The sequence below is a fragment of the Bradyrhizobium sp. DOA1 genome (assembly GCF_001593325.1).
Lineage (GTDB): Bacteria > Pseudomonadota > Alphaproteobacteria > Rhizobiales > Xanthobacteraceae > Bradyrhizobium.
The window spans coordinates 3,114,604-3,172,274 of record NZ_JXJM01000001.1; the positions used below are offsets into that span (position 1 = coordinate 3,114,604).

Annotated in this window: 51 protein-coding genes and 1 pseudogene (1 of these 52 running past the window's edge); 31 read left to right on the forward strand and 21 right to left on the reverse strand. The window is 63.1% G+C overall.

All coding sequences use genetic code 11. The features are described from left to right. Positions 1-201: 201 nt before the first annotated feature. A complete protein-coding gene (locus tag SE91_RS14790) occupies positions 202-1,158 on the reverse strand; it encodes an alpha/beta fold hydrolase (protein ID WP_061848088.1) in 957 nt (318 codons plus the stop codon). Between the two features lie 143 nt (positions 1,159-1,301). Beyond that, the gene (locus SE91_RS14795; protein WP_061848089.1) at positions 1,302-2,003 is read right to left on the reverse strand and encodes a type 1 glutamine amidotransferase domain-containing protein; all 702 of its coding nucleotides are present in this window, start codon (positions 2,001-2,003) and stop codon (positions 1,302-1,304) included. Positions 2,004-2,984: 981 nt separating this feature from the next. Between SE91_RS14795 and SE91_RS14800 the strand changes: the two genes are divergently transcribed. The 5 genes from SE91_RS14800 to SE91_RS14820 all read left to right on the forward strand — a co-directional run bounded on the left by SE91_RS14800 (position 2,985) and on the right by SE91_RS14820 (position 7,150). Next, entirely contained in the window at positions 2,985-3,683 is a 699-nt protein-coding gene (locus tag SE91_RS14800; RefSeq protein WP_060736067.1) for a VOC family protein, read from the forward strand. A 252-nt stretch (positions 3,684-3,935) separates the two neighbouring features. Beyond that, positions 3,936-5,249, forward strand: coding sequence for an epoxide hydrolase family protein (locus SE91_RS14805; RefSeq protein ID WP_061848090.1), 1,314 nt, complete (start codon positions 3,936-3,938; stop codon positions 5,247-5,249). Positions 5,250-5,309: 60 nt separating this feature from the next. Next, entirely contained in the window at positions 5,310-6,158 is an 849-nt protein-coding gene (locus SE91_RS14810) for an enoyl-CoA hydratase/isomerase family protein (protein WP_061848091.1), read from the forward strand. Between the two features lie 98 nt (positions 6,159-6,256). Further along, positions 6,257-6,679, forward strand: a complete 423-nt coding sequence (locus tag SE91_RS14815) for an OsmC family protein (RefSeq protein ID WP_061848092.1) — start codon at positions 6,257-6,259, stop codon at positions 6,677-6,679. 21 nt (positions 6,680-6,700) lie between these two features. Further along, positions 6,701-7,150 carry a cupin domain-containing protein gene (locus tag SE91_RS14820; RefSeq protein ID WP_061848093.1) on the forward strand — a complete coding sequence of 150 codons (450 nt, stop codon included), beginning with the start codon at positions 6,701-6,703 and terminating at the stop codon, positions 7,148-7,150. A gap of 395 nt (positions 7,151-7,545) precedes the next feature. On the opposite strand, the gene SE91_RS14825 is transcribed toward SE91_RS14820, so the two are convergent. After that, positions 7,546-8,025 (reverse strand): hypothetical protein, encoded by a 480-nt coding sequence (locus SE91_RS14825; protein ID WP_156489619.1) that lies wholly within the window; start codon positions 8,023-8,025, stop codon positions 7,546-7,548. Between SE91_RS14825 and SE91_RS14830 the strand changes: the two genes are divergently transcribed. Further along, positions 8,012-9,016 (forward strand): tripartite tricarboxylate transporter substrate-binding protein, encoded by a 1,005-nt coding sequence (locus SE91_RS14830; RefSeq protein ID WP_245318456.1) that lies wholly within the window; start codon positions 8,012-8,014, stop codon positions 9,014-9,016. The genes SE91_RS14825 and SE91_RS14830 overlap by 14 nt on opposite strands. 198 nt (positions 9,017-9,214) lie before the next feature. Here the strand turns inward: SE91_RS14830 and SE91_RS14835 are convergent, their stop codons facing one another. Together SE91_RS14835 and SE91_RS14845 are read right to left on the reverse strand one after the other, a co-directional pair. Further along, entirely contained in the window at positions 9,215-11,191 is a 1,977-nt protein-coding gene (locus SE91_RS14835) for an adenylate/guanylate cyclase domain-containing protein (protein WP_061848095.1), read from the reverse strand. A 1,368-nt stretch (positions 11,192-12,559) separates the two neighbouring features. Continuing rightward, positions 12,560-12,898, reverse strand: a complete 339-nt coding sequence (locus SE91_RS14845) for an H-NS histone family protein (RefSeq protein WP_061851130.1) — start codon at positions 12,896-12,898, stop codon at positions 12,560-12,562. 670 nt (positions 12,899-13,568) lie between these two features. On the opposite strand from SE91_RS14845, the gene SE91_RS37645 reads away from it, so the two are divergent. Further along, positions 13,569-13,958 carry a hypothetical protein gene (locus tag SE91_RS37645; protein ID WP_245318457.1) on the forward strand — a complete coding sequence of 130 codons (390 nt, stop codon included), beginning with the start codon at positions 13,569-13,571 and terminating at the stop codon, positions 13,956-13,958. Positions 13,959-14,132: 174 nt separating this feature from the next. Then, positions 14,133-14,336 carry a hypothetical protein gene (locus SE91_RS14855; RefSeq protein WP_061851131.1) on the forward strand — a complete coding sequence of 68 codons (204 nt, stop codon included), beginning with the start codon at positions 14,133-14,135 and terminating at the stop codon, positions 14,334-14,336. A gap of 702 nt (positions 14,337-15,038) precedes the next feature. Here SE91_RS14855 and SE91_RS14860 read toward each other — a convergent pair. Then, positions 15,039-15,827 (reverse strand): hypothetical protein, encoded by a 789-nt coding sequence (locus SE91_RS14860; protein ID WP_061851132.1) that lies wholly within the window; start codon positions 15,825-15,827, stop codon positions 15,039-15,041. 488 nt (positions 15,828-16,315) lie between these two features. Further along, the gene (locus SE91_RS14865) at positions 16,316-16,978 is read right to left on the reverse strand and encodes a glutathione S-transferase (protein ID WP_061848098.1); all 663 of its coding nucleotides are present in this window, start codon (positions 16,976-16,978) and stop codon (positions 16,316-16,318) included. A 111-nt stretch (positions 16,979-17,089) separates the two neighbouring features. On the opposite strand from SE91_RS14865, the gene SE91_RS14870 reads away from it, so the two are divergent. The 6 genes from SE91_RS14870 to SE91_RS14895 all read left to right on the forward strand — a co-directional run bounded on the left by SE91_RS14870 (position 17,090) and on the right by SE91_RS14895 (position 22,471). After that, entirely contained in the window at positions 17,090-17,653 is a 564-nt protein-coding gene (locus SE91_RS14870; protein ID WP_061848099.1) for a TetR/AcrR family transcriptional regulator, read from the forward strand. A gap of 130 nt (positions 17,654-17,783) precedes the next feature. Further along, on the forward strand, positions 17,784-18,455 hold the full coding sequence (locus SE91_RS14875; protein WP_061848100.1) for a class I SAM-dependent methyltransferase: 672 nt from the start codon (positions 17,784-17,786) through the stop codon (positions 18,453-18,455). Between the two features lie 367 nt (positions 18,456-18,822). Then, complete coding sequence (locus SE91_RS14880; protein WP_061848101.1) at positions 18,823-19,119, forward strand: hypothetical protein; 297 nt, start codon at positions 18,823-18,825, stop codon at positions 19,117-19,119. A 149-nt stretch (positions 19,120-19,268) separates the two neighbouring features. Beyond that, positions 19,269-21,347, forward strand: coding sequence for a VTT domain-containing protein (locus SE91_RS14885; protein ID WP_245318458.1), 2,079 nt, complete (start codon positions 19,269-19,271; stop codon positions 21,345-21,347). Then, entirely contained in the window at positions 21,347-22,036 is a 690-nt protein-coding gene (locus SE91_RS14890; protein ID WP_061848102.1) for an endonuclease/exonuclease/phosphatase family protein, read from the forward strand. The genes SE91_RS14885 and SE91_RS14890 overlap by 1 nt, the downstream gene beginning before the upstream one ends. 243 nt (positions 22,037-22,279) lie before the next feature. Then, the gene (locus SE91_RS14895) at positions 22,280-22,471 is read left to right on the forward strand and encodes a hypothetical protein (RefSeq protein ID WP_008559453.1); all 192 of its coding nucleotides are present in this window, start codon (positions 22,280-22,282) and stop codon (positions 22,469-22,471) included. Positions 22,472-22,515: 44 nt separating this feature from the next. On the opposite strand, the gene SE91_RS14900 is transcribed toward SE91_RS14895, so the two are convergent. Further along, a complete protein-coding gene (locus SE91_RS14900; RefSeq protein ID WP_061848103.1) occupies positions 22,516-23,094 on the reverse strand; it encodes a TIGR00645 family protein in 579 nt (192 codons plus the stop codon). Positions 23,095-23,239: 145 nt separating this feature from the next. Between SE91_RS14900 and SE91_RS14905 the strand changes: the two genes are divergently transcribed. Continuing rightward, positions 23,240-23,530: a hypothetical protein gene (locus SE91_RS14905; protein ID WP_061848104.1), complete on the forward strand. Its 291-nt coding sequence runs from the start codon at positions 23,240-23,242 to the stop codon at positions 23,528-23,530. 34 nt (positions 23,531-23,564) lie between these two features. On the opposite strand, the gene SE91_RS38030 is transcribed toward SE91_RS14905, so the two are convergent. Next, positions 23,565-23,693, reverse strand: a complete 129-nt coding sequence (locus tag SE91_RS38030) for a hypothetical protein (RefSeq protein WP_283806240.1) — start codon at positions 23,691-23,693, stop codon at positions 23,565-23,567. Positions 23,694-24,495: 802 nt separating this feature from the next. On the opposite strand from SE91_RS38030, the gene SE91_RS14910 reads away from it, so the two are divergent. Further along, positions 24,496-25,437, forward strand: a complete 942-nt coding sequence (locus SE91_RS14910; RefSeq protein ID WP_061848105.1) for a septal ring lytic transglycosylase RlpA family protein — start codon at positions 24,496-24,498, stop codon at positions 25,435-25,437. On the opposite strand, the gene SE91_RS14915 is transcribed toward SE91_RS14910, so the two are convergent. Beyond that, the gene (locus SE91_RS14915; protein ID WP_061848106.1) at positions 25,431-26,387 is read right to left on the reverse strand and encodes an alpha/beta fold hydrolase; all 957 of its coding nucleotides are present in this window, start codon (positions 26,385-26,387) and stop codon (positions 25,431-25,433) included. The genes SE91_RS14910 and SE91_RS14915 overlap by 7 nt on opposite strands. A 155-nt stretch (positions 26,388-26,542) precedes the next feature. Between SE91_RS14915 and SE91_RS14920 the strand changes: the two genes are divergently transcribed. The 9 genes from SE91_RS14920 (at position 26,543) to SE91_RS14960 (ending at position 36,264) form a co-directional block, all read left to right on the forward strand. Next, complete coding sequence (locus SE91_RS14920) at positions 26,543-27,805, forward strand: D-alanyl-D-alanine carboxypeptidase family protein (protein WP_061848107.1); 1,263 nt, start codon at positions 26,543-26,545, stop codon at positions 27,803-27,805. Between the two features lie 2 nt (positions 27,806-27,807). Further along, positions 27,808-28,494, forward strand: coding sequence for a dTMP kinase (tmk, locus tag SE91_RS14925; protein WP_060736056.1), 687 nt, complete (start codon positions 27,808-27,810; stop codon positions 28,492-28,494). Continuing rightward, positions 28,491-29,537: a DNA polymerase III subunit delta' gene (locus tag SE91_RS14930; protein WP_061848108.1), complete on the forward strand. Its 1,047-nt coding sequence runs from the start codon at positions 28,491-28,493 to the stop codon at positions 29,535-29,537. Before tmk ends, SE91_RS14930 begins: the two co-directional genes overlap by 4 nt. A gap of 47 nt (positions 29,538-29,584) precedes the next feature. Continuing rightward, complete coding sequence (gene metG / locus SE91_RS14935) at positions 29,585-31,576, forward strand: methionine--tRNA ligase (RefSeq protein WP_082813725.1); 1,992 nt, start codon at positions 29,585-29,587, stop codon at positions 31,574-31,576. A 13-nt stretch (positions 31,577-31,589) separates the two neighbouring features. Then, positions 31,590-32,378 (forward strand): TatD family hydrolase, encoded by a 789-nt coding sequence (locus SE91_RS14940; RefSeq protein WP_061848109.1) that lies wholly within the window; start codon positions 31,590-31,592, stop codon positions 32,376-32,378. Next, complete coding sequence (locus SE91_RS14945; protein ID WP_061848110.1) at positions 32,375-33,172, forward strand: MBL fold metallo-hydrolase; 798 nt, start codon at positions 32,375-32,377, stop codon at positions 33,170-33,172. The genes SE91_RS14940 and SE91_RS14945 overlap by 4 nt, the downstream gene beginning before the upstream one ends. 166 nt (positions 33,173-33,338) lie before the next feature. Further along, entirely contained in the window at positions 33,339-33,932 is a 594-nt protein-coding gene (locus SE91_RS14950; protein ID WP_061851135.1) for a TRAP transporter small permease, read from the forward strand. 2 nt (positions 33,933-33,934) lie between these two features. After that, positions 33,935-35,248 (forward strand): TRAP transporter large permease, encoded by a 1,314-nt coding sequence (locus tag SE91_RS14955; protein ID WP_060736054.1) that lies wholly within the window; start codon positions 33,935-33,937, stop codon positions 35,246-35,248. 38 nt (positions 35,249-35,286) lie between these two features. Next, on the forward strand, positions 35,287-36,264 hold the full coding sequence (locus SE91_RS14960; RefSeq protein WP_061848111.1) for a TRAP transporter substrate-binding protein: 978 nt from the start codon (positions 35,287-35,289) through the stop codon (positions 36,262-36,264). 101 nt (positions 36,265-36,365) lie between these two features. On the opposite strand, the gene SE91_RS14965 is transcribed toward SE91_RS14960, so the two are convergent. From SE91_RS14965 to SE91_RS14990, 6 genes are all read right to left on the reverse strand, one after another. After that, on the reverse strand, positions 36,366-38,015 hold the full coding sequence (locus SE91_RS14965) for an acyl-CoA synthetase (RefSeq protein ID WP_061848112.1): 1,650 nt from the start codon (positions 38,013-38,015) through the stop codon (positions 36,366-36,368). Positions 38,016-38,035: 20 nt separating this feature from the next. Further along, on the reverse strand, positions 38,036-39,925 hold the full coding sequence (locus SE91_RS14970) for a TRAP transporter large permease (RefSeq protein ID WP_061848113.1): 1,890 nt from the start codon (positions 39,923-39,925) through the stop codon (positions 38,036-38,038). A 15-nt stretch (positions 39,926-39,940) separates the two neighbouring features. Further along, complete coding sequence (locus SE91_RS14975; RefSeq protein WP_061848114.1) at positions 39,941-40,972, reverse strand: TRAP transporter substrate-binding protein; 1,032 nt, start codon at positions 40,970-40,972, stop codon at positions 39,941-39,943. Between the two features lie 508 nt (positions 40,973-41,480). Continuing rightward, on the reverse strand, positions 41,481-42,020 hold the full coding sequence (locus SE91_RS14980; RefSeq protein ID WP_008559393.1) for a 4-hydroxylaminobenzoate lyase: 540 nt from the start codon (positions 42,018-42,020) through the stop codon (positions 41,481-41,483). Beyond that, positions 41,999-42,769 (reverse strand): nitroreductase, encoded by a 771-nt coding sequence (locus tag SE91_RS14985; RefSeq protein ID WP_061848115.1) that lies wholly within the window; start codon positions 42,767-42,769, stop codon positions 41,999-42,001. Before SE91_RS14985 ends, SE91_RS14980 begins: the two co-directional genes overlap by 22 nt. Beyond that, positions 42,745-43,953 (reverse strand): ABC transporter substrate-binding protein, encoded by a 1,209-nt coding sequence (locus SE91_RS14990; protein WP_061848116.1) that lies wholly within the window; start codon positions 43,951-43,953, stop codon positions 42,745-42,747. The genes SE91_RS14985 and SE91_RS14990 overlap by 25 nt, the downstream gene beginning before the upstream one ends. 229 nt (positions 43,954-44,182) lie before the next feature. Between SE91_RS14990 and SE91_RS14995 the strand changes: the two genes are divergently transcribed. Continuing rightward, the gene (locus SE91_RS14995) at positions 44,183-45,160 is read left to right on the forward strand and encodes a LysR family transcriptional regulator (protein WP_061851136.1); all 978 of its coding nucleotides are present in this window, start codon (positions 44,183-44,185) and stop codon (positions 45,158-45,160) included. 16 nt (positions 45,161-45,176) lie between these two features. Here SE91_RS14995 and SE91_RS15000 read toward each other — a convergent pair whose 3' ends face one another. Then, positions 45,177-45,911, reverse strand: coding sequence for a helix-turn-helix domain-containing protein (locus tag SE91_RS15000; RefSeq protein WP_245318459.1), 735 nt, complete (start codon positions 45,909-45,911; stop codon positions 45,177-45,179). A 375-nt stretch (positions 45,912-46,286) separates the two neighbouring features. Here SE91_RS15000 and SE91_RS15005 point away from each other — a divergent pair, with 375 nt between their 5' ends. From SE91_RS15005 to SE91_RS15025, 5 genes are read left to right on the forward strand one after another with little or no spacing between them, the layout of a single operon-like run. Next, entirely contained in the window at positions 46,287-47,507 is a 1,221-nt protein-coding gene (locus SE91_RS15005) for an amino acid ABC transporter substrate-binding protein (RefSeq protein WP_061848118.1), read from the forward strand. A gap of 58 nt (positions 47,508-47,565) precedes the next feature. Then, positions 47,566-48,441, forward strand: a complete 876-nt coding sequence (locus SE91_RS15010) for a branched-chain amino acid ABC transporter permease (RefSeq protein ID WP_061848119.1) — start codon at positions 47,566-47,568, stop codon at positions 48,439-48,441. Continuing rightward, entirely contained in the window at positions 48,438-50,108 is a 1,671-nt protein-coding gene (locus SE91_RS15015; RefSeq protein WP_061848120.1) for a branched-chain amino acid ABC transporter ATP-binding protein/permease, read from the forward strand. The genes SE91_RS15010 and SE91_RS15015 overlap by 4 nt, the downstream gene beginning before the upstream one ends. Next, positions 50,101-50,832, forward strand: a complete 732-nt coding sequence (locus SE91_RS15020) for an ABC transporter ATP-binding protein (RefSeq protein WP_061848121.1) — start codon at positions 50,101-50,103, stop codon at positions 50,830-50,832. The genes SE91_RS15015 and SE91_RS15020 overlap by 8 nt, the downstream gene beginning before the upstream one ends. Positions 50,833-50,859: 27 nt before the next feature. Then, entirely contained in the window at positions 50,860-52,311 is a 1,452-nt protein-coding gene (locus SE91_RS15025) for an aldehyde dehydrogenase (protein WP_061851137.1), read from the forward strand. 14 nt (positions 52,312-52,325) lie between these two features. Here SE91_RS15025 and SE91_RS15030 read toward each other — a convergent pair whose 3' ends face one another. From SE91_RS15030 to SE91_RS15045, 4 genes and pseudogenes are all read right to left on the reverse strand, one after another. Next, a complete protein-coding gene (locus tag SE91_RS15030) occupies positions 52,326-53,141 on the reverse strand; it encodes a hypothetical protein (protein WP_061848122.1) in 816 nt (271 codons plus the stop codon). A gap of 86 nt (positions 53,142-53,227) precedes the next feature. Further along, the gene (fsrB, locus tag SE91_RS15035; RefSeq protein WP_061848123.1) at positions 53,228-54,520 is read right to left on the reverse strand and encodes a siderophore utilization protein FsrB; all 1,293 of its coding nucleotides are present in this window, start codon (positions 54,518-54,520) and stop codon (positions 53,228-53,230) included. Between the two features lie 61 nt (positions 54,521-54,581). Continuing rightward, a pseudogene (locus tag SE91_RS15040) lies at positions 54,582-56,575 on the reverse strand (TonB-dependent siderophore receptor). A 604-nt stretch (positions 56,576-57,179) separates the two neighbouring features. Beyond that, positions 57,180-57,671, reverse strand: the final stretch of a protein-coding gene (locus SE91_RS15045) for a primary-amine oxidase (RefSeq protein ID WP_061848124.1). The gene runs 1,506 nt beyond the window's last position; 492 of the gene's 1,998 nt are visible here — the last part of the coding sequence; the start codon falls outside the window, past its right edge; its stop codon occupies positions 57,180-57,182.

Consider the following 57,671-nt stretch of genomic DNA (forward strand, 5'->3'; position numbering starts at 1 on the left):
GACCCGGTCTTGACAGACGGCCCGGCAGACTTCGCCGGCTTGGCCGCGGCCCTCGCACTCAACGGAAGCTGGGCTGCCGCAAGGGTCATGGCGGCGCCTCCGAAGAAACGGCGGCGTTCACTGATGTTGTCGGACATGTGTTTTGCTCCTTTTGCCGTCGTGCGGTGGGGGGTGTGCGGACGGGCGCCGCTCTGTCGCCGTTCAGCGTGTGTGCCCGTCGATCCGAGCAAGGAAGCCACGGACGAGCGAGGCGATCTCGTCTGTCGCCTCGTCCAGTGCGAAATGGCCGGCCTCCAGGAGGTGAACCTCGGCGTCGGGCACATCGTCGCGGTAGGCTGCAGCGCCGGCGACGGCGAAGGATGGATCGTATTTGCCCCAGACCACCAGCGTTGGCGGACGCATCCTGCGCAGCCACGCCTGCCACTTCGGATACGACGCGACATTGGTGCGGTAATCCAGGAACAGGGTGGTTTGAATCTCGGGCTGCCCAGGACGCGTCAAAAACGCGTATTCATCCGTCCATGTATCAGGGGCGTATCGCTCCGGATGCGGGCTGGTGCCGAGGTGCCGTTGGCGTGTCGCCTCCAAGGAGGTGAAGTTGGCCTTGAGTGCCTCGAGCTCGTGCGTTGGGTCGGCCCAATACTTCCGCCGTGCCGCCCAGAGTGGACCCAGTCCCTGCTCATGCGAAACAGCGTTCTGAACGATGATGCCGCGAACGCGCTCGGGATGCGCGAGCGCCATGCGGAAGCCAACAGGGCCGCCGTAGTCTTGCATCAGTAGGACGTAGCTGGTGAGGCCAAGCTTATTCGTAAGATCGCCCATCACGCTGGCGATATTGTCAAATGTATAATTGAAATCGGACGGCGTCGGTGCGCTGCTGTTGCCGAAACCGGGATAGTCCGGCGCGATCAGGTGATACTTGTCCGCGAGCAGGGGCAGCAGCGGCTCCCACATCCTCGACGAGGACGGGAAGCCGTGAAGCAGGATCACGGTGGGGGCGTCGGCGGGTCCGGCCTCACGATAGAAGATCTTGAGACCTTGGATATCGACGCTGTGATAGCTGATCGAGCGTCGGCTCGACGGTAAAGTTTCCGCCGACGCCTGCATTGTCGTGCAGGCCAGGGCGGCCGAGAGGGCTACGGTGGCTGGGAAGTTCATGTGATCGCTCCTGTTTTAGGCCGCTGTCAGATCATCCGATCCGGCGCTTTCACGGGCGGCAGCTGCCGCACGGCAGACAACGTTCGTAAGCTGCACTGAAAGGCGCAATCACGAGCGCCTCTCAGGTGAAAGCGTGTCCGAATCTACGAAGCGCGCGCCAGCGGCTTGCCCTTCAGGCTGGCGAGCAGCGTCTCCGCGGCCGCGCCCGACGAATGCGGGTTCTGCCCGGAGATGAGCGGGCCATCGCTGACGACGTGCACGCCCCAATTTGCGGTCTTCGAAAAGACGGCCCCGAGCTTGAGCATCTCGTCCTCGACCAGGAATGGCACCACCTTGGTGAGGCCGACGGCCTCTTCCTCGCCGTTGGTGAAGCCGGTGACTTCCTTGCCCTGAACAAGAGGCTTGCCATCGGGCGTCTTGACGTGACGCAGCGCCCCGGTCGAACGGCACACCACGGCAATGGTCTTGCCGGCGGCGAGGAAGGATTCGATCAGGTTGACCGAAACCTTATCCTCGGCCAGGTCCCACATGGGGCCATGACCACCGGGATAGAAGACCGTGTCGAAATCCTCCTGCTTGAGGCTGTCGAGGCGAACCGTCTCGTTCAGCTGGGTTTGCGCGGCGGCATCCGCTTCAAAGCGCAGCGTGAGGTCAGTGCGGAATTCGGGTTCGTTGCTCTTGGGGTCCAAGGGCGGACGGCCGCCCTTCGGCGAGGCGAGCGTGATTTCCGCGCCCGCATCCTTGAAGACGAAATAGGGGGCCGCAAGCTCTTCGAGCCAAAAGCCCGTTTTGCGTCCGGTGTTGCCGAGTCGGTCGTGCGAGGTGATGACCATCAAAATTTTCATGACACGGGTTCCCTTGATTGCATGTGCTGGATGACGCGCGAGGGGCGTCGATCTAACTCTCCTTCGAGCACGTGACGTCGTCCGCCGCTCGTGAGTGCAATCTGGACTGAAGCGGGCCTATTAGCTCGTTATGTAGTGTTAGGCGTTGGGAGAGAATGTTATCCAACTCTCGGAAGTCTCCAGGCACTCCACGAAGAAGGCGTCGAAGACTTAGACTCCACCAACAAGTGCTTTGCGATCACCCCTCCCGTCAGATGCCACCGAGGTTGTCATGGCCGATGCGAAGTTAGCGACCTTCATTCGGAAGAGATCGTGATCGGTCCGCCTCTGCAAAGTGTTGAGATCTGCTCGGATGCCAACTTGATCAGCTGAGGGGAACTGCGTCCGCAGCCGTGATCGCATTAGGCGCAAAAGGCTTTTTCACGGCTGATACCCGTAAAGCGGATCAACTGTGTCAGGGTTGAACCTGCCGCGGTTACATCCTGAAACACCCGGGCTCCCCCTGCTGGAGAACGAAGTTCCGCCGAGGAAAAGGTGGGCATGAACGGCCTCAAGTTATTTCAGTGGGCCAACCGCCGCCGGCCTCGTTCACATCGTCAAGAAGGGCCAAGTTCCGCCTGATCCGCCTTGAAGCGCCAACATCAATGGCGGGGAAGTGCGGCCTGGCCTGTTAATAGCTGTTATGCGTCGGGAGTGTGCAGGATCGTGATATCCCGTTCAAGATGCTCTCAAATCAAGGCATCCAGCAGTCCCCTTGCAGCGACCGGGTCGCGGGGTCTGCGATCCTCTTGGTAGCGCTCTACGAGGGGCAAGCAATGCGCGCGCGTCGGCTGGTTGCCTGCGGTCGCTGAAGATCGCCTCAACGCGATCGGCGGCGAGCCATAACATCTCATAACTTCCAACGGTCCCCGGTCCGCGCAAGGTTGATCCTGCAAACGGCGGGATCGGTCCGAACCCGCGTCTCACATCAGGGAGTTTAAGATGGCCAGTACAGAAATTGACCGCAAGGCCGCCAAATCTTCGAATAGTCCTCCACCATCGCGCAGCAATGATATGAAGTTCGAAGTCGTCGTCATCCCTGTGGCGGATGTCGATCGCGCCAAGGAATTCTACTCGCGCCTCGGCTGGCGATTGGACGCGGATTTTGCCTCCGGCGACGACTGGCGCGTCGTCCAATACACGCCCCCGGGCTCCGCCTGCTCGGTGATCTTCGGCAGGAATGTGACGGCCGCAGCGCCCGGTTCGGCTCGAGGTCTGTACCTGATCGTCTCCGATTTGGAGGCTGCACGAAAAGAACTGGTCGATCGTGGCATAACGGTGAGCGAACCATTCCATGGTGGCGGCGACGTTCATGCCGGGCCCGACGAGCCGTATCTTTCGGGCACCGTTCGGGTCAGCGGCGTTGACCCCAAGCGCGGCAGCTATGGTTCGTTTGCCGCGTTCAGCGATCCCGACGGCAATGGCTGGTTTTTCCAAGAGGTCACTGCGCGGCTGCCCGGACGCATCACGGGCGGGGGCACGAACTTCGCTTCGCAGACAGAACTCGCAGCCGCAGTGCGGCGCGCGGCGGCGGCACATGGTGAGCACGAGAAGCGGATCGGCGGACATGACGAGAACTGGGCCGATTGGTACGCCGACTACATTGTCCGCGAGCAGGCCGGCCAGCCTCTGCCGTCCTGAGTACATCTCCAGACTTGGGTCGAGACGGCGCGCGAAGACCCGGTCATCGCGCGCCGTGTCGCATCGTATCTCGTGAAATGTCATCGTTTGCCGCACTCTTCCTCATCGCTCAGACCCGCAACTGCTAACGCAGCCTAACAACCCATAACGAGCAAATGGTCGGCACCTGCGCCAATCTCTGCGCATGACGAACCCCAGCACGTTGATTTCGAAGCCGGCGGTGTCACCGACAAAACGCAGAGGAGATCCACAATGACCACGCAAGCACAAACCGGCATCCTCAACCCGGACCGGCGTCAACTGCTGAGCCAGGCCGCGATGACCGCCGTTGCGGCGAGCGTCGCGAACTTGCTGCCGCTGCGCGGCGCAAAAGCCACTGCCACCGGCGCGATCCGCCCGTTCAACGTGAACGTGCCCGAGCAGGATCTGCTCGACCTCCGTCGCCGCCTCGCCGCGACGCGATGGCCGGATCGCGAGATTGTCGCGGATCAGTCGCAGGGTGTGCAGCTGGCGACGGTGCAGCAGCTCGTCCACTACTGGCAGCACGACTACGACTGGCGCAAGATGGAAGCGCGGCTGAATGCGCTTCCGCAATTCGTCACCGAGATCGATGGCGTCGACATCCACTTCATTCATGTCCGTTCACGGCATGAGAACGCGCTGCCGATGATCGTCACGCATGGTTGGCCCGGCTCGATCATCGAGCAGCTGAAGATCATCGGCCCGCTGACCGATCCCACCGCCCACGGAGCTAAGGCGACGGATGCGTTCGATCTCGTGATCCCCTCGCTCCCCGGCCATGGCTTCTCCGGCAAGCCGAGGGCATTGGGCTGGGATCCGCAGCGTATCGCGCGTGCCTGGATCGTGCTGATGAAGCGGCTCGGATACAGCCGCTATGTCGCGCAAGGCGGTGATTGGGGCAATGCCGTTACCGAGCAGATGGCGGTGATCGCGCCGCCGGAGCTGCTCGGCATTCACACCAACATGCCGGCTACCGTCCCCGACGATATCGCCAAGGCGCTCCAGCCCAGCGGGTCGCGTCCGTCAGGCCTCTCGGCGGACGAGCGCACCGCCTTCGACCAGCTTGACGATTTCTACAAGCACGGCCTCGGCTACGCGATTGAGATGTCCAACCGGCCCCAGACGCTCTATGGCCTCGTGGATTCGCCGGCGGGGCTCGCGTCCTGGATGCTCGACCATGATGCACGCAGCGCTGCGATGATCGCTCGGGTGTTCGACGGCAAGACGGAAGGGCTGTCGCGAGACGACGTGATCGATAACATCACGCTCTACTGGCTCACCAATACCGCGGTGTCGTCCGCGCGGCTGTACTGGGAGAACAAGCTCGTGTTCTTCGAGCCCAAGCACATCAAGATCCCGGTCGCTGTCAGCGTGTTTCCCGACGAAATCTACGCCGCGCCGCGAAGCTGGGCCGAAAAAGCATATCCGAAGTTGTTGCACTACAACCGGCTGGACAAGGGTGGCCACTTTGCGGCGTGGGAGCAGCCAGCACTGTTCTCTGCGGAAGTGCGTACCGCGTTCCGGCCGCTGCGCCAATCGATCTGAACCTAGAGGAGACGATCGCTTCAGCACGTCCCTGTTCCTTCAAGCATCAGGAGTCCGATCATGAGCCGCCCCGAACGTACGTTCACGACCGACCAAATTCGCCTTGAACGCCGCCTGCCGACTTACTGGCGTGTCACATTCGACATGCCGCCGGTCAACATCTTTGGCCCAAAACAGCTTCCGCTGCTGGGTGACATCGTCACGGCGATCGAGACCGATCCCGACGTGAAGGTCGTGGTGTTCGACAGCGCGGTCGAAGGCTTCTTCATCACGCATTACGACTTCCTCGCGCCGTTGGAGGAGTCCCTGAGCATTCCGCCCGGGGCGACCGGGCTCCAAGCGCTGCCGGATATGCTGGTGCGTCTCAGCCGCGCGCCGGTCGTGTCGATTGCCTCGATCCGCGGCCGTGCGACGGGTGTCGGCAGCGAGCTGGCGCTGGCGAGCGATATGCGCTTTGCCAGCCGCGAGAAGGCGATTCTATCGCAATGGGAGGTCGGGGCGGGCCTCGTGCCCGGCGGCGGGCCGATGGCGCGATTGCCGCGACTGATGGGCCGCGGACGCGCGCTCGAAGTGTTGATCGGTGCCGATGACATCCAAGGCGATCTCGCCGAACGCTACGGCTACGTGAGCCGGACGTTTCCGGATGCCGAGCTCGACGGCTTTGTGGAGGCGCTCGCCATGCGCATTGCATCGTTCGACAAGGAGGCCATCGCGGAGACGAAGCGTCTTGTCGACGTCGCGAGCCTGCCGCCCGATGACGAGATCAAGCCGGAGTGGGACGCGTTCCTGGCCGCGCTCGGCCGTCCCGCCAGCCAGACTCGCATCAAGGCGCTGATGGCACGCGGCTTCCACCGCGCCGGCGATGTCGAGAACCGGCTGGGCTTCCACGTCGGGCAGATCGGTGGCTAGCGGAACAGCTGCGGCGCTCGGCCGGCTGGAACGGCGACAGGCGGTCGTGCCAATGCGCTTTCGTCCGGCAGCTAAAAAAATCAACCAGGAGAATTGAGATGATCCGCAAGGCAACAGCAGTCTGGAAGGGTACTGGCCGCGACGGCGCCGGTCAGCTATCGAGCGAATCCGGCGTGCTCGTCGCGACACCTTATTCGTTCAAGACTCGCTTCGAGAACGAGAAGGGCACCAATTCCCGAGGAGTTGATCGGGGCGGCGCCGCCGGTTGTTTCACTATGGCGCTGGCCTTTGGCCTGCAGCTCGCCGGTTTCACGCCGGACGAGCTCACGACGGAAGCCGCAGTCAGCCTCGAGCCCGAAGGCAAAGGCTTCAAGTTCAGCAAATCGGGTCTGACGTTGCGTGCGAAGGTGCCGAATCTCGACGACGCCGGTTTCGCCAGGATCGCGGGCGAGGCCGAGAAGAACTGTCCGGTGTCGAGGGCGCTCAATGCCGCTATCACGCTCGACGCCAAGCTGACCTAGCCGAGCACAGGGAGGGTTGTCATGTCCCGTCAAGATCTGCCCCGCCAACATCAGCTCGATGAAGACAGATTTCGGGCGATTCTGCCCGTGGAGATCGTATGGCAGCCGTTTCCCGCGTTCCCGCCAGGCGCGAAGCTGGCCGTAATGGTCGGTCATCCCAGCGAATCCGGCCCCTACGTGGTTCGGGTCAAGGTGCTTGGTGGCACCAAGCTGATGCCGCACAAGCATCCGGAAGATCGCATCTACACCGTCATGTCAGGTGTATTCTACATCGGGCTGGGCGATCGTTTCCATGGCGACAAAGTGACGGCCTATCCGCCGGGTAGCGTCATCGTCCTGCCTGGCGAGACCTGGCATTTCCATTGGGCTAAGTCCGGCGAATACGTCACGCAGGTTTCCGCCATCGGCCCCTTGGGCCTGGAGTATCACGACGATCATGATGACCCGCGCCTGAATGCCACGACGCCGTAGGATTTCGCGCATGTTAAATGGAGGCTTGTGTTTCTCGCGAGAAGTACTGGACGGGGGCCGCGGAAGATGGGTGGTGCTGGAAAGCCTTGTTGGCGGCCTTCTGAAGCGTGCGACAGCATCGGCCTACCTGCCGTCCCCAATCTGGTCCGCAGGCTTTTCGGCCCGAAGCGAGACACCTCTTGAACGCGAGCTTGCACGCTTGTTCCCGCGGAGTCGAGTTCTGTTACGTGAAGTTTCGCGCTGACAAGCCTCAGGTCAGCAATCCGGTTCATCAAGCGATTATTCTTCCCAATTTTTGGTGTGGTGGTGGCTAGGCGATCCCGGCGGGCTCCAGACTTGCAACCCAAGGGGAAGCCCGAAAAGGGGCGGATATCCACTCCCCCGAACGGGAACGGTTATGGCATTGGTTGGTCGGCAATTTTCGGCAGGCGGCCTAAGAGGCGTTTGAGTAGCCACGGTGGGAAGCTACAGATTTGTTCTTCGGCCACGACCACCGCGCCCAAAGGGCAGGGCACCCAATGGCAACGATAGCTGAACGCTTCGATTGGGCCGGAAATTGTGAGCTTTTCCGCTAGGAGCGGTTGGCCCTCCGCGTCGGCAACGTCGAACGGGTAGATCGCGCCAGTCTGACTAGCACCAAGGCCGCCAACCGCTATAAACTCAAGGGCCACGCTCACAAGGACGATCGACGGTGTTCGCCGGTCTGACAGGTGCTCAAGCAAAAGCCGCGGTGCTTGTCCATTTGCAACCCAGCGGGACATGCCGAAGCTCCGACCGTTGTAAGTGGCAGCACCGGTGCTATCGGAGAGCGTCCCTCCGTGATCTTGGATGTTGGACGTGCCGCCGTGCCACGCCGTTCCCGTGGAGATCATCATGACCTCTTGCTGTCGTCGACACTTCCTGCATCTGGTCGCAGGCGCTTCCGCGGTGCCGGTGTTTTCAGGGGTCGCGCAGACGCAGGCGTATCCGGCCAAACCCATTACAATCATTGTTCCGTATCCCGCGGGGGGACCCACGGATTCGATCACGCGGCTGGTAGCTGAGCCTATGCGCGAAGCTCTTGCTCAACCCATCATCATCGAAAACGTAGGAGGAGCAGGAGGTACGATTGGGGTGGCTCGCGCTGTGCGCGCGGCCCCCGACGGATATACGATCAGTGCAGGTCAATGGCAGACGCACGTTGTCAATGGCGCGGTGTATCCGCTGAACTATGATCTGCTGGACAGCTTTGCGCCCCTCGCATTGCTCTCAACCAACAGTTCAGTCATCGTTGCAAAGAAGGGTTTGCCAGCAGACGATCTTAAGGGATTCATCGAGTGGCTTAAGGCCAATCCCGCCAAGGCTTCACTCGGAACCGCGGGGTTAGGGAGCCCAGGTCACGTGTACGGCGCCTTTCTTCAAAAAATGACCGGCACGCGTTTTCAGTTCGTCCCGTATCGGACGATCGCTCTTGCAATGACGGACTTGATGGGCGGTCAGATCGATTTCTTGATTGATAGTCCGATCAATTCTTTGCCGCAGCTGCGTGTGGGAACCATCAAAGCTTACGCGGTTATGGCGAAGAGCCGACTGTCGTCGGCTCCCGACATCCCGACCGTCGACGAAGCGGGCTTGGCCGAGTTCTACGGTGGGAACTGGACAGCGTTTTGGGTCCCGAGGGGAACGCCAAATGATGTGATTGCAAAGCTCAATGAAGCAGTGGTCACGGCAATGGCCAATGCAAACGTTCGAACCCGTCTAGCGGACTTGGGGATGGAGATTCCACCACGCGAGCAGCAAACTCCGGAAGCCCTCAGTGCCCTCCAAAAAGTTGAAATCGAAAAGTGGTGGCCCATCATCAAGGCTAGCGGAATTAAGGTGGAGTAGAGCTCCGCCGAGGCATAATTACACAATTTGGCGCGGCTGCCGTTCGACAAAGCAGGTGCATTGCAAAGCGCAGGACAGCGATGTCGCTGATGGTCATTGATCCCGAAGATGATGGAGGTGGCCCCCCAAAGTAGGCGAGCTTCAATCAAGCCGAGGATAATCTCGGGTCACCCTTTCTATGCTCGTGGAGTCTGCTCTTCAACGCGCCGCCTCCTGCCAGACCTTAGTAAGGCGGTTTCTAATCTCTTGATTTGAATATGGGGTTAGCGTGCGGGTATGCTCCTCAATGAGCTGTTGGTCGCCACCCTTCAAGATCTTGACCAGCGGCTCACCTTTCGCCAAAGAGATATTCATCTCTTCCTTCGCTTCATCCAGCCGACCAAGCTCACTAAGGACAGCCACGAGATACGAGCGGGCCGGCCTAAAATTGTTATTTTTCCGGAGGGCCTCGCGAAGGTATTTCTCGGCCTCCTCAAAACGTTGCCTGCTAGCATTAGGGTCCTGTGTCGAGGTCAGGAAGCCCCACACGTAATAAGCCTGGCCGCGGTGGTAGTCGTAGAAGAATGGATATATGGGATTAAGGTCGATAGCTTCTTGCGATTTGTGAAGCGCTTCTTCCGGTTCACCCGAATAGATCAGCACGTGCGCCCATAAGGCATAGCCGTCCGCGTAATTAGGGTTACGTTGAACTGCCTCCTCTGCGGCCTGCCGAGCCTCTTCAAATCTCTCTCTGTACAACAGAACCCAGCCCATTTGCTCGAGAGCAAATGGCAACGAAGGCTTGGGTTCGAGCTCCCTTCTCGCCAACTCAAGGGCCTTTTGCGCCATGCGATAGGCCAGATCCTCTGAAGATTTGGGGTCCTTACTCCACCTCCCATTTGAATCTTGCCGATGGGTGGCGGCCAAATTCGCATAAGCGCGCGCAAACTCCGGGTCGAGGTCAATAGCTTTCTCGAAAAGGTTCCGCGCATTCGCATTATCCTTGGGCGTGAAGCGCCGATAAAGCTCTGTACCGCGCATGAAATACTCCCAGGCGACGTTACTGCTCGTGTATGGACGCCCCATGTTCCTTTCCTCCTCTTTTGTTAACTTCACTTCCAGCGCACTCGTTATCGTCCGGGCGATCTCCCCTTGGACGGCAAAGACGTCCTGTAAGTCTCGGTCGTAATACTGAGCCCACATGTGATAACCCGTGTTTGCGTCGATTAGCTGTGCCGTGACGCGAATTCGGTTGTCGGCTTTGCGCACGCTTCCCTCAATCACGTATCGCACCCCTAACTCTCGGCCCACTTGAGCAGTTTTGACCGTCCTGCCCTTAAACGTGAAAACCGAGTTGCGGGCGATGACGAACAAACCTGTGAGCCTGGAGAGCTCCGTGATGAGATCCTCGGTCATTCCATCGCTGAAATACTCCTGCTCTGGGTCGCTGCTCAGATTGAGAAAGGGGAGCACGGCAATAGAGCGCTTGTCGGGCGGCAGAGCGGGGACCTGCGCCTCGCGGAATACCTCCGATAGGGAGAACGGGTGCAAGACTAGTTGCCAGAGGCCGCCAAGCAGGAGAAGCATTGCGACGGCGACTAGGCCGATTCGCAGCCTGGATCTGGCGGCGCCCGGTTTTCGCGGGGCGACCGAAAGGGTAGACACGCCCGAACCTATCCGTATGCGGTATATGCGCACTGGCCGCGCAATATTCTTCAGCTGCTGCTCACCCGCGTTCTCAAAAACGATGTCGAGCTTGCCCCGGACGTCCTCCTGTACCCTGCCGGAAACGCAAATCCCCCCAGGCTCCGACAGCGCCTCCAAACGTGCCGCTATGTTTATAGCATCACCACAAATGTCGTCGCCATCAAGGATGAGTTCTCCGAAGTTGATGCCCATACGAAGCTCTATTCGCTTGTCGTTGGGCACGTTAGCGTTGCGCGAGGCCATGCCGCGTTGTATCTCAACGGCACAGCGGACCGCGTCCACGACGCTTGCGAATTCTATAATTGCTCCGTCCCCGATCACCCTCACTATCCGCCCGTGAAATTGCTTCACGTTGGGTTCGACGAGCGCGTGCCAATGTGCCTTCCATCGGGCTAGCGTGCCTTCGTCGTCATTTTCGACGAGGCGGCTGTACCCGGCAATGTCGGTTGCAAGAATGGCCGTGAGCCTGCGCGGATGGCTTTCAGGCATAGCAGTCCCTGGTTCCGAAACGTCGCTGCCGAGGAGTAAGCTACCACAACCGGCGCGGGTCAGTTTGCCGAATTGGCAGCCTGCGCCGGTAATGTCCGAAGCGCGTCGAAAGCTGACAATTTGGCGGACGCCAAGTCACAAGAGAGCTATTCGCACTCACCAGCGGCAGCCTCGGCATCACCCGTCAGGACGGCTAATCCATTGAAAAACAGCCGGCCTGGGAGCCGGCGGAGTTTGGACTGCAGACCAGACCGGCCAGATCCTGAGCACGTGCAGCATGAAGGCTCGCCAGCTGTGAACAAGAGACAGCTAGTTGAGGCGGTGGTCCACAAAGGAAGTGGGATTGTGTCAGCGACGATTTGGACCGCCTGGAGGGGCACGACTTTGTCCATATCGCTGTGACCGGACCGTCGGCTTTGCAGCTTCACCAACCTGCGCGCGTTCGAGAGCCTCGATGGCGAGCTCATCTGCCCAGCGCTTGAAAAGCGCCCGCTTTTGCGAGTCGCTCGTTCGCCTTCTCATGAGGGCCATCCGCGTCATCGGCACAGAGTTTGTCCAATTTTTCCCTGAGGTCCGCCATGATATCGGCCTCCTCCTAGACCTACCTGGTCACGCGGCGACGGAATGCAGGTCAACTAAGGAACATGCCGACCTGCATTAGGGTCGAGATGTGTGACCGAGCGCGCGTCTGCACGTGTGAAGCTATTCCGCTCAGTACTTTAGTACGCACGTGGTCACGAGCAGCATGGCCCGGCTGCATTGCCAATCGGGTCCCAACATTGGTTCATAGACTCCACGAGGAGTACCGATGGCCATAGTAGTACCAGCCACCACTAGAACAGCGATGGTCAGCGGGAGCGTTCGATACGTTGCCAAGTACCACTTTCATTGCGCTTCCCGCCGGTGGAAGCGCCTATGCTGCGCGCAGAGATACCTCCCGCCTGTGAACTACTTCACACAAATTTCTCAACAGTCATCACAGTCGCGTGCAGCAAGCCCGCCCCGTGAACTGGCGGCGCGGAAGAAGGCTCGCAGGGCTCAGCAACCCGCTCTCTTGCACACTTTGCGGTAGAGACAGCAAAATTGCACTTCGCCGTTTGGCGAGGGGAGGGGCCCACCTGTGTTACAAAAACTACTGTTTCGGTAGTGCTGCCTCGACCGTTGCAAACACCGTAGTAATTACTCGCACCTGCGCAAAAAAGCGTGCACGATCAGTAGAGTTGACAAGACACCCCTTCCGCCAAGACGTCAGTTAAATCAATTACTTAGAATTGATGATGCTGGCCAAAACACAAGCGAACGTTCAACGATCGCGGGTCCCCTCGTGTTCGTTCAGTCCATTGGTCAACTCGATCGCACGAGCAGCGCTCAATTTGTCTGCCGCCGTTCAACGGAAGCGTGGTTGATTAGGAAGTCGTCCAGCTTCCGGCCGCCTCGAAGCTGCGGCCGCAGCCATCGCGGCAGCCTACCGCGACCTGACCAGGTCTCTGCCGGGTTCTTCGGATTGCAATATTTGGGACGAACCGGCGGATATGGACGACGTTTACGATCGAACCGTTTGGCCTCGTCGGCCAGTCCAATTTTGACGAGCCGTTCCTCCAACCGGGCTTTCTGCAACAGGAGCTTCTGAGCGAGGCTGGCGGCCACCTGTTGGTGAAGCGTCCAGAGCTCGTCGAGGGAGAGCGAATTTAAATGCTCGGTGTTCATGGTTCGATCCAAACTCTTGGGTGAGGCCCAGGCAGACAAGTCGGGAATGAAGAAGCACACAAGCGGTCAGTCGGAGATTGCCGTACAATCCACATTTAATTGAGGGAGGTTGCAGGGAGAAAGGCACGACAGCGGTAATATCGTGGCGAAGCATTTAATTTGATGCGAGTGCGAAACGCGGATGGCTCGATTGCGCGTGCCGCGTGTTGCGACCCAAAAGTGCTGGATGGATTGATTAATTCGGCGAGGAGCACAATTAATCCATCTCGCTGTCAGATTTGGGCCGCACGTTGCCGCGAAGGCTTATGCCCGGTTGGGGGGCGCAACATCGGGAGAATTTTCGATGTCCGGTAATTTGCGATCCTATTTCCCGTGTTTGGTGCTGGTTGGAACTCTTTCGGCGGCGCCTGCATGCGCGAACCCTTTCGCCGACTTGTTCAACAACGCTCCTCGCGAGCCCGCAGCAACCTCGTCAGCGCAGCCGGAATGCATGCCGAGGCCCGGCAATTCGCCTGGTGTAGGACAGCGCTGGGTGTATCGGCGCGACGGTCACCGCAAATGCTGGTTCCTAGCTGAGGGCATCGCAACGGTACGAAAGCCGGTTCATGGTCGTGCGACCAACCGCGCCGCCAGTTTAGACGACGAGGCCGCGCGGCGAGGGCGGAGCCCCATGATCGATGCGCGCGCGGAGTTGCCGAGCTCTTCGCCAGCTGAGAGGGCTCCGACGCCGCCGGCAGGCGAAGTCAAGGTGGCTGACGCCGCTTCTGTCTTCGATGCTGGCACGCCGGCCTTGATGTCGGCGGCACCCGTCACGGATATTCCCAGCGGCGAGCTCACGCCCGAGCGCCCGGTGCCGCCCCGTGTGGAGGTGGAGAAGCTCCCTGAGTCCGCGACAGCAAACTCACCAGCTATGCCAATGGATGCGCGCGATGAAGAGGTGCGTGACGACGCGCGCAGCACGGTGACAACCTGGCTAGGTGTGCTGCTGATGACCCTCGGGGGCTTCTCGATGTTGAGCTCGAGCCGCGCGCTTCGGCACGCAGTGAGATTGCGGCACTGACGCGCGCTTGCGTGGGCAGGTTGCGTGACGCGCTCAGCGCGCGACCGATGAGCTCACGTTGGTATAGCCGAATTGCCACACGTACAATGGTTCCGCCAGCCTGCACTCACTTAGGCAATGCCTGAGACTGACATTCGACTATGATGATGGTCCCCTTTGGGTGGGACGGCCATCATGCGGTACAAAGTGTTCGTGGTGGACAGCAACCGGCGAGTGATCTGCGCCGCGAAGCTTGACTGCGTTGACGAAGAGGCGGCGAGACGTCGAGCCGAGCAAATGCAGGGCGAGCACGACGTGGAGCTTTGGGCAGGTGATCGGCTCATTGCGGTTTTTCAAGGTGCAACGTCGAACGGAAATCGGTGCAACCGCCTGTCCTGAGCAGGCGGCCGGTCTCGCTGCCGCGTTAGTTCACCGCTCTAGCTCTGCTGCCCGGATTGGTAAGCCGTCTTCTGCCGATTGTTCTCTCTTCTGCACGTCGGAGCTTACTTCGAAGCTTCTTCACCTCTATCAGCTCCGCCACAAGCGCTTGGCGTCGTTCACTCAGAACAGCATGAGCATAGATCTGACGCTTATCGGTCATGACCGATCTCGATTGACTTAGAAGTCGATAACAAGAAGGGGGAAGATAAATCGCTCGGCCGAACCTCAGTGATCTGAGGCTGCAGCCGCCAGATGCTCCCAATACTCTGCCTCAGCGAGCAGTTTCCAGCTTCTCTCCGGTTGGAGCGCGGCAGTCTGTCGGCAAAGCAACGCCATCGCGCGAAAGCGGCGGGCAATTTCCATTCTAGCCTCCCATGTTTTGCCCAGCATATTTTTTAATTCTGTGGTTGAGTCATCATGATTATCCCCCATAATCAAAATTATAATCGAAGGGGCAATTAATCAGCCTTTCGTTCGACGAGGCTGCAAATAACTCTTTCAGTTTGACCCTTGTCTCGAATGCTGCCTTACAAGGAGCTGTTGCGTTTCCAAACGCGTTTTCACGCAATCGCCTCGTGTCGAGTGCGCGCGAAGCAGAAACACGATTGTGCGAAGCTATGGAGGTGAGAGCCTTGTCCGCGGGCGTCGGTCCGTCGCGGCTTAGCGCGACCATGGCCATGCGAACGACGGCTGCGGTTTTGTAGCTTGTGGCTTGGCAATTGGCGCAGGCTTTGGCGCCTGGGCGACATTGGCCGACTGCCGCGGACGCGGCAATGGTATTTCAGGCATGACCCTTGGCTTTTCTGGGATCGCGTTCGTAACCTCAGGCATCATCTCCTTTGGCGCTGAGGCATTGGCCGTGACGCGGTCGAGTTGCTCTTGGTTTGCGTCGAGGCGATCGGTGAGCGTTTGGCTTTCGCGTGCCATTTGGGTCTGGATCGCTCTGACCTCGTCGATGACACGGCTGCTGCCTGCGATTTCTTCCTGGCTCGCCTTGAGTTGGCGCGCGACATTTTCATTGTCGTGGGCCAATTTCTCTTGCGCCACCTTCAGCTGTTCGACCGCTGTCCTCAAGGCAGCGAGATCGCGCGTCATCGACTGAAGCTGCTGTGCCAAGTCGGAAACCAAGGCGATTGCAGACGGCGCCGCGTCATTCAGCGCCGCGGCTTCTCCGGGGCCCCGCGTCAGAGGTGCAGGGTCCGAGGATGCCGTCATCGCCGGATGAACGGAGGACGACCACCACCACCAAGCAGCAATGGATGCCGCCAGCAGAGAGCACACGAAAGCCACGTGGGGCTTTTTCGTCGATTGATGGTTCGTTGTCGGCTGGGCGCGAGACGTCTCCATGGGCGGCCGGACCAAGGGACCGTCTTCCGCTTTGCGCGCCAAGTGCGAAAGCTCCTCCGCGATCTGCCGTTCCGCGACGCTGTCGTCCCGCGTGGAAGCCATTTGGTGCTCCATATCAATCCTTGACGACGGTGCTGAGCTTTATTTTTTAACACAATTTTAATCGCCGCGCTCGGGCTAGGCGTCGTCGGCAAATGGGGCCGATCGCCGAAAATTCGAGGTTGATCGAGGGAAAAGCGCCTAAACTGGCCGAGAATTCATTTGCGTTTGATTGCCCCACGGACGAAGACGCCGAGGTTCGAGCCGAGAAGCTTTTAGGTGCAGTTCCTGCTGTTGAGGTCTAGGCGGGATCTCGAAGGGTCATCTGCGTAGGCTTACGACTTGTGGCGGAGGAACTGGCTTGAGAGCAGGCCACTACGTTTGGGGTGCAGCGGAGAGTCCCACACCTCACGTCGGTCAAGCGACTGAGACACCCCTTCCGCCGCGACTTGGAATGTCCAGCCCGGACACCGGTTCCTCGATCGTCACGACGCTCCGGTGAAGCAGCCCAATTGCGAACCAGCGAGACCGCGCGTCCGCAGCCATTGACTCTAGGCAGCCGGCTCCCGGGGCGGGGGCACCATGGCGAGCTGGTTTCTCACGCTCGGCCGCTGCTGCATTCTCGCGTACCAGGCTGCGAGCGCCTCGCACTCGACAGGGACCGGCAGCTTCACAAGGCTCGCAAAAATCAACCCGCCGACGACGGTGATGTCGGCCATCGAGAAAGCCTCGCCGGCGACGAAGGGCTGTTGCCGCAGGACGGAATCGAAGTAGCGCATCCCCCTCACGGCCTTGTCGCGCTGACGCAGTCCCCACTCCTCGTTTTGATAGATTTCGACCTTGGGGCCGAGCCCCGGCGTGGCGTGGTGGAAGTAAACGCTGATGGCATCCAGCAGCTCCAGCTCGGCCCGCTTGTTCATCATGTGGATCACGCCCCTGTCGCGCGGCGTAGTGCCCGTGAGGGTCTGGCCCGCATCGAGCGCGTCCAGATATTCGGTGATCGCCGTGCACTCGGCAATCAGCGTGCCGTCGTCAAGCTCGAGCACCGGAAGCGTGCCGGAGTAGTTTTTGGTGGCGAGGAAGTCGGCGGTCTTGTGCTCGCCTTTCCGCAGATCGACCGTCACGAACTTGACGGCCGATTGCAGGTTCTTCTCGGCCAGAGCAATGCGCACGCGAGCCGGATAGGGACCGGTGGGCCAATCGTAGATCTTCATCAGGTTTCCTTTGTCTACCTGTCACTTGGTAGGCTACAGATACCTCTTGGATTTCAGAGGTCAACCTCTATCTGTCGGTAGGTAGGGTGTTTCAAGCGGATGTGAGGGGACATGAGTTCAGGTGCGAAGGAGGCCATCCTCGCAGCGGCCAAGCGGACCGCGCAGGCGCACGGCTATGGCGGCCTGAGTTTCCGCGATCTCGCTGAGGAAGTCGGCATCAAGGCCGCGAGCATCTACCATCACTTTCCGAGCAAGGCCGAGCTTGGTGCAGCGGTGGCAAAACGCTATTGGGAGGACACCGCAGCCCAGCTCGAAGCGATGCTGAGTGACAATCCGGATCCGCTACGCTGCCTCAGCCAATATCCGGAACTGTTTCGCACGGCGCTGACACGGAGCAATCGCATTTGCCTGTGCAGCTTCATGGCGGCCGAATACGACGACCTGCCGGCCACAGTGAGAAAAGAGGTGCAGGCATTCGCCGACGTCAACGTGGCGTGGCTCGTCAAGGTTCTGTCCGCTGCGGCCGTGGTTGGTCCGGAGCATATCCAGACGCGCGCTCGCGCCATCTTCGCAGCCGTGGCCGGCGCGCAGCTCATGGCCCGAAGTCGCTCGGATATCGCGCTGTTCGATACCGTGATCGAAAGCTATCGCGCCGCCGGCTTGTTGCCAGCATAGTCCCAGGCAGCAGGGTGAGTCATGCGATGCGTCCGCCACCGCGACAATCGGCCATATCGCGATTGTTTCCGAATGTTTCGCGATCGTGCTAGCCAACGTGCACAATCAAAAATGTGCCGGGCCCACCCGAATGAAACTCGTCAAGAGAGTAGGGCGCAAGCTGTTCAAGCCTCGCGACGTCATCGTGGGGTATGATAACCCGGAACTGGTCGAAACGATCTTTCTCAAGACGGTCAACTACAAGCCGAGCAGCCACGCCTGGCCGCTCGTCGTCGGCGCAAAGACGGTTCTCGATTTCAGAGGGGGTGCCGGTCTGCATTACAAGCTCGCGTGCCGGCAGTCACAGGACATCCGATGGGCCGTGGTCGAGACCCCAGCCATGGTGCGGCGTGCGAGGGAGCTTGCCACCGACAGGCTGATGTTTTTCGACCGCATCGAGGAAGCGGCGGACTGGTTGGGCGGTGTCGACCTCGTGCATTCGAACGGGGCCATACAATATGTCCCGGACCCGCTGGAAACCGTCAAAGCGCTCTGCTCCGTCCGGCCGGCGATGTTGGCTTGGCATCGCGTCCCGATCAGCGACCAGATCAGGCACGAGGTCCAGACATCGTATCTGAGCGACAACGGTCCGGGAGAGTCAGTCGCGTCAAAAGAGAAGCTTGTCAGATACGAGCGGACTTGGATCTCGGAGCAGGCGTTCATCGGAGCTCATGACGGCTTTCGTCTCACCGAGCAGAGTTCGGATCCCATGGAGCGGGGCACTCAGCAATTCAAGTTTGCGCGTCACGTACGTGCGGAATGACTTCCTCGTAGTGCCTTGCGCAGCGATCTGGCCCGAAAGATCGCTTCCTGGCCACGCGTCCGGACACGCCGATAACATTCCAGGCGCATCGGGAACGCAAGCGGACCAGAAAACTTAGCCCGCCACGAAGCTTCAGAGCGGGCGGCATGTTCTTCCTGTTCTCGAATCGTCTGGGATGTCTTGGCTCGCTGCTGATCTCCGGATTGATCACCGTCGCGCTTCTTTTCCTGTTCGGGATCGTTCGGTTCTAAGCGTCAGCGCGTGGGGTCCATCGACCCTGCGCGCCTTTGGGAACACTTCCGAAGCTTCAGGAACTTGACCCTTTCTCGCCTGTTGTTCGCATTCTCGTCCATCCAGGGAGGGCGCTTTGGAAAGTACGATCATCGGAGAATTCGACACGCGCCGCGGTGCCGAGCTTGCGGTTGAGCATGTCGTGCAGGAATGCGGCGTGCCGCGAGGCGACGTCTTCGTCCAGCCCGTCGGCAACGCGAATACAGTGGGAACGCAGCCGTCAGGCAGCGACGTCAAGGCTGCGCCGGCGCCGGAGGGGCGGCAGAAGCTGGAAGGTCCGATTGAGGTCTCCGTAGATTTTCACGGTGATGCTCCGGAGAAAATCGCGGATGCGTTGAGGAGTGCCGGCGCGAAGACCATCCGCACTAAATGATGCCGATGCATCATGTGCCGGGATTGGGTAAACCTCTCGCGCTCGTACGCATTGAACCGCAGCCGGAAGGCAGGGAACCCCTTGAGCCTCCAGCGCGTTTAGACGCAAACGCGAATTGCGAGGTCATCCTGCTTCAGAGTTCATCGACCTTGATCCCCGGCGACACCGTCTGGCGGCGGTGCAGGGCGCAGCGCGTGGCGGTTCTGAACGATGCAGCTGCCTATTTTGCAGCCCTGCGGGAGGCGCTGCTGGAGGCGCAGGATATCGTCTACATCGTCGGATGGGACATCCACAGCAAGACCCGGCTGGTCGGAGCTTCCGGACATGCGGATGACGGCTTGCCTGTGGAGCTCGGTCCATTCCTGCACGCGCTGGTTCAGCGCCGTCCCGCCTTGCGCGTCAACATTCTCGTCTGGGACTTCGTCTCCTTTTACGCCTCCGAGAGGGAGTGGAATTCGGCGGCGAAATTCGCTGCCGGCACGGATGGCCGCGTGCGCTTTCATCTGGACGCCTCGCTTCCGTTTGGTTCGGCTCAACACCAGAAGATCGTCTGTGTCGACGGTTCAGTGGCGTTCGTCGGCGGCCTTGATCTGACGATCAGGCGCTGGGACACGAGTGACCATCGCGCTGACAACCCAATGCGCTGCGATCCCCAGCGCAAGCCATATCCGCCGTTTCATGACGTTCAATGCCTGGTCGATGGGGATGCCGCGGAGCAGCTGTTCGAGCTCGTGGAGCAACGCTGGCGTGCGGCGGGCCAACAGGTTGATGATCGGCGCACCGTAACGGGCGATCGCTGGCCGGCGAATGTGCCTGTTGAGGCCGAACATATGCCGGTGGGGATCGCCAGAACCGAAGTGGTCTGTCCTGCAGGCTCGACCATCAGGGAGGTCGAGCGCTCGTTGATCGCCGCGATCCGGTCGGCAACGAGCTTCGTGTACATCGAAAACCAGTTCACCAGTGCGACCCGGATGGCGCGCGAATTGGCGGAACAGATGTGTCGCGTGCCGTCGCTTCGGGCCCTGATCGTCGCGCCGAAACTGCATTCCTCGTGGCTGGAATCCCAAGCCATGCAGAACGGCCGGGGTGCCTTCATCGACTGCTTCAGCACGGCCGGCGTCGCCGATCGCATCCGCTTCGTCTACCCTGTCGCGCGCAGCGGGCATAAGGAAGCCGCGGTGATGGTGCACAGCAAGCTGATGGTCGTCGACGACCGGATCTTGCGGATCGGCTCGGCCAATTTGAACAATCGCTCGATGGGCGCCGACAGCGAATGCGATCTGATTTTCGAAGCTGAATCCGAGGAGCATCGGGATTTCATCAAATCGGTCCGCCGTCGCCTGATCGCGCATTTCTGCGGTCTCGACGAACAAGCCGTCACGCAGAACGAGCATCGGCTGTTCGCTTTGCTGGACGAGGCGTCGAAAACCGGTGGGACGAAGACGCTGCGGAAAGTGGAAGCTTCGGTCCTGACCAGCACGCTGGCCAGCATGGTTCAGCCGGTGGCGGATCCCGAGCTGCCGCTTCATCTGGAGCGCGCGGCATCCCGCATGTGGAATACGAAGACGTTGATCGGGGTGGCCTCGATCGCCTTGGCGCTCTTTGGCCTGGCGCTGGCCTGGTCGTACACCTCCTTGAGCGATTACGCCGACGCGGGCCACATTTCGGCGCTGCTGTCGGCCTATTCGCAGTCCGTCTGGGGACCGCCATTTGCGATCGCTGCCTTTGTCCTTGGCGGGCTGGTCATCTTTCCGGTTCTCGTGCTCATCGCCGCAACGGCTGCCGCACTGGGACCGTGGCTGGGCTTCATCACCGCCATGGTGGGCGTCCTGCTCAGCGCCCTGACCCTGTTTGCGATCGGGCGTTTCCTCGGCCGCGAACGCCTTCAGCGTTTGCTGGGGCGACGTGCCGCACGCATCCAGGAACGCGTCGTCGGCAAGGGAATTTTGGCCGTCGTCGTCATCCGTATGATTCCCATCGCACCCTTCTCGCTGGTGAACGTCGTGGCGGGTGCGAGCACGCTGCCGCTGCGTGACTTCATGGTTGGGACGCTGCTGGGCATGATGCCCGGCATTCTCGCCATGGCCGTCCTGGGCGCCCAGATCGCGGACCTCGCCAGGAATGCGTCCTGGACCAACATAGCGCTGCTCGTGCTGGCGTTCCTGGGCTGGCTCGGGATCTGCGCCGCCGCACAATTCGTCGCGACCTGGCTCGCCGGGAGACGCTGATGGCGCCGGTGCGCTTCATGACGTGGAATGTGCATGGCACCTTCAATCTCAATCCGACGTTCGATCTGGAGGGGGTCTGCTCCATCCTGCGCAAATGGACGCCTGATGTCGTTGCGCTTCAGGAGGTGGATTCGCGGTCGCGGTCGGACGATCCCTTTGCGAGGCTGGCGAGCGTCATCGGCGATCACCGCGTGCACGCCAAGTCGATCGTCACCGAGGATGGTGATTACGGTCAAATGCTGCTGAGCCGCTTTCCTTTCTCCAGCGTGCCCGAGATCGTCGATGTGTCGTATCAGGAGCGGGAGCCACGCCGGGCGATTGCCACGGATTTGCTGACGCCTGCCGGCGATGTTCGCGTGGTCGCCACGCATCTCGGCTTGAGTATTCACGAGCGCTATGCCCAGGCGCGGGCCCTGGTGAGCCTGGTGAAACCGGCAAGGACCGTCGTTCTCGGCGATTTCAACGATTGGTTCTGGGTCAAGTCAGTGCGGCGGGTGCTCGCGCAGGTCTGTCCGAGCCGGACGCGGCTGCGGACGTTCCCGTCGCGCCTACCGCTCATGCGGCTCGACCGGATCTATGCAACGTCCGACAGCCCGATCGCGAAGGTTTGGACCGACACCGAGGCGAGGGCCTATTCAGACCATTTGCCCGTGATTGCGGATATCGAGATCTCCGCCGAGGGGACATGATCGTCGTGCGTGCTGCCCCTTGCGTCGATGGTCGAGAACCGCACTTAGGATTGTCCGAAGATCGCAGAATGCCTCTGTTTTGCCCGACGGGTCAAGCGCGCTCGTCGGCTCAATAAAAAAGCTCTTGTGTTAGAATGGCTTGGCTACTGTGCATGGGGTTGTTTTCGCACAACGATCAAGGTGAGCCTTTGACGCTCGGCGAGACCGTGCGGAACCTTTTCCTCGCCGCCAAGTTGTCTCGACATGACTGAAGACCTTTCATTCCGACGCAAACCCCTGACCCCCGAGCAGCGCCAGGCGCGCGATGCGGCACGCCGGATCGAGGCCGAGAAGGCCATGCGCGATCATGAAGAGGCGCAGAAGGCGTTCTACGCTAACAAGGAGCGGCTGAGAGCCGAGCGCCTCGCGCGCGAAGCGGCCGCACCCAAAGGCTGACGCGGCCGCTAATCTAATATCTCCAAGAAGCCAGTTCTTGCGCCTCACTCGACGTGCTTGCGCGTCCCGGAATCGCCGAGCTTGTCGACATAGGCGATGCCGATCGCCGAGACGACGAAGGTGAGATGGATCAGCACCTGCCACATCACGCCGTTCTCGGTGTAGCCGGCACGGTCGGAGCCGAGATTGCCGGCCTCGATGAAGGTGCGTAGCAGCGCGATCGAGGAGATGCCGATGATGGCCATGGCGAGCTTGATCTTGAGCACGCTCGCATTGACGTGGCCGAGCCATTCCGGCTCGTCTGGATGGCCTTGTAGCTCGAGCCGCGAGACGAAGGTCTCGTAGCCGCCGACGATCACCATCACCAGCAGGTTGGAGATCATCACGACGTCGATCAGCGCCAGCACGCTCATCATGATCTGCTGCTCGGTGAAGTCGAGCGCGTGCCAGGACAGGTGCCAGAGCTCCTTGAGAAATAGCGCGATGTAGACGCACTGCGCCACGATCAGCCCGAGATACAGCGGCAGCTGCAGCCAGCGCGAGCCGAAGATGATCATCGGCAGCAGGCGCAGGCGCGGCGAGGGCGGACGGGGTTCGGTGCGGGCCTCTGGCTCAACCGACATTCGGGCAGCATCCTCGAAGCGAGATGATCTCGCCGTCCTGTAACCCGGCAAGATGGCCGGCGGAAGACGCAGCGCGCTCCTCTCCTGATAGGCATGGTGTCGTTTCATGCTACCGTGCCGCGCGGCCGGAAGCGGGAGGTGGGGAGTGTCTTGGAGCGGCTTTGGCAAACGAGGCGGCGCAATCGCGCTCGCCGTCACGGTCGTGACCAGCTTCGCCAGCGCAGGGGCATCGGCAACCCCGCTGACGCCGTTTCGCTACGAGGCGCAGGCGCAGCGTCATTGCCCGCACGATCAGGTGGTCTGGCTCGATTTCAGGAAGGGCATCTACTACACGAGGAGCCAGAGGCGATATCGCCAGGGCCTCGACGGCAGCTTCGTCTGTCTGAGCGAAGCGCGCGACGCCGGCTATCGCCGCTCACTGCTTGGCCTGCGCTGAGCGGCGCGTGACCGGGGCGCGAAGGCGAGCGGGGCTATTTGCGATTCGGCAGCTTCACCGGCACGTGCGGCGAGGTGCTGATGACCCGGGGGCTTCCATCCGGGTAGGTGCGATCGCCGCGGATCAGGGATTCCAGAACCAGGAAAAACTTCTCGGCAAGCATGGTAAGTCACCTTCGTTGGTGATGGCCTCTTGAAATGTAGGTCGAGGCGCCGAACGCGGAAATTCAATCAACTAAATGGGAGCCGGACAACTCCGGGCAAACACCTGCTCGCGGTGCAATGGTCGTCGTCGGGGAAGACGAGGAGATCTGTCTGAGGTTAGCCGAACGCCAGCGCCACGAGGCTCGAGCAGAGCAGGACGAAGCCGCCTGCGGTCAACACGAGGAAGCCGTCGGATACGAGGTCATGATTGCGCATGGGACACCTGCCGCTCTCGTCTTCGATGCTCGATCGGATCGATTAAATTGTCCGAACGTGTCGCCTTGAAAGAGGTGATGCTTGCCGTCCGCGCGAGTGCCGTCAGGCCCTCGTGCGGTAACCTTCGAACGCATGGGCCAGGAAGATCCCCGCGCTTACCAGACCCATCAGTGCCGAAACCGTCTCGATCATCGTTAACTTCCAAATCCCGCCCTTGCATCAAAGAGAACGCGTGCGGCCTTGCACAGTCAAAAGAATTTCGGTGAGCGGCGCGACAATGGGGGTGGGGTGAGGCTTCGGCGCAACAGAATGTCCAGCCTTGGTACAGAGCAGGGCGCTGCGCTCCGTAGACCGACGGGGAGACGCGAACGTCCCGTTTACCATCCCGGCGGGATCGCTGCGGGCTCCCCATTTCCGCCGTGTTCGGGTTGCGTTATCGTTACCGCTTCCGATGCGGTGGTGGGCCGCCTCGGATCACAGACTGGACGGCGCTCCCGTAGCCAACGCGGGTTGGGCAGGCCGCCGGCGGAATGGTATTTGGGGCGAATGGGGATCCGACGATCAGATTCGGTGTTGCGGGCCGCGCGTGGTGTTGCTGCGGTCGCGACCTGCCTTGCGCTCGCCAATTGCGCCTCCTCGAACAAGTTCGCCAGCCGGGTTGATCCCAAGTACGGCGTGTCCTCGAGCCCCCGGGTGGTGGCCTTCGGCGATCCGGTCCCGAAGGGCGGCGGCACCTACCGTGTCGGCAAGCCCTATGTCGTGGCGGGCAAGACCTACGTGCCCGAGGAGGACGTCAATTACCGCGCCGAGGGCATGGCGTCCTGGTACGGCGATGACTTCCACGGCCGCCTGACCGCCAATGGCGAGGTGTTCGACATGACCTCGCTGACGGCGGCGCATCCGACCCTGCCGATGCCGTCCTACGCGCGGGTGACCAATGTCTCGAACGGCAAGTCGCTGATCGTCCGCGTTAATGACCGCGGGCCCTATCACGGCAACCGGCTCATCGACGTCTCGAACAAGGCCGCCGAACTGCTTGAATTCAAAGGCAATGGTGTCGCCAAAGTGCGGGTCGAATACGTCGGCCGGGCGCCGCTCGAAGGCTCCGACGACCGCCAGCTGATGGCGACCCTGCGCACCGGCGTTCCGGCGCCGACCCCCTCGATGGTCCGGGTCGCTTCGGCCAAGCCCTTCGTGCCGGAATTGGCCTCGTCGAGCCGCGGTGCCATTCGCGGCGAGGTGCCGATGCCGGAGGGACGGCCCTACAATCTCGGCAACAGCTCGGCCGATATGGCCTCGCTCAACGCGACCTCGGAAATGTCGGCCTCGAGCCGCGGCCGGGGCCGGGGCCGGGCGCTCCAGAACGCCCGCGCGGTGTCCTATAACGAGGACGGCCGCTACGCGACCGAAGGCGCGCCGTCCGCCGCCTATTCCTCAGATGGCGCAGCTGAGGCCCGCAGCATCCTGAGCGGCCGCGGGCTCTACTGAGCCGCGCTCTCCTTTACAAACGTCACCAGGGCCGCGTTCACCTCCTCGGGACGCTCCTGCTGGACCCAATGGCCGGCACCGTCGAGGATCAGCTTGCACTTGAGGTTGGGTAGCACGCGCTCGAGCTCGTTGACGCGCTTGGCCCCGATCAGGCCCGTGATGACGGCGTCCTTCGAGCCGGCGATGAACAGCGAGGGCTGGTGAATCTGGGCATCCTGCCAAGGCGCCGTCAGCTCCCAATTGCGGTCGATGTTGCGGTACCAGTTCAGCCCGCCGCGGAAGCCGGACTTGCGGAAGCTTTCGGTGAAATAGGCGAGGTCAGCCTCGCTCAGCCAGCCGGGCAGCGGCTCCTCGGCGCCGGCATGGCCGAGAAAGCCCCTGCCTTCCTGCACGAACATCGCCGCGGAGGGATCGGCCAAGCCGCGCCCGCCGAGCACGATGCGCATGGTGCGGGCGACGTCACGCTCAAGCTCGGCCTCGGCGACGCCCGGCGTCTGGAAATACTGCCAATAGAAGTTCGTGATGCCACCCTGGCGCAGCAGGTCGAGCGGCCTGCCGCGGCCGCGGAAGGGTGGCGGCACGCTCAGGCCAGCGACCGCCGTGAAGATGTCAGGGCGGAACAGCGCCGCGTGCCAGGCCACCGGTGCGCCCCAGTCGTGCCCGACCACCATCGCCTTGCTCTCACCCAGGGCCTGGACCAGGCCGACGATGTCGCCGACGGTATCGAAAATGGAATAGGCGGCCACGTCGGGCGGCGCTGCGCTCTGACCGTAGCCGCGCATGTCGGGGGCGACAACACGAAAGCCGGCCGCCGCCAGAGCCGGGATCTGATGGCGCCAGGAATAGGACAGTTCGGGCCAGCCATGACACAGCACTACGAGCGGCCCCTGGCCCTGCTCGCGGATGAAGAGGTCGATCCCGTTGGCCTTGATCATCCGGGTTGAGAACATTCGCTTTTCGGCCTTGTTTCAGGGGTTTGGTCGGGAAATGTGATGTGCCACGATAGGGGCGCGACGAGAATCGTGCAATCTCTGGATCGCGTGTCCAACCCTGTGTTGTTCGCGCCCATTCCAACTGTTAGAACGCCGCTCTCAGGGCTTGAGCCATGGCATTTCTTCTTTCCCAGCTTCGTCGCCCCCGGCTCACCGCCGGTGCGCTGGCGCGCGGGCTGATCGCGGCGGTTCTGGTCATGGGCATCGGCTGGGGCGGGGCGATCTACGCCGCCAACCAGAGCGTCCAGGGCGCGAAGAAAGCGGAAGACACGGGTTTCGACGGCGATGCCCCGACTGCGATCCTGATCGAGGCCTCCTCGGGCAGCGTGCTCTTCGAGAAGAACGCTGACGAGCTGCGCGCGCCCTCCAGCATGATGAAGCTGATGACCGCAGAGGTCGTCTTCAACGCCGTCAAGAAGGGCGACATCAAGCTGACCGACGAGTACCGGATCAGCGAGAATGCCTGGCGCAGGGGCGGGGCGCCCTCGGGCGGCTCGACCATGTTCGCCGCGATCAACAGCAAGGTCTCGGTCGACGATCTCCTGCATGGGGCGATCATCCAGAGCGGCAACGATGCCTGCATCGCGCTCGCCGAGGCCATGGCGGGCAACGAGCGGATCTTCGCGGCCGATTTCATGACCAAGCGCGCGCGCGAGCTCGGCCTTACCCGATCGACCTTCGCCAACGCGAGCGGCTTGCCCGATCCCGGCAACAAGATGACGGTGCGCGAGCTCGGCATGCTCGCCCGGCATATCATCCTGGATTTCCCCGAGTTCTACAAACTGTTCGGCGAGAAGGAGTTCACCTGGAACAAGATCCGCCAGCCCAACCGGAATCCGCTGCTCAATTCGATGGAAGGCGCCGACGGCCTCAAGACCGGCTTCACCAAGGAGGGCGGCTACGGCATGGTCGGCTCGGCCGTGCAGAACGGCACGCGGCTGATCGTGGTCGTCAACGGGCTGGACGATCCTGATGACCGTGCCACGGAAGCCAAGAAGATGCTGGAATGGGGCTTTCGCAATTTCGAGACCCGCACGCTGATCGCGGCCGAGCAGCCCGTCGGCTACGCCAAGGTGTTCGGCGGCGAGAGCCGTTCGGTCAAGCTCGTCGCCAAGACGCCCGTGAAGGTGATGGTGCACAGGAACGGGAGCGACAAGCTGATCGCCCGCGTCGTCTATAGCGGCCCGGTGCAGGCGCCGGTCGAGGCTGGCCAGAAGATCGGCGTGGTCAAAGTCTGGCGCAGCGGTAACATTGCGGTGGAGACGCCGGTCTATGCCGCCGAGGCTGTTGGCACCGGCTCGACCATGCGCCGCGCGATCGACGGTGCCAGCGAGCTCGTGATCGGCATGTTCCGCGCAGGCGCCGAGAAGCTCTGACCATGAGTGAAAGTGCGGTACGCTGGCCGTCTGGACGCGGACGCTTCATCACCTTTGAAGGTGGTGAGGGGACGGGCAAGTCGACCCAGATCAAGAAGCTTGCCGATCGCCTCAAGGCGGCAAGGATGCGCATCCTGGTCACGCGCGAGCCGGGCGGCTCGCCGGGCGCAGAGATCATGCGCCATCTGGTACTGTCGGGAATGGGCAAGCTGCTCGGGCCCGAGGCCGAGACGCTGCTGTTCGCCGCAGCCCGCGACGACCATGTCCGCAGCGTGATTCAGCCCGCGCTCAACCAGGGCGCCTGGGTGCTTTGCGACCGTTTCGCCGACTCGACGCGGGCCTACCAGGGCAGCCTCGGCCGCGTGCCGGCTGGCCTGATCAATGCCATGCAGCGTGTCACGATCGGCGATCTCAAGCCGGACCTCACCATCATCCTCGACCTGCCGGTCGAGATCGGCCTGCAGCGCGCCGCCGCGCGCCGCGGCAGCGCTACGCCCGACCGCTTCGAGGGCGAGAACCTCAAGTTCCACCAAGATCTCCGCGATGCCTATCGGAAGATCGCTGCGGAAGAGCCCGCGCGTTGTGTGATGATCGACGCCAATTCCGATCCCGATACGGTTGCCGGGCGCATCTGGACGGCGCTGCGCGAACGTCTCCTTCCCACCCCAGCATCGGTGCTATCGCGATGAGCCCGCGCCAGACCGAGCGCGAAACCGCGATTGCGCATCCGCGCGAAACGTCGAGGCTGTTCGGCCATCGCGAGGCCGAGGCGGCGCTGCTCGCAGCCTATCGCAGCGGGCGCATCCCGCATGCCTGGCTGATCGGCGGACCGCAGGGGATCGGCAAGGCAACGCTGGCCTACCGCATGGCGCGCTTCGTGCTCGCCCATGGTCAGCCGATGGCGCCCTCGGTGCAGCACGCCGAGGACCTTGCGATCGGTCCCGATGATTCCGTGGCTCGACAGGTCGCGGCGAGTTCGCATGGTGGCCTGCTGACGCTGGAGCGCACCGCCAACGACCGCGGCGTGATGCGCACTGTCATCACCGTCGATGAGACGCGCGAGACGATCGGCTTCTTCGGCTCCACGGCCGCAGCCGAAGGCTGGCGCGTCTGTATCGTCGATACCGTTGACGAGTTGAATCCCAATGCAGCCAACGCGCTGCTGAAGATCCTCGAAGAGCCCCCGCAGCGATCACTCTTCTTGCTGGTCAGCCACGCCCCCGCACGCGTGCTCGCCACGATCCAGTCGCGCTGCCGCAAGCTGCGGCTTCGCCCGCTCGCCGCGGACGATGTGATCGGCGCTGCAGCCTCGGCGGCCGATCTCGATCCGAGCGATCCGGCGCTGCGCGAGGCGGCCGAAGCCTCGGAGGGCAGTGTTGCACGGGCGCTGACGCTGCTCGGCGGCGATGCGCTCAAGCTCCAGCAGCGCACGGCGGCGCTGCTCGCGCGTCTGCCGCAGGTCGATCCGCGCGAATTGCACACGCTCGGAGATTCGCTCGGCAGCAGCGACCGCGTCGCGCTCGCGGCCTTCATCGACGGCATCGACCGCTGGATCGCGGAGCGCCTGCATGCGGACGAAGCCAATGCCAACCAGAACCTGCCGCGCCTTGCGCGTCTAGCTGAGGTATGGGAAAAGATCGTCCGCGCTGCGCGCGACACCGAAACCTACAATCTGGAGCGCAAGCCCTTGGTTTTCTCGGTGTTCGGCTGGCTGGCGGACGCAACGCGCTAGGCGCAGAGCCGTTTCCAAATTTCGAGAAGCCGGTAAAGGAATTCGTGGTGGCAACGCGAGCTAAAAAAACCGTCAAGGTCAAGCGCGGCAAGAAGGCTGCGAAGAAGGCCGTCAAGAAAACCGCGAAGAAGGCTGTGAAGTCGCACGCGCGCAAAGCTGCGAAAAAGGCCAAGAAGACTGCTGCCAAGAGGGGCCTGAAGAAGGGCACTGGGAAGACGTCCAAGAAGGCGGCTAAGAAGCAGCCTGCCGCCAAGAAGGCGGTAAAGAAGGCTGCCAAGACACTGGCCAAGACACCGTCCAAGGCTCCGGCGAAGCGGGTGGCCAAAAAGGCAAGGGCGGCTGCGTCCGCCCTGACGTCCGCTCCGGCTGCCGTCGCTACGCCGCCGGAGACGTTGAAGTCCCAGGTGTCCAAGCCAAAAGTGTCCAAGCCTAAGGCACCGCGTGCGCCAAAGCCCGCTGCGGCTTCGCGGGCCGCAGCGTCCGTCGCCGCTCCCGCGCGCGATAACGTCTTCTACATCACCACGGCGATCGCCTATCCCAATGGCAGCCCGCATATCGGTCACGCCTATGAGGCGATCTCGACCGACGTGCTGGCGCGCTTTGCCCGGCTCGACGGCAAGGACGTGTTCTTCCTGACCGGCACCGACGAACATGGTCAGAAAATGGTTCAGACGGCGGTCGGCGAGAACATGTCCGTCTCCGCGCTCGCGGCCCGCAATGCCGGCCGCTTCAAGGAAATGGACCAGCGTCTGAACGTGTCGTTCGACCGCTTTATCCGCACCACCGAGGAGCAGCATCATCGCTCCAGCCAGGAGATCTGGCGGCGCATGGAAGCAAACGGCGACATCTATGCCGACACTTATGCCGGTTGGTACTCCGTGCGGGACGAGGCGTATTACGCCGAGGACGAAACGCGCGTAAACGGCGACGGCGTCCGGCTCGGCCCGCAGGGCACGCCGGTCGAATGGGTTGAGGAGAAGAGCTATTTCTTCCGCCTGTCGGCGTACCAGGACAAGCTACTCAAGCTTTATGCAGACCACCCCGAATTCGTCGGGCCTGACTCGCGCAAGAACGAGGTGGTGAGCTTCGTCAAAGGTGGCCTGCGCGATCTCTCGATCTCGCGGACGACGTTCGATTGGGGCGTGAAGGTGCCAGGCGACGAAGAGCACGTGATGTATGTCTGGGTCGACGCGCTGACCAACTACATCACCGGCGTCGGCTTCCCCGACGAGCAGGACGCGAATTGGCGCTATTGGCCGGCCGACGTGCACATCATCGGCAAGGACATCATCCGTTTCCACGCCGTGTATTGGCCGGCGTTCCTGATGTCTGCGGGGATTCCGCTGCCGAAGCGGGTCTATGCCCACGGCTTCCTGTTCAACAGGGGCGAGAAGATGTCGAAGTCGGTCGGCAACACTGTCGATCCATTCAACCTCGCCGACCAGTACGGCGTCGACCAGTTGCGATACTTCTTTCTGCGCGAGGTGCCGTTCGGCCAGGACGGCAATTACAACCACGAGGCCATCGTTGCGCGGATCAATGCGGATCTCGCCAACGACCTCGGCAACCTTGCGCAACGCTCATTGTCGATGATCGCCAAGCAACTCGGCGGCGTGCTGCCGGAGCCGGGCGAGTTCAGCGACAATGACAAGGCCATCCTGGCGATGGCCGACGGCATGATCGCCGCATCGCGCGAAGCCATGGCGACGCAGCAGATCCATCACTGGCTCAATGCCGTGTGGGCGGTGGTGGCGGAAGCCAATCGCTATTTCGCGGGCGAGGCGCCATGGGCGCTCGCCAAGACCGACCCTATCAGGCAGAAGACGGTGCTCTATGTCACCGCCGAGGTCGTGCGCCAGATCGCGATCCTGGCCCAGCCGGCGATGCCGACAGCCTCGGGATTGCTGCTCGACAGTCTCGGCATCCCCGCGGAGGAGCGCAATTTCGTGATGCTCGGCGGCGCCACGCGGATCGCGCCCGGCTCGACCTTGCCGGCGCCGACGCCGGCGTTCCCGCGCTACATCGAGCCGGCGGCCTGAAGGCGTTCGCGTGATGCTGGTCGACAGCCATTGTCATCTGGATTTTCCCGACTTTGCGGATGATCTCGACGGGATCGTGTCGCGGGCGCGCGCAGCCGGCATCGCACGTATGGTCACGATCTCGACGCGGGTGAGGAAGCTGAACCAGCTTCTGGCCATCGCCGCGCGCTATGACGACGTCTATTGCACGGTCGGCACCCATCCGCACAATGCGGACGAGGAGGACGGCATTGCGGCGGACGAGCTGGTCGCGCTGACGGAGCATCCCAAGGTCGTCGCGCTCGGCGAAGCCGGGCTCGATTATTTCTACGACAACGGCTCACCCGAGGCGCAGGCGAGGGGTTTTCTCGCTCACATTGCCGCTGCCCGAGCGACCGGCCTGCCGCTCGTGATCCACACCCGCGAGGCGGACGAGGACTGCGCGCGTATCCTCGAGGAGGAGGCCGGGCGTGGATCGTTTCGCGGCGTGCTGCATTGTTACACGGGCGGGCGCGAGCTTGCGCTGAAGGCAGTGGCGCTGGGGCTCTATATCGGTTTCACGGGCATCCTGACCTTCAAGAAGTCGGAGGCCCTGCGTGCGCTGGCGGCCGAACTGCCGTCCGACCGTATTCTGGTTGAAACAGACTCGCCCTATCTTGCGCCCGGGAAGTTCCGGGGCAAACGCAACGAGCCGGCTTATGTCGTCGAGGTCGCCAAAGTGCTTGCTGAGACGCGCGGCGTGTCGCTGGAAGAGATCTCGCGTCAGACCACCGAGAACTTCTTCCGTCTGTTCTCCAAGGTAAAGGTTTCGGAAGGCGCATGACGCTGACGCTGACGATCCTGGGATGCGGCTCCTCCGCCGGCGTGCCGCGCCCGGCGCTCGGCTGGGGCGCCTGCGATCCCAACAATCCCAAGAACCGCCGTCGTCGCTGTTCGCTGCTGGTCGAACGCACCTCCGAGCACGGCACCACGCGCATCGTGATCGACACGTCCCCCGACCTGCGCGAGCAATTGCTGTCGGCCGATGTCGACCACATCGACGCCGTGTTCCTGACCCACGAGCACGCCGACCAGACCCATGGCATGGACGATCTGCGCTCGGTCGTCATGAAGATGCGTCACCGCATCCCAACCTACCTCAATCAGTCGACCGCCAAGGATATCATGTCGCGGTTCTCTTATTGCTTCATCTCGCCGGAAGGGAGCGATTATCCGCCGATCCTGACGCAGCATTCGATCGAGGCGGGCGAGAGCCAGACGATCGTGGGGAAGGGTGGTGCGGTGACGATGACCGCCTTTCTGGTGCAGCACGGCAACATTCCCGCGCTCGGCTACCGCATCGGGGATGCCGCCTATACGCCCGATCTCCATGACATCCCGCGTGAGAGCTGGGGCGCACTCGAAAACCTCGATCTCTGGATCGTCGATGGTTTGCGTTACACCACCCATTCCAGTCATTTCAGCGTCAACGACGCGCTGTCATGGATCGAGCGATTCAAGCCGAAACGCGCGGTCATCACCAACATGGCCTACGAGGTCGATTACGAGGTCCTCCGGCTGTCGCTGCCTGCCGGCGTGGTGCCGGCCTATGACGGACTGCGCTTGGAGACGCGCTAAACCCGCGGTGGAAATTCCTCTGCCTGCCGGCATAGACCTTGCTTCCGTCTACACCATCATGTTGATCTAACGTCTGAAAGACAGGCGCTGGACAGAGAGCGATATTGAGGCAGCACCGGCACTGACGTGCACGCGCCGGTGTCCGTTTGAATCGCCTCGTATGACGATGGGGATCGTGTTGGCAGGAGACGATGTAGCGGCTCGGGGACTGGTGCGACGCGCTCTGGATCTCCTTTATCTCAGTGCAGGCTACGCCGCGGGCGTCTTCCTGGTTGCGATCTTCGCAATCATGATGGCCATGTCGGTCGGGCGTCAGTTTGCGATCAACATTCCCGCCGGCGATGATTTCGCGTCCTGGTGCATGGCCGCGATGGCCTTCCTCGGCCTCGCTCACACCTTCAAGCGCGGAGAGATGATCCGCGTCGGCCTGCTGCTCGAACGTCTGCACGGGCGGACCAAGCAGATCGCGGAGATCGTGGCGCTCGGCATTGCCACTGCCTTCATCCTCTATTTCACGCGCCACGCGGTGCAGATGACCTATGATTCCTGGCGCTTCAACGACGTTGCGCAGGGCGTCGTCGCCCTTCCGCTCTGGATTCCGCAGCTTGGCTTTGCCGGCGGCCTTGCGATCCTGTCGATCGCGCTGATCGATGAGATGGTCAACGTCATTGGCGGCAATCGTCCCAGTTACGAGAAGGGGTCGCCGGACGAGACGCCGGAGGAGTTCGTCGAGCGTATCTCGCAGGGCGGCGGAGGTTGAGGATGACCAATCTCGGCATGATCGAGCTGTCGTTCATTCTGCTCGGCGTCATGATCCTGCTGCTCGGGAGCGGCGTCTGGATCGCGGTCTCGCTCGGGCTGGTCGGCTTCGTGGCGATGGCGCTGACCACGAGCCTGCCGCTCGGCTCCGTGCTAGCGACCACCACCTGGAGCGCGAGCGCGTCCTGGACGCTGGCGGCGCTGCCGTTGTTCATTTGGATGGGCGAGATTCTGTTCCGCACCAAATTGTCGGAGGAAATGTTCCGCGGCCTGTCGCCCTGGGTGCAGTGGCTGCCGGGACGGCTGACGCATGTGAACGTGATCGGCTGCGGCATCTTTGCGGCGGTGTCCGGCTCGTCGGCCGCGACCTGCGCGACGATCGGCAAAATCGCGCTGCCCGAGCTCGACAAGCGTGGCTACGACAAGAGCCTGAGCCTCGGATCGCTCGCGGGCTCCGGCACGCTCGGCCTCCTGATCCCGCCTTCGATCCCGATGGTGGTCTATGCGGTCACGGCGAATGTCTCGGTGCTTCAGGTGTTCCTCGGGGGCTTCCTGCCGGGATTGCTCGTGATCGCGCTCTATTCCGGCTACATCATCATCTGGTCGCTGCTCAACCCGACGAAAATTCCGCCGCGCGATCCACCGATGCCATTCCGGCAGAAGCTACGCGAGTCGGCCAAGCTCGCACCCTGCCTGCTGCTGATCCTGGCGGTGTTCCTGTCGCTCGTTCTCGGCTTTGCGACAGCGACGGAATGCGCGGCGTGGGGCGTGTCGGGCGCGCTGCTGCTGGCGTGGTGGAGCGGCACGCTCACGCGCAAGAATTTCCTCGAGAGCATCATGAGTGCGACGCGCCTGACCTGCATGATCATGCTGATCCTCGCAGGCGCGGCCTACACCACGGCGGCGATGGCCTATACGGGCATTCCGGCCGCGCTCGCCACCTGGGTCCAGGGGCAGGAGCTGACACCCAGCATGCTGGCGCTGTATCTGAGCATCATGTACATCATCCTGGGCTGCCTGATCGACGGTATCTCGATGATCGTCCTGACCGCCGTCATCGTGCTGCCGATGGTGAGGCAGGCCGGTCTAGACCTGGTCTGGTTCGGCGTCTACCTCATCATCCACGTCGAGATGGCGCAGATCACGCCACCGGTCGGCTTCAATCTGTTCGTGCTGCAGAACATGAGCGGCCGCGACACGTTCACCGTGGCGCGAGCGGCCTTTCCGTTCTTCGTGCTTTTGCTGGTCGCCGTGTTCATCATCACCGAGTATCCGCAGATCGTGATGTTCTTGCCCAAGCTTGCTTTCCCAGATTGAGCGTATCCGTTCCAGAAATGACCGTGAGGAGAAGCCCGATGATGTCTCGTTTAGTCCGCGCATCCCTGATCGCCGGCCTCGTGATGGCCGCGACGCCAGCCTTGGCCCAGACCAAATGGAATTTGCCGGCGGCATATCCTGCCGACAATCCGCACTCCGAAAATCTGGTGGCCTTCGCCAAGGACGTCGAGGCCGCGACATCAGGCAAGCTACTGATCACGGTTCATCCCGGCGCCTCGCTGTTCAAGGCGCCCGACATCAAGCGCGCGGTGGTGACAGGGCAGGCGCAGATGGGCGAAGTACTGCTCTCGATCCACGAGAACGAGGATCCGCTTTTCGGGGTCGACGTCGTGCCGTTCCTCGCGACCAGCTTTCCCGACGCCATGAAACTGTACCAGGCCTCCAAGCCGGCGATTACCAAGAAGCTCGATGCGCAAGGTCTCAAGCTGCTGTTCGTCGTGCCGTGGGCGCCGCAGGGCGTCTACGTCAACAAGCCTCTGGCGACGATCGAAGACATGAAGGGCTTGAAGTGGCGCGCCTACAATGTCGGGACGGCGCGTATCGGCGAATTGGTTGGCGCGCAATCGGTCACGATCCAGGCGGCCGAGCTGCCGCAAGCGCTTGCGACCGGCGTCGTGAACTCCTTCATGTCGTCGGGCGGCACCGGCTACGATGCGAAGGCGTGGGAGTCGCTGAAATATTTCTATGACGTGCAGGCCTGGATTCCGAAGAACTACACCTTCGTCAACAAAGCCGCGTTCGAGGCGCTGGACAAGCCGACCCAGGAGGCAATCCTGAAGGCGGCGGCGACAGCGGAAACGCGTGGCTGGAAGGCCTGGCAGGACAAGAGCACCTGGTATCTCGATCAGCTCAAGGCGAAAGGGATGAACGTCGAGCCGCCGAGCCCGGCCCTCAAGGCCGGATTCCAGAAGATCGGCGAGCAGCTCACCGCCGACTGGCTCAAGAAGGCAGGAGCCGACGGCCAGGCAGTGGTCGACGCCTATAAGAAGATGTGAGACCGGCGAGGCCCTTCCGCTCACCGCTCTCGGGCGTGTGGGCGGAGGGCTCGTTCGGTATCGAGACAGCCTCCGTAAGCGCTGCTGATCTAAATGGCGCTTTAGGCCGAGATCGCCTTCGCCGATCCGACTTCATTGCGCAGCAGGAATTTCTGGATCTTGCCCGTCGACGTCTTCGGGATCGGCCCGAACATGATCGCCTTCGGGGTCTTGAATCCGCTCAAATGCGATCGGCAGAACGCGATGATGTCAGCTTCGCTGGCGCTGGCGCCGTCCTTGAGCTCGACGAAGGCGCAGGGCACCTCGCCCCATTTCGCATCGGGCTTGGCAACCACGGCCGCGAACAGCACGGCCGGGTGCTTGTAGAGGATGTCCTCGACCTCGACCGAGGAGATGTTCTCGCCGCCGGAAATGATGATGTCCTTGGAACGGTCCTTGATGATGACGTAGCCATGCTCGTCGAGCACGCCGAGATCGCCGGTGTGAAACCAGCCGCCTTCGAAGGCTTCCCGGGTCGCCTTCTCGTTCTTGAGATAGCCCTTCATCACGATGTTGCCGCGGAACATGACCTCGCCGATGGTCTCGCCGTCACGTGGCACCTCCCGCATCGTTTGCGGGTTGATGACGGTGACGGCTTCCTCGAGCGGGTAGGGCACGCCCTGCCGGCGCTTCATGCGCGCGCGCTCGGCGGCGGGCAGATCATCCCAGCCGGGCTGCTCTGCGCAGACGGAGGCGGGGCCGTACACCTCGGTCAGGCCATACACATGTGTCAGCTTGATGCCGATGCTTTCGGCGCCTTCGAGCACGGCGACCGGCGGCGCGGCGCCAGCGATCAGGCCGACCACCCGGCGCGCGGCGTTGCCTTTGGGCGCATCGGGCGCGTTGATCAGAGTGTTGTAGACGATCGGCGCGCCGCACATATGGGTGACGCCATGCTGCTTGATCAGCTCGAAAATCTTGCTCGGCTCGACCTTGCGCAGGCAGACATTGATGCCCGCGGACGCCGCAATGGTCCATGGGAAGCACCAGCCGTTGCAGTGGAACATCGGCAGCGTCCACAGATAGACCGGATGCTGGCCGAGATTGCCGGCGAGGATGTTGCTGACGGCGTTGAGATACGCGCCGCGATGATGGGTGACGACGCCCTTGGGATTGCCCGTGGTGCCCGAGGTATAGCTCAGTGCGATCGCGTCCCATTCGTCGGTCGGCAGGATCGCGGCGAAGTTCGGGTCTCCGAGCCCGAGCGCCGCCTCATATTCGATCTCGCCGATGCGTTTGCCGCCCTTGAAGGCGGTATCGTCGACGTCAATCACGAGCGGCTTCGGCCCACTCATCTGCGCCAGCGCGTCGCTGATGACGCCGGAGAATTCCGGGTCGACCAGGATGACCTTGGCGCCGCCATGATCGAGCTGAAACGCGATGGAAGGCGCATCGAGGCGGATGTTGAGGGCGTTAAGCACGGCACCCGTCATCGGGACGGCGAAGTGCGCCTCGTTCATCGCCGGGATGTTCGGCAGCATCGCGGCCACGGTGTCGCCGACGCCGATGCCCTTGCCGGCGAGATAGGACGCGAAGCGCTTGCAACGCTCGTGGGTCTGCGCCCAGGTGAAGCTGCGGCCCTCATAGACGGTGCTGACGTGATCGGGAAAGACCGCGGCGCTGCGCGCGAGGAAGCTCAACGGGCTCAGGGGCACATAGTTGGCGGGGGTCTTGTCGAGGCCGATATTGTACTGGTTCTGCCGCTCACTCATCGACGCCTCCTGAAAACGCCTCAAAGGAATCCGATCGAGATCCAGGGGAAGATCGCGACGATGATCAATCCCACCAGCAGCGCCAGCAGATAGCCCCAGATCGGCCTGATGCCTTCGGCCGGATCGACGCGTCCGATGGCGCAGGCGGCATAATAGCCGACGCCGAAGGGCGGGGCGAATAGCCCGATACCCATGGCCAGAATGATCACCATGGCATAGTGCACCTCGTGCACGCCGACGGCACGGGCAATCGGGAACAGCAGCGGCCCGAACAGCACGATCGCCGGGATGCCCTCCAGCACGCTGCCGAGAATGACGAAGGCCAGGATCGAGACGGCAATGAAGGTCGCCGGTCCCCCGGGCAATCCCGTCATGGCTGCTGCGAGCGAGCGCGAGAAGCCCGATTGGGTCAGGCCCCAGGCCATGCCGGTGGCGGTGCCGATGATCAGCAGGATCGCGCCCGACAGCGCCGCGGTCTCGACCAGCATCGGGAACAGCCGCCGCCGGTCGAAGCGGCGGTAGACGAGGAGGCCGACCACGGCGCCATAGACGATGCCGATGGTGGAGACTTCGGTGGCGGTCGCGATGCCCTCGACGACGGCGTAGCGGATCACGAAGGGCAGCGCGAGCGCGGGAAGGGCGATGACGAAGGTCCGGCCGATCTCGGAAGCCGAGGCGCGGCGGACGTGGCTCATGTCCTCATGGCGGTAGCGCCACCACACCAGCATGCACAGCGTGATCGCGAGCACGACGCCGGGCAACAGGCCGCCAGTGAAGAGCGCCGCGATCGACACGCCGGTGACCGAGCCGATCGTGATCAGCACGAGGCTCGGCGGGATGGTCTCGGTCTGGGCGCCGGTCGCCGAAAGCAGCGCGACGAGGTCGCCGGGCTTGGCGCCGCGCTGTTTCATCTCCGGGAACAAAACGGGCGCGACCGCGGCCATGTCGGCGGCCTTGGCGCCGGAGATGCCGGAGACCAGGTACATGGCACCGACCAGCACATAGTGCAGGCCGCCCCTGATATGGCCGAGCAGGCTCGCCAGGAATGCCACCATGGCGCGCGCCATGCCGGTCATCTCGATCAGCAGCCCCAGGAACACGAACAGCGGCACCGAGAGCAGGATGAGGTGGCTCATGCCCTCGTCCATCCGCCCGACCAGCACCATTACCGGCGTCCGCGTGGTCAGCGCCAGATAGCCGAAGATCGCAAGACCAAAGCCGAACGCAATGGGAACGCCGGCAAAGACGCAGAAGCCGGCCACGCCGACGAAGAAGATCACGAGGTTGAGGTTGCCGAGCGGCCGCAGCAACGGCTCCGCCAGCCAGAACAGTCCGACCAGGACGGCGACCGACAGCACGGCGGCGGCGACCATGCGATAGTCGGCCGCACGCAGCAGGCGCAGCAAGGCAAAGGCCACCATCAGGCCGATGCCGGCCGGCAGCGCGGCGGCGCGCCACATGTTGGAGATCTGCAGCGCCGGCGTGGTGATGTAGCTTTCCTCATAGGCATAGTCGCAGGACGGCCAGACGATCAGCGCCAGGAACGCCAGCGCCGCCGACGTCGCGACCAGGTCGAGATAGGCCCGCATTGCAGGCCTCGCACTGGCGACGACCGCGGTCATGCGCATGTGCTCGGAGCGGCGGAACGCTACCGCCGCTCCCAGCATCGCCAGCCAGAGGAACAGGATCGAGGCCAGCTCGTCCGACCAGATCAGCGGCCGGTGAAAGCCGTAGCGCGCGACCACGCCGGCAAACAGAATCACGATCTCGGCGACGACCAGGGCCGCCGCCGGGATTTCGACGACGAGACCCAGAACGCGCTCGAGCGATGCCAGCAACTGAGGTCGGCGAGGGGACTGAGCAGTCGCCTCGCCCGCCACGTTGATCACCTCGGCCTCGATATGAGCCATGACGGCCCCGACGCGCTACGACAGCTTTCCCACGGCCTTTTCCAGGTGGTCCCAGGCCTGGTCGCCATATTTGCCCTTCCACTCGGCATAGAAGCCGGCGGTGCGCAGCTTGTCGCGGAACGGCGCCACGGCCGGCTGGTTGAAGGCTAGGCCCTTGCCGGCGAGCTCCTGCTGGAGGGTGGCGTTGAGCTTGGCGGTATCCTCACGCTCCTTGACCGCGGCGGCGTTGATGTTCTTGGCGACGACGGTGCGCACGTCCTGCGGCAGCTTCTCCCAGGCTCTGCGGTTGGCCAGGAACCAGAAGCCGTCCCACATGTGGTTGGTCAGCGAGCAATATTTCTGCACCTCGTAGAGCTTGGCGGTCGAGATGATCGCCAGCGGGTTCTCCTGGCCCTCGACGATCCTGGTCTGGAGTGCCGAATAGACCTCGCTGAAATTGATCGAGGCGGGCGCCGCATCGAACGCCTTGAACATCGAGGTCCACAGCGGCGAGACCGGCACGCGGATCTTGAAGCCCTTGAGGTCGTCGGGCCCGGTGATCGGCTTGCTCGACGACGTGGTCTGGCGGAAGCCGTTGTCCCAGATCTTGTCCATGACCTCGAGGCCGGCCTTCTTGATCTCGCCGCGGACATGGGCGCCGAGATCGCCGTCCATGGCCTTCCAGACCGTGTCGTAGTCCGGGAACGCGAAGCCGATGCCGTTGATCGACGCCGCCGGCACCAGGGTCGACAGAATCAGGCCCGACAGCGTGAAGAACTCGACGCCGCCGGAGCGGATCTGGCTCAGCATGTCGGTATCGGAACCGAGCTGGTTGTTCGGGAAGATCTGGAGGTCGAACTTGCCGTTCGTCTCGGTCTTGATCGCCGCCGCCATCTCCTTGGCGCGCACGTTCAGCGGATGGGTGTCCGGCAGGTTGTTGGCGTATTTGTAGGTGAACTCGGCGCTCTGGGCGCGGGCCACATGGGGCGCACCGATGCCGCCCAGGACCGCAGTCGCGGCGGAGGCCTTGAGAAGCGTGCGTCGGGAAAAGCGCGTTGAAAACACCATGGGTCTGCTTCCTCGGAAGTTTGTTGTTGTTCTGAGATGCAAACCTATACGGACGTCAGGTCAGAAGGTCATCTGCGATCTCGCGAGGCCTCGCTTATTGCAGCCGGGCAAGGTCACGGCAACATCGGCTTTCGCAGACTCGGGGTGGATTCGAAACCTGAAAAACAACCCCATGCACAGTAGGCGTCAAGACCGCAGGCGACGATCGTCGCGCGAACCCAGCCTTGTGGCAGAGCGAACGTTCGATGCCAAGAGTTTCGCCTAAACAATTGATCTGATTGTAAATAAATATATTCCATAATATACCTTATGCGAATTCCTAATGTGGCTGTCCGGATCTGGGTCCACTTGTGGTCCGGTCGCCCGAATCCCTCTCCACCCGTACCGACAGTTCGAATCCCAGCCGCGGCTATCGGGCCTCATCGAAGCTGAGCGGCTCTTGGGTTGGGCCGTGGTCGTCTCGGGTGACGCTCGTGAGCCGGAGCTACCCGAGACGGCGGGTGGCCGATCAGGCCGGCGCGGCGAAGTCGTAGGAGATGCGTCCGGCGGGCAGATAGAACAGCGCGATGACGGCGCCGCCGCGGACTTCGGGGTAATGACGGCTGCCGGGATCGGGCGCGGTCCAGCCGGGCCCCTGCCAGCCCTGAAGCCCCCTCAGCTCGGCGCCCTTGTCCAGCGGCACGACCAGGTTCAGCTCCCCGTATGGGTGACCGTGATATTGCCCACGCAGCACGTCGTGGTCGTCCTCATCCTTGAAGCGGCGCGGATCGGCGCTGTTCATGTAGACGGCGGTGATGCTGAACTGGAACGTTTCAGGCAGGGGCTCCAGGATGCGGCTGCGCCGGTAGTTGGGGCCTTCGACCTCCTGGTTGGCGGCCCAGCCTTCCGCAACCCCGCGCTTAATCAGCCGCGCCAGGTCCTGGTAGAGTGGGCTGCCCTCGCCGTATTTTTGATTGAGCCACCGCTCCATCTCCGCGCCCGGTGTCATGTCCTTGACCTCGCGCAGAAATGGAATGCTGCACTGAATCAGCTCGTCTCGGCTTCCCATAACCTCGTCCTTTCCATTTGCGTTTCACTTTGTTCTTCGAAGCCCGCGAAAGATGCGAACTCCGCTAGGTCGGCGCGTGGCATCAGCCTGCCCCGGGTTGCTTCCCTGGCGCGGCCAATCGAGATGCCGCACACCACCATTTGTTCTGGCGGGATGGACAGCAACGAGCGCAGGATCCGGTGATATTTCGAGAACGTCTCCTGCGGACAGGACTGGAGCCCATGGCCTGCCGCGGCCAGCAGCACGTTCTGAACGAACATGCCGAGATCGAGCCAGCTTCCGACCTGCAGACGCCGATCGATCGTGATGATGAGCCCGACGGGCGCGCCGAAGAACACGTAGTTCTTGGCGGTCTGGCCGCTTCTGGCTTGGAGATCGGTCTGGGCGATGCCGAGCGAGCCGTAGAACAGGCGGCCAAACTCCTGGCGTCGTTGCAGGTAGGGTTCGGGCAGGTCGCTGGCGTAGTAGCTGTATTCCGACACGTGCGCGTCGCGGGCGGTGTCGTGCGCCTCACGGAGGGCCGCCGACACCCTGTCCTTGGCGGCGCCCGCCAGCACGTAACCGTGCCAGGGCTGGATATTGGCGCCGCTCGGCGCAAACCGCGCCACACGCAGGATCTGCTCGATGGTCCCTCGCCCGACCGGCGCGTCCGAGAAATCGCGGCACGCAAAGCGGCCCGCAATGATCTCGTCCATCGGGCTTCGCGCAGCTGCGCCCGCGGCCGTCATGGCTTCTTCAGGAGCGGACATCCACCCTGCTCCATCGGCCGGAACGCCTCGTCACCCGGTATCGTTGCGAGCAACTCGTAGTAGTCGAACTTGTATTTCGACTGCTCGGGCGACTTGACACGAAACAGATACATGTCGCGGACCAGCCGGCCGTCCTCGCGGATCCGGCCATTCTTTGTCATGAAATCATTCACGGGCATGTCGCGCATCCTGGCGGCGACGGTCGGCCCGTCCAGCGTACCAGCTGCCTGGACGGCCTTGAGATAGTGCATCACCGCGCCGTAGGTGCCGGCGTGGATCATGGTCGGGACCTTCTGGGTCTTGGCAATGAAACGCTTCGACCACGCCCGCGTGTCCTCGTTGAGGTCCCAGTAGAACGCCGAGCTCAGCATCAGGCCCTGCGCACTCTGCAGGCCGAGGCTGTGAATGTCGGCAATGAAGACGAGCAGCCCGACCAGCTTCTGCCTCTGTGTGACGCCGAATTCACCGGCCTGCTTGACGGCGTTGATGAAGTCACCGCCGGAGTCAGCCAGTGCGATCACGTCCGCCTTCGATGACTGTGCCTGAAGCAGAAAGGACGAGAAATCCGGCGTGTTGATCGGATGTTTCACCGCGCCGCGGATCTTGCCGCCCATGGCGTCGATGACCTGACGGCTGTCGGCCTCGAGTTGGGCCCCAAGAGAATAGTCGACGGAAATGAAGTACCAGGAGTTTGCGCCGAGACGCGACATCGCGCGCGTCGTTCCCTGCGAGAGCGCATAGGTGTCGTAGGTCCAGTGTATCCCGGTCGGCGAGCATTCATCGCCTGTCAGGCGCGACGTCGCGGCGCCCGTGGCGAGGAACAGCTTCTTCTTGTCGCGCGTGATGCCCTGTACCGCCAGCGCAACCGCAGAATTCGGCACGTCGAGAATGACCTCGACGTTTTCATTTTCGAGCCAGCGCCGCGCGATGGTCGATCCCACATCGGCCTTGTTCTGATGATCTCCCGCGACGATCTGGATGCTGCGCCCCAGCACCCGGCTCCCGAAATCATCGACGGCCATTTGCGCCGCAACCACCGAACCCTGGCCGCCATTGTCGGCATAGAGTGAGGACATATCGGTGAGGACGCCGAGCTTCACGGGGCCATCCTCCGCAATGGCCGGCGCCGCGAACAGCGCCAGTGCTAGTCCGAAAGCTCCGATCGAGACCACGCAGAATTTCATCACCCATCTCCTCCAAACCCGGCGCCGGGATCATGGCCGGATCGCGAGATTGCGGAAGTGAAACTCTCGCAGAGTGATCCTGAACCGCCTTCAGTTTGGTGCGGCGAACGGCCGGGCGTCGCGCTCCGGGCGCCCTGCTCGGTTGCGTCGGCTGCGTGGTTGGCCTTAACTGCATGCGATCGCAGGCATACAACGGGCGCGCGATCCGCCTTGAGACGGTGTGCTGCGCGTGGCTGTTTCCTTCAAGACGCTTGACCTGAACCTGCTCAAGGTCTTCGACGCCGTGATGGAGGAGCGCAGCGTATTGCGGGCAAGCCAGCGGGTCGCTCTCAGTCAATCCGCCGTGAGCCATTCCCTCGCCCGTCTCCGCGAGATGCTCGAAGACGATTTGTTCGTGCGCACGGCGACCGGCATGCAGCCGACGGCGCGCGCACTGACGATGGCTCCGCAGGTTCGCGAGGCCCTGCGAACGCTCGAGGCGGCGGTCGAAGTGCCGGGCTTCATTCCGACGGCCGCCACCAGGCAGTTCACCCTCGCCGCCAACGACTTCACTACGATGGTGCTGGCCTCACCGCTCCTGAAGATTCTCAAGGCCGAAGCGCCGGCGATCGACCTGGCGATCAAGCCCGTGACCCGGATTGACCTTGCCGAGCAGATCGATCTCGGCCGCATCGACGTTGCCATCGGCGTCTTCTCGGATCCGCCGAGCCGCTTCCGTACTGCCCTGCTGTTCGAATATGACGACGTGCTGATCGTAGGCGGCAAGCGCAAGCTCGGCCGGATCACCAACACGACGCTGGCGCGCATGCCGCTGGTCGTCGTCTCCTTCGGCGGCGAGCAGGAGGGAGCGATCGGAGGCTTCATCTCCGAGCGCGGGCTCGCAAGGCGATCGGAAATGTATGACCGCGCCGCGCTCGAACGTGCCCTGTCCGAAAGCGATCGGCCGCCGCGAATAGCCGTGTCGTTGCCGCATTTTCTTGCCCTGCCCGCCCTGCTCGCCGACTCCGAATTTGCAGCCATCGTCCCGCGTCCATTGGCCCGCGCATTCGGACGCGCGCATGCGGTCACCACGTACGAGCTGCCTTACGCCACGTCTCCGGTCGAAGTCCGGCTGTTGTGGCACGAACGTGTCGAGGGCGAGCCGGCACACGATTGGCTTCACGATATCCTCAGGCGCGCGACCGAGGATCTCCGGCGCGGACGCTAGCTATGTGGACCGGCGCTCACGGCCAGTCGGCAAAATTCAGCGTCGGTCGCGACCGTCCGGCGCGCGCGCGGGCGGCGACGCGCTGGCGCCAGACGCCCGGCGCCTCACCGGTGTGCTTGCGGAAGAAGCGGCTGAAGTAGGCAGTGTCCTTGAAGCCGAGCGCGAACGCGATCTGCTTGACGGCGACGCTGCCGGCCTCCAGCCGCGCCGCGGCTTCCTTGACCACGCGCTGCTGGATCAGCTCGCTCGGGGAGCGCTTCAGCTCGCGGCTGCAGAGGGCGTGGAGGCGGTCCGGCGTCATGCCGAGGAGGCTGGCGTAATCGCTGACGCGCAGATGCTGCTGATAGCGTTCCTCGAGCAGCCTGCGGAAGCGGCTCAGGATCTCGGCGCTGGTGCCCTCCTCGTCCCGCTCACTGTCGCCGGCGAACAGCCGCCAGAAGCGCAGCACGCACAGCGTCAACTCGGCCGACATGATCGATGCCGCAGCGCTGCGTGCGGGTGATGCGATCTCGGCGGCGATCGCCGCGATCGACCGCGACATCGTCGTCACGAGGTCGGGTTCGACCGGCAGGGCCATGATGCCGCCGGCGGCTTCGAGCGCGAGGTAAGCAGGTTCGGCCGCGGGCGGCAGATAGCGATGCCACACCCCGGCGCGGAGTTGCAGCAGCTCGGCGATCGTCCCGGCCGAGACCTCCAGCCATTCCGCCGATCCGGCCGGGAGCCAGACGATGGCAGGCCCGGTCAGGGTCATCGTCCTGCCGGGCTTGCCGACCTCGATGGTGGCCGCGCCGTGCAGGCACAGCAGATGAATGAATGGCCTCGCCGCCCTCGACGTCAGCATCCAGCGTCGGGCCACGTAATGTGAACGGATCAGCTCCGCGCCGACGGGCGCAGCGCTCGCGGCCGCCGAGCCGGTCTCCGCGACGCCTCGACGCACTTGCCCGTCGTAACCAGAAATGTCCAATCTTTCACCGGATTTGTCCATTGTGCGAACAAACCGCGCGGTGCTTGCTAGGTCAAGTCCTGGTCGCGGCCGGTTCAACGAAGCCGCGCCGAAGAAATCAGGCCAAGAGGAACGATCACTCACGCGAACAATCGCTTGCGTGAAACACGAGGGAGGATCGACATGTTTTTGGCGAACCGTCGAACGTTGCTGCGCGTCACTGGGCTGATGGCCGTTGCGACAGTGCTGGGAGCCTTTGCGTCCACGGCAGAGGCGCAGGAGAAGATCCGGATCGGCTATGCCATTTCCAAGACCGGTCCCTATGCCGGCGGCGCCGGCATCACCACCCTGCCCAATTACGAGCTGTGGGTGAAGGACGTGAATGCCGCCGGCGGCATCAAAGTCGGCGACAAGAAGCTGCCGATCGAGGTGGTCGAATATGACGACCGCAGCAGCTCGGAGGAAGCCGTCAAGGGGATCGAGCGCCTCGCCAACCAGGACAAGGTCGACTTCATTCTGTCGCCCTGGGGCACCGGCCTCAACCTTGCAGTCGGTCCGACGCTGAACCGCCTCGGCTACCCGCACCTCGCAGTCACCTCGGTGACCGACAAGGCGCCGGAGCTCGCCAAGCGCTGGTCGAATGCGACCTTCTGGCTAGGAACGTCGGCGCAGATCTCCGAGGCGCTCGCCGACCTGCTCGGCAAGCTCAAGAGCGAAGGCAAGATCGGGCCGAACATCGCGATGGTGAGCATCGCCGATCAGTTCGGCATCGAGCTCTCCGCTGCAGGCCGCGCAGCCTTCAAGAAGCACGGCTTCACGCTCGCCTATGACAAGACCTACCCGATGGGGACCCAGGATCTCCAGCCGCTGCTGAAGGATGCCATCGCGGCCAACCCGGATGCGTTCATCGCCTTCAGCTATCCTCCGGATACGATCGCGCTGACCGAGCAGGCGCAGCTGCTCAAATTCAACCCGAAGATCTTCTATGTCGGCGTCGGTACCGCCTTCCCGCTCTACAAGGGCAAGTTCGCCGCCAACAGCGACGGCGTGATGGGGATCGGCGGCTGGAATGCGGACTCGCCGCAGCTGAAGGACTATCTCGCACGCCACAAGGCCGCGACCGGCAAGGAGCCGGATCGCTGGGCGAGCTCGATCACCTATGCGAGCCTCCAGGTGCTCCAGCAGGCGATCGAGAAGGTCGGCAAGCTCGATCGCGCCGCAGTCGCAGCGGAGATCCGTTCGGGCACGTTCGACACCATCATCGGCAAGGTCAAGCTGAAGGACGGCCTGCTCCAGGAGATCTGGAGCGTCGGCCAGTGGCAGAACGGCGAATTCTACGCCCTCGCGCCCGCCTCGCTTCCGGGCGCACGTGCGCCGGTCGTGCCGAAGGCGCAGTGGCAGTAAGGCTGGCGGGCAGGCCTCGCGCTGCGAGGCCTGCCTCCGTCCACCAGGGACCCGTTTCATGTTGCTTGTCGACATCGTCCTGCCGGGCCTCGTGCTCGGCGGCATGTATGCGCTGATCGCGCTCGGGCTCACGCTGCAATATGGCGTGGCGCGGATCATGAACCTCTCTTATGGGGAGTCTCTGGTCGCGGCTGCCTTCGGCGCGTTCTCGCTCTACAGCGGTCTTGGCCTCAGCCCGCTGGCCGCGCTGCTCTTGGCCGTCCCTGTCGCGATGCTGCTGAACTGGCTGCTCTATCGCTTCCTGCTGGAGCGCCTGATGCGGCGGAGCAAGGACAGAGGCGCGCAGGAGATCGACAGCATCCTCGTCACCTTCGGCGTCTTGTTCGTGATCCAAGGCGCCATGCTGGTCGCCTTCGGCGGTCAGTATTACAGCTACAGCTATCTCTCCATTCCGCTGACGATCATGGGCTCGACGCTCGCGATCAACCGCCTGGTCGCGCTGCTGTTTGCGGCGCTGGTCGGCGGCGCGGTGTATCTTGCCCTGACCCGCACGCGGATCGGCACCGCCGTGCGTGCCATCGCGGTCGATGCCAACGCCGCGCGCCTTGTCGGGATCGACGTGGCCGCCATGTCGGGGCTGGCCTTTGCCTTCGGCGGCGGCCTGGTCGCCGTCGGCGGCGTGCTCGTCAGCATGTTCCTCACCTTCAATGCCGCCATGGGCGTGGTCTTCACCATGAAGGCGCTGGTCGTCGTCATCATGGGCGGCGTCGGCAATGTGATGGGCGCCTTAGTCGCAGGGTTGTTGCTCGGTGTCGTCGAGACCGCGGTGGCGCGGCTGGTCGATCCGGGCCTGACGCTGGCCGCGACCTACGCGCTGTTCCTGGGCGTGCTGCTGATCAGGCCGACCGGCCTGTTCGGAAGGGCCGTGTCATGACCGGGCCCATGCGTGCATTGCTGTGGTGCGCCGTCCCTGCCTTGGCTGTGGCCATCGTCACCTATCCGCTCTACGCCAACGGTTATTATCTCGCGCTCGGCATCAGCGTTCTCTATTTCACCATTCTGGCGACGGCCTGGGCGATGTTCTCAGGTCCCACCCGCTACATCTCGCTTGCGACGGTCGCCTTCTTCGGCCTCGGCGCCTACACCGCCGCAGTGCTCGGCGAGACTATGCCTTGGCCGGTCGTGCTGCTGGCCGCGGCCGGCGTGGGCGCACTCACCGCCGCGATCACCGGCCTCTCGACGCTGCGGCTATCAGGCATCTATTTCGTAATCTTCTCCTTCGGGCTTGCCGAGCTGATCCGGCAGCTGGTGATCTGGTACGAGGTCAACATCCACAAATCGGTCGGCCGCTATCTGTTCAGCGCGGTGACGCAGGACGTTCTCTACTGGCAGCTTCTTGGCCTGACGGCGCTCGTCTTCCTCGTGGGCTGGCTGCTCGGGCGCTCGCGCTACGGGCTGGCACTGCGCGCCATCGGCGCCGACGAGACCGCGGCCAGCCACTCTGGCATTGACGCGACGCGGGTCAAGCTCGGCGTCTTCATTCTGAGCGCGACATTCATGGCGATAACAGGCGCGGTGATGGCGCCGCGCTGGACCTATATCGATCCCGCCATCGCGTTCAATCCGACCATCTCGTTCCAGGTCGTGATCATGGCCTTGCTGGGCGGCGCCGGCTCGCTGTTCGGACCTGTACTCGGCGTCATTCCGCTGGTCCTGCTGTTCGAGGTGCTGACCGCGACGCTGCCCAACCATTTCAGCATCGTGCTCGGCCTCATCTTCGTGCTCATCGTCATGGTGCTGCCGAACGGCGTGATCGGCCTGTTCGGGGCGGGCCGCTGGCGCGTCCCGGCTGGTGGCCCTGCCGCTGCGTCCGCCCGCGCCATGGTGGCACCACTGCTCGCGGTCGAGGGCGTCAGCAAATCGTTCAGCGGGTTGCTTGCCGTCAATGACGTCAGCTTCAAGGTCGCGCCGGGCGAGATCATCGGCATCATTGGCCCGAACGGTTCGGGCAAGACGACGCTGCTCAATACGCTGTCCGGCGCCCTGAAGCCCTCGTCCGGCACGATCCGGTTCGGTGGCACCCTCCTCAATGGCCTGCGCGCGCACCAGATCGCGCGTCTGGGTCTTGCCCGCACGTTCCAGCTGGTGCGTGTGATGCCGGATCTGACCGTCGCAGAGAACGTCGCGGCGGCGCGGCTGTTCTCCACCTCGGATGGCTCGGACGCAACGGCAAGCGAGCTGCTGCATCTGGTGGGACTCGGCACCATGCACGAAACGCCCGCCGGCGATTTGACCTATATCGACCAGAAGCGGCTGGAGCTTGCCCGCGCGCTGGCGCTGCAGCCGCGCCTCGTGCTGCTCGACGAATGGCTGGCGGGCCTCAATCCGAGCGAGCTCGAAACAGGCATCGCCCTGATCGCAAAACTGCGGGACCGCGGCCTCACCATCATCATGGTCGAGCATGTCATGGATGCGATCCGCGCGCTGTGCAGCCATTGCATCGTCATGAATGCCGGCAGCGTGATCGCGCGCGGCGGACCGGACGAGGTGTTGTCCGATCCTAAGGTCGTCGCCGCCTATCTCGGAGGTGACGATGCTTGAGATCGCCGCCCTCTCCCACTTCTACGGCAAGCACCAGGCGCTGGCCGACATTGCGCTTGGCATCAATCAGGGCGAGATCGTCGCGATCCTTGGCGCCAACGGCGCCGGCAAGTCGACCTTGCTCAAGAGCATCGCCGGGCTGGTCAAGCCTGCGCCGGGCGCAACGATCCGGTTCGAGGGACAGAGCATCGTCGAACTGCCAGCCCATCTGATCGTGGAGCACGGCATTGCCCTGGTGCCCGAAGGCCGCGGCGTCTTCGGCGATCTGACGGTCGCCGAGAATCTGCAGCTCGGTGCTTATCCCGCGCGCGCCCGCGCCGGCGAAGCGGACCGGCTCGCAAGAATCATGCAGCTGTTCCCGCGGCTTGCCGAGCGCATGCCCCAGGCCGTTCGCACCATGAGCGGCGGCGAGCAGCAGATGGTTGCGATCGGCCGGGCGCTGATGTCAAACCCGCTGCTGCTCCTGCTCGATGAGCCTTCGCTCGGCCTGTCGCCGCTGCTCAGCCGCGAGGTCTTCCGCGCGCTGACGCAGATCCGCAGCACCGGCCTCGGCGTGCTGCTGGTCGAGCAGAACGCGCGGGCGAGCCTCGACATCGCCGATCGCGTCTACCTGATCGAGTCCGGCCGCAACGCCGGCAGCGGACCGGCGATTGCGATGAAGAACGATCCCGAGATCCAGCGCGCCTATCTCGGCAAGGCGCGGGTCTCTTCAAAACCAACGTAATCACCCCAGCACCCCATGGAGAGCGGCATGAACGCAATCGACCTTCTCATCGGCGGCAAGGACCAGTCGGCCAGCAATCAGCGCACCTTCCAGCGCCGCAATCCGATCTCCGGCGAGACCGCGACCGTCGTAGCCGCGGCCTCGATCGACGATGCGATGCGCGCCGCCGACGCGGCTGCCGCCGCCTTTCCGGCCTGGTCGCAGCTCGGTCCCTCCGAGCGCCGCAAGCGGCTGAGCGCAGCCGCCGACATCCTCGCGCGCCGAGCGGCGGAGTTCACCGCACTGATGGTCGCCGAGACCGGCGCCACCGTCGGCTGGGCCGGCTTCAACGTGCATCTCGCCGAGGGCATGCTGCGCGAGGCCGCCGCCATGACGACGCAGATCTCGGGCGAGGTCATCCCGACCGACAAGCCCGACAATCTCGCGATGGCGTTCCGTCAGCCGGTCGGCGTCGTGCTCGGCATCGCGCCGTGGAATGCGCCGGTGATCCTGGGTGTGCGCTCCGTCGCGATGCCGCTTGCCTGCGGCAACACGGTGGTGCTGAAGGCCTCCGAGATGAGCCCCGGCGTGCACCGCCTGATCGGAAGCTGCCTGGCGGAGGCCGGGCTCGGCGACGGCGTCGTCAACGTCGTGACCAATGCGCCGGAGGATGCGCAGGCGGTCGTCGAAGCGCTGATCGCCCATCCGGCGATCCGCCGCGTCAACTTCACCGGCTCGACCCGGGTCGGCCGCCTCATTGCGCTTGCTTGCGCCAAGCATCTCAAGCGCGCGCTGCTGGAGCTTGGCGGCAAGGCTCCGCTCGTCATTCTCGATGATGCCGACCTCGATGCTGCCGTCAACGCCGCGGCCTTCGGCGCCTTCATGAACCAGGGCCAGATTTGCATGTCGACGGAGCGGATCGTCGTCGACGACAAGGTGGCGGACGCCTTCATCGCCAAGTTCAGCGCCAAGGCGAAGAGCCTGCCCCATGGCGATCCCGGCAAGGGCAATGTGGTGCTCGGCTCGCTGATCAGCAATGCTGCCTGCGACCGCGTCCGCGGCCTGATCGACGACGCCGTCGCCAAGGGCGCGGTGGTGACGGCAGGCGGGCACGGCAACGGCACGATCATGCCGGCCACCATCGTCGATCATGTCACGCCGGCGATGCGCATCTATGGTGAGGAAAGCTTCGGTCCGGTCGTGACCGTAGTGCGCGTCAGCGGCGTGGACGAGGCGGTCCGCGTCGCCAACGACACCGAATACGGCCTCTCCTCCGCCGTGTTCGGCCGCGACATCGCGCGCGCCCTTGGCGTTGCCAAGCGGATCGAGGCCGGCATCTGCCACGTCAACGCGCCAACCGTGCACGACGAGCCCCAGATGCCGTTCGGTGGCACCAAGGCGTCAGGCTACGGCCGCTTCGGCGGCAAGGCGGCCATCGACGAGTTCACCGAGCTGCGCTGGATCACCGTGCAGACGGGGCCGCGGCACTATCCGTTCTGAGCGGTCGCCCGCGTTTAGCGCAGCGGCAACAGCTCCAGCTGTCCCTGCGCCTTCTTGACGATGGTGGCGTACCAGCTCTGGCTCGGCGCTTCCTTGGCGAAACATTTGGTATAGGCGTCCATGGCCTTGTCTTCGCGGGCCATGTCGTCCTGCGGGACCTTCCTGGCCATCATCTGCTTCCAGACCTTTTCGCAGGCCGGAATCTCCGCCGTTTTCACGCCGTCGGACGTGGCGATGAAGTAGACCTTGTCGCCCTGGATCGCGACCACGTCGATCTCATCCGGCGGCCCCTTCAGGCCGCCATTGCCGCGCACGCCCAGCACGGCCGCCGCAACGGTTACACCCGCGAGCTTGGTGATCGGCAGCTCGGCATAGATGGCGAAAGCGGCGTCCTGGATCGCATTGTAGTAGAACCGGTCCGACTTGAAGGCGGCGCCGATCTCCTGCGGCATGCCGTCCTCGCGACGCTCGCGCAGCCAGTGCTTGAGCAGCGTCGTCGTGGTCACGACGGCCTGCGTCTTGTAGCCTTCCGACGCGAAGCTGAGCCCGTCGAGATGGCCGAAGCCGATGTCGCCCTTGAACAGCGTGTCGACGTTCGATTTGCCCTCGGCCGGCAGCCCCTTGATCGTGACCGGACCCACCACGCCGCGCAGCATCCCTGCCAGCTCCTTCAGCGCGGCGTCATGCTGCTTGTAGATGGCGTCGCTCTCCTTGGCTTTGGAGAACTTTGCGATGTTGCGGTCGCGCAGCTCGAGATAGGGCTGCTCGGGCGTGGCCGCATGTGCGGGCGCGGCCAAGACGAGCAGGCAGAGCAAGGCAAGCGATCTCATTGCGATTTCCGGAAAGACTGGAAGCGATCTCCAGTCTTTGTGGCGGCGCCGGGCCGGAAGGTTCACCTGCAACGGCCGGCCGAGCCCTACTCCGCCGGCGTGAGCTGCTGCTGGCTGAGCCGCACCGCCGCGGTCTCGCGCACGCGGACACGGGCGCGGCGCTTGCGCCACCAGATCACGACGCCGGTCACCGAGAGCGCCGCCACCACCAGCCCCATGATCGAGATCAGGATGCGGCCGAACAGCCCGACGATGCGGCCCGAATGCAGCGGGAACTGCGCCTGCACGAAGATGTCGGCAGCGGTGCCGACCCAGGGCAGCCGCTCGCCGATCGGGCGGCCGTCCTCGCTGTCGTAGTAAAGCTGCGCCGGGCCGACACCGCCGGCGCCGTGATCGTCGCCGGGATGGAAGAAGGCAGCGGCATAGACACCATGGGCAGGCCCGTAGCTGATCGCGCCGACCGGAATGGTCCAGCCACGAGCTTTGCCGTCGGCGGCTGCGCGGGCGGCGATCTCGGCGAACGTCATTTTCGGCTCGATGGGGTCGTCGAGGCCGCGATAGGGCCGCTGCTCATAGGGCGTCGGGGTGTAGTTCGACACCATCTTCATCAGCGGCGAGAACACCTCGAAATAGAGGTTCAGCGAAAACGCCGTGAAGGCGATGACGAACAGAAGGCTCCATGTCCACAGGCTGAAGGCGCGGTGGATGTCGAAATTGATCCGGTACGCGCTGCCCGAGGTCTTGATGGTCCAGGCCGGCGCCCAGCGCGCCCAGAATCCGCGCTCGAGCTGCCGCGCGACTTCAGGCGCCCGCGCCGCCTTGGCGCGCCGCCGCGAGGGCAGCGTCAGATAGAAGCCGACGAAGCAATCGATGGTCCAGATGATGGCGATGATGCCGAGCACGCGCATGCCCCAGCGATCGCTGCCCCAGAACTCCGGGATGTGCATCGTGTAGTGCAGCTTGTAGAGGAACGAGACGAAGTTCTCTCGCGTGACCGGCCAGACCGCGCCCCAACAGCGCCGGCCGAGCTCCGCGCCGGTGTTGGGATCGAGGAAGACCTGGTTATAGTCGAGCGGATAACGCTTGCCGGTCGCGGGATCGATCCGCGGCATGACGAAGAACCACAGCGAGTGGCCCTCCTCCGGAGTCATGAAGAGATAGACGACGCGCGCGCGAGGATCGCGCTGCTCGATCATCTTGGCGAGCTCGATCGAGGGAATCGCCGGGCCCTTGCTGCTGACGTCGAACAAGTGGCTGTTCAGGACATCGTCGAGCTCGTGATCCCACGAGATGATCGCGCCGGTGATGCCCGAGAAGAACAGGAAGCCGGCCGTCAGGAGTCCCGCCCAGCGATGCAGCCGACCGAATATCGCTCTCATCGTCTTCCACTCTCATCCGTCAGGTCCGGCTCCCCATTGCCGGACCATCCTCAGTTCGAACTCACCAGCGGTAGGTCAGCTTGCCGATGGCCTTGCGCCCTTCCGCATAGAAGCAGCCTGACAGGCTGTAACAGGCAGCGACATAGCGCGTATCGGCAAGGTTGGTCACGTTCAAAGAAGGCGCCAATTGTCACGGGTGTAGGCGAGCAGCGCGTCCAGCACGGTCGCCGATCCCACCTTGAAGGTGTTGGCATCATCGCCCCAGGTCGCGCCGACATAGCGGATGCCGCCGCCGAATTGCAAGCCGGCGAGCACCCCGTTCTGGAGCGTGTAGTCGCTCCACAGCGAGGCACGGTTGAGCGGCACGACGACCGGCGCCTTACCGACATTGACCGGATCCTGCGTTACCACGGCATCGACATAGGCATAGGCCGCGCGCAGGTTCCAGCCGTCGGCGAGCGACATCGTGCCTTCGAGCTCGATGCCGCGCGATTTCACCTGCCCGGTCTGTTCCGCGATATATGTCGGCGGGGCGTAGGTGACGACGTTGTCGCGCGTCAGGTCGAAGGCGGCGAAGGTGAACAGCGCGTTCCAGCCGATCGGCTGGTACTTGACGCCGACCTCGTACTGGACTCCGGTCTCGGGATTGAGCAGCTGGCCGGCCGGTCCCCTGGCGAGCACCGGCAGGAACGATTCCGAGTAGCTGAAATACGGCGCGATGCCATTGTCGAAATTGTACATGACGGCGGCGCGGCCGGTGAAGGCCGACGCATCCTTCGAGACCGACGTACTGGCGGCGGGCAGATCGCTGTCGAGTTGCGTCGTCACGAAGTCCTGGCGGCCGCCGAGCTGGAACGATAGCCGCCCGAGCTTGATCTGGTCCTGCGCGTAGAGGCCGACCTGCGACTGCTTGACGCCGGTGTTGTCGCTCATCGCGCCCATGGTCCAGTCGTAGCTGTAGACCGGGTTGAACACGTTGATCTCGGGAGCCGAGGTGGTGACGCCAAAGGCGGTATCGCGGAACGCAGTGTTGCGATAATCGACCCCGACCAGCGTGGTGTGGCTGAGGATGCCGGTGACGAACTTGCCTTGCAGCTGATTATCCACCGCGAAGGAATTGATGTACGAGTTGCTGTAGCTGCCCGCGCGTGCGAGTTGCCCGGCTGCCTCGTCAGTATAGCCTGCCCCGTAAAACACCTTCTCCTCGTTGTGCTGATAGGCGTAGCGCAGGTTCTGCCGGAACGTGATGTTGTCGGTGAAATTGTGCGAGAGCTGGTAGCCGGCGGTCGCGATCTCGGTATTGAACGCGTTGAAGCCCGGCACGCCCGCGAAGAACGAGACCGGAATGGTGCGGCCATTGTTCGGCCAGACCGTGCCTGAGGCCGGCAGGAACTGGAGGCCCCACCCTGCCCGGTCCCTCTGGTAGTTGGCGAGCAGGGTGATGGTGGTGTCCTCGTTCGGCTTGAAGGTGACGGCCGGCGCGATGAAGACACGGTTGTCCTTGGTGAAGTCGACCTGGGTCTGGCCGTCGCGGACGACGCCCGTGAGGCGCCACAGCACGGTGCCTTCCTTGTTGGCGGGGCCACCCATGTCGAACTGGCCCTGATAACGGTCGAAGCTTCCGCCGGAGACCGAGACCTCGCCGAATTGCTGCGCGGTCGGCAGCTTGGTCACGTAGTTGAGGATGCCGCCGGTGCCGCTGCCGCCATACATCGCCGAGGACGGCCCTTTCAGCACTTCGAGGCGCTCGGCGCCGTAGGGATCGAGGCCGTTGAAATGCACGTAGTTGCTTGACGGAATCCGCAGGCCGTCAATGTAGAGGCCCGTCATGGTCGTATCGAAGCCGCGGATCTGCAGAGCGCCGAAGCGGGTATCAGAACCGCCATTGACGTCGCCGCTGACGCCGGCGGTGTAGCGCAGCGCCTCGCCGATCGAGACCGCGCCCTGATTCCTGACCTGGTCGGTGGTGACGACGGACACGGACTGCGGAGTTTCGATCAGCGGGGTATCGGTCTTGGTTGCGGTGCCGCTCCGCGTGGCGACGAACCCGCGCACCGGCCCGTTGGCGCGTTCACCAGTTGCGCCGTTCGATGATGCCGATTGGATCGGTGCCGCCTGCTGCGCCGGCGCGCGACGATTGGCGCGAGCAGCGCGTGCCGCAGCCGACCCTCGCGACGAGGCGATTGCCGCCGGACGGGCACGTTGCGCCGGCGCTTCCACGGTGACGGCGGGAATCTGGGTCTGGGCTTGCGCGGAGCCGACGGGCACGGCGAGAGCGAACGTGCTGACCGCACCGAAGAAGATCACCTGAATTCGTTGACGACGCGCAACTGCACGCGAAGGAAGTTGGAAGTCTGTCACGTCTCGTAAAGCCCCACGCCTCGCCGGCTTCGCCGGTACCATTCTTGATGCCCCGCCCTAACTCAGGCGGCTTCGCAGGGCGATAGGAACAAGGTTAGAATTTCTCCAGAGATGTGCGCAGCATGCGCGACCAATGCACTCATGGCGAACGGGTGCGTACGGCTGCTGCGCAGCCGACATGTCAGCGAGCAGCGATCTCGAACATTGCGATGACGAACATCTAGAACGCTTCTAGATAGACACGATCGCTCATTGTCCGGCAATGATCGGAAATGATCGGCTTGTTACAGCGCGGACTCTATGGCCTGACGGCGCCACAGCACGACTCGCCGGCGCTGTTACTCGCGCCCGCCAGCACGCTGTGGCTGTTGCGGTCGGGCGGGATGTCGCCGGCCGCGTTGGCGGCAAAGAAGCCGGTCGGCTTCAGCACGAAGCCGGCATATTCGACCGGCATGATCGGAAAGTCCTCGGGCTTGCAGAGGTGAGTATGGCCGAAAGAGTGCCACACCACGATATCAGCATTCTCGATGTTGCGGTCCTGCGCGGCATAACGTGGCAGGCCGTCGCCACCGGCATGGACGTTGGGGTAATCTCCGCTCGCGTATTTCTCGGCGGGATCGAATGCCGTCACCCAGACATGCCTGGTCGCGAAGCCGCCGCGCTTGCGCACATAGCTGCCCTCCTGCGCCAGCATCAGGGGAGACGGATTGATGACGAGCTTGTAGGCCGGCGCGTTGCCGACCGAGTTGGTCTCGTTGGGATTGCTGATCTTCCAGAACCGGCCGGTTTC

Coding starts and splice junctions, on each gene's coding strand:
- SE91_RS14860 (WP_061851132.1), bottom strand. CDS start 15,827: ATGGCTTCCACGCGGGACGACAGCGTCGCGGAACGGCAGATCGCGGAG.
- SE91_RS15030 (WP_061848122.1), bottom strand. CDS start 53,141: ATGAGATCGCTTGCCTTGCTCTGCCTGCTCGTCTTGGCCGCGCCCGCA.
- SE91_RS15015 (WP_061848120.1), top strand. CDS start 48,438: ATGACCGGGCCCATGCGTGCATTGCTGTGGTGCGCCGTCCCTGCCTTG.
- SE91_RS37645 (WP_245318457.1), top strand. CDS start 13,569: ATGATCGATGCGCGCGCGGAGTTGCCGAGCTCTTCGCCAGCTGAGAGG.
- SE91_RS14855 (WP_061851131.1), top strand. CDS start 14,133: ATGCGGTACAAAGTGTTCGTGGTGGACAGCAACCGGCGAGTGATCTGC.
- SE91_RS14900 (WP_061848103.1), bottom strand. CDS start 23,094: ATGTCGGTTGAGCCAGAGGCCCGCACCGAACCCCGTCCGCCCTCGCCG.
- SE91_RS14975 (WP_061848114.1), bottom strand. CDS start 40,972: ATGGTGTTTTCAACGCGCTTTTCCCGACGCACGCTTCTCAAGGCCTCC.
- SE91_RS14810 (WP_061848091.1), top strand. CDS start 5,310: ATGAGCCGCCCCGAACGTACGTTCACGACCGACCAAATTCGCCTTGAA.
- SE91_RS14950 (WP_061851135.1), top strand. CDS start 33,339: ATGGGGATCGTGTTGGCAGGAGACGATGTAGCGGCTCGGGGACTGGTG.
- SE91_RS14870 (WP_061848099.1), top strand. CDS start 17,090: ATGAGTTCAGGTGCGAAGGAGGCCATCCTCGCAGCGGCCAAGCGGACC.
- SE91_RS14890 (WP_061848102.1), top strand. CDS start 21,347: ATGGCGCCGGTGCGCTTCATGACGTGGAATGTGCATGGCACCTTCAAT.
- SE91_RS15025 (WP_061851137.1), top strand. CDS start 50,860: ATGAACGCAATCGACCTTCTCATCGGCGGCAAGGACCAGTCGGCCAGC.
- SE91_RS14985 (WP_061848115.1), bottom strand. CDS start 42,769: ATGTCCGCTCCTGAAGAAGCCATGACGGCCGCGGGCGCAGCTGCGCGA.
- SE91_RS14960 (WP_061848111.1), top strand. CDS start 35,287: ATGATGTCTCGTTTAGTCCGCGCATCCCTGATCGCCGGCCTCGTGATG.
- SE91_RS14835 (WP_061848095.1), bottom strand. CDS start 11,191: ATGCCTGAAAGCCATCCGCGCAGGCTCACGGCCATTCTTGCAACCGAC.
- SE91_RS14815 (WP_061848092.1), top strand. CDS start 6,257: ATGATCCGCAAGGCAACAGCAGTCTGGAAGGGTACTGGCCGCGACGGC.
- SE91_RS14910 (WP_061848105.1), top strand. CDS start 24,496: ATGGGGATCCGACGATCAGATTCGGTGTTGCGGGCCGCGCGTGGTGTT.
- SE91_RS15005 (WP_061848118.1), top strand. CDS start 46,287: ATGTTTTTGGCGAACCGTCGAACGTTGCTGCGCGTCACTGGGCTGATG.
- fsrB (WP_061848123.1), bottom strand. CDS start 54,520: ATGAGAGCGATATTCGGTCGGCTGCATCGCTGGGCGGGACTCCTGACG.
- SE91_RS14845 (WP_061851130.1), bottom strand. CDS start 12,898: ATGAACACCGAGCATTTAAATTCGCTCTCCCTCGACGAGCTCTGGACG.
- SE91_RS15020 (WP_061848121.1), top strand. CDS start 50,101: ATGCTTGAGATCGCCGCCCTCTCCCACTTCTACGGCAAGCACCAGGCG.
- SE91_RS14940 (WP_061848109.1), top strand. CDS start 31,590: ATGCTGGTCGACAGCCATTGTCATCTGGATTTTCCCGACTTTGCGGAT.
- SE91_RS14790 (WP_061848088.1), bottom strand. CDS start 1,158: ATGAACTTCCCAGCCACCGTAGCCCTCTCGGCCGCCCTGGCCTGCACG.
- SE91_RS14955 (WP_060736054.1), top strand. CDS start 33,935: ATGACCAATCTCGGCATGATCGAGCTGTCGTTCATTCTGCTCGGCGTC.
- SE91_RS14930 (WP_061848108.1), top strand. CDS start 28,491: ATGAGCCCGCGCCAGACCGAGCGCGAAACCGCGATTGCGCATCCGCGC.
- SE91_RS14875 (WP_061848100.1), top strand. CDS start 17,784: ATGAAACTCGTCAAGAGAGTAGGGCGCAAGCTGTTCAAGCCTCGCGAC.
- SE91_RS15000 (WP_245318459.1), bottom strand. CDS start 45,911: ATGACCCTGACCGGGCCTGCCATCGTCTGGCTCCCGGCCGGATCGGCG.
- SE91_RS14970 (WP_061848113.1), bottom strand. CDS start 39,925: ATGGCTCATATCGAGGCCGAGGTGATCAACGTGGCGGGCGAGGCGACT.
- SE91_RS38030 (WP_283806240.1), bottom strand. CDS start 23,693: ATGCTTGCCGAGAAGTTTTTCCTGGTTCTGGAATCCCTGATCCGCGGC.
- SE91_RS14795 (WP_061848089.1), bottom strand. CDS start 2,003: ATGAAAATTTTGATGGTCATCACCTCGCACGACCGACTCGGCAACACC.
- SE91_RS14920 (WP_061848107.1), top strand. CDS start 26,543: ATGGCATTTCTTCTTTCCCAGCTTCGTCGCCCCCGGCTCACCGCCGGT.
- SE91_RS14820 (WP_061848093.1), top strand. CDS start 6,701: ATGTCCCGTCAAGATCTGCCCCGCCAACATCAGCTCGATGAAGACAGA.
- SE91_RS15010 (WP_061848119.1), top strand. CDS start 47,566: ATGTTGCTTGTCGACATCGTCCTGCCGGGCCTCGTGCTCGGCGGCATG.
- SE91_RS14990 (WP_061848116.1), bottom strand. CDS start 43,953: ATGAAATTCTGCGTGGTCTCGATCGGAGCTTTCGGACTAGCACTGGCG.
- SE91_RS14945 (WP_061848110.1), top strand. CDS start 32,375: ATGACGCTGACGCTGACGATCCTGGGATGCGGCTCCTCCGCCGGCGTG.
- SE91_RS14965 (WP_061848112.1), bottom strand. CDS start 38,015: ATGAGTGAGCGGCAGAACCAGTACAATATCGGCCTCGACAAGACCCCC.
- SE91_RS14825 (WP_156489619.1), bottom strand. CDS start 8,025: ATGATGATCTCCACGGGAACGGCGTGGCACGGCGGCACGTCCAACATC.
- SE91_RS14895 (WP_008559453.1), top strand. CDS start 22,280: ATGACTGAAGACCTTTCATTCCGACGCAAACCCCTGACCCCCGAGCAG.
- SE91_RS14805 (WP_061848090.1), top strand. CDS start 3,936: ATGACCACGCAAGCACAAACCGGCATCCTCAACCCGGACCGGCGTCAA.
- SE91_RS14800 (WP_060736067.1), top strand. CDS start 2,985: ATGGCCAGTACAGAAATTGACCGCAAGGCCGCCAAATCTTCGAATAGT.
- SE91_RS14980 (WP_008559393.1), bottom strand. CDS start 42,020: ATGGGAAGCCGAGACGAGCTGATTCAGTGCAGCATTCCATTTCTGCGC.
- SE91_RS14865 (WP_061848098.1), bottom strand. CDS start 16,978: ATGAAGATCTACGATTGGCCCACCGGTCCCTATCCGGCTCGCGTGCGC.
- SE91_RS14915 (WP_061848106.1), bottom strand. CDS start 26,387: ATGTTCTCAACCCGGATGATCAAGGCCAACGGGATCGACCTCTTCATC.
- tmk (WP_060736056.1), top strand. CDS start 27,808: ATGAGTGAAAGTGCGGTACGCTGGCCGTCTGGACGCGGACGCTTCATC.